At 44.9% G+C, this 41,797-nt stretch carries 29 protein-coding genes (1 of these 29 running past the window's edge); 19 read left to right on the top strand and 10 right to left on the bottom strand.

Annotated elements, in window-relative coordinates; all coding sequences use genetic code 11:
* Positions 1-138: 138 nt before the first annotated feature.
* Complete coding sequence (gene gspG / locus FTU46_RS08040; RefSeq protein WP_005232473.1) at positions 139-636, bottom strand: type II secretion system major pseudopilin GspG; 498 nt, start codon at positions 634-636, stop codon at positions 139-141.
* Positions 637-706: 70 nt separating this feature from the next.
* Positions 707-1,912: a type II secretion system inner membrane protein GspF gene (gene gspF, locus FTU46_RS08035; protein WP_125278818.1), complete on the bottom strand. Its 1,206-nt coding sequence runs from the start codon at positions 1,910-1,912 to the stop codon at positions 707-709.
* 149 nt (positions 1,913-2,061) lie between these two features.
* Here gspF and FTU46_RS08030 point away from each other — a divergent pair, with 149 nt between their 5' ends.
* The 8 genes from FTU46_RS08030 (at position 2,062) to FTU46_RS07995 (ending at position 10,393) form a co-directional block, all read left to right on the top strand.
* Positions 2,062-4,284, top strand: a complete 2,223-nt coding sequence (locus FTU46_RS08030) for a primosomal protein N' (protein WP_180104707.1) — start codon at positions 2,062-2,064, stop codon at positions 4,282-4,284.
* 73 nt (positions 4,285-4,357) lie between these two features.
* Positions 4,358-6,214 (top strand): cation:proton antiporter, encoded by a 1,857-nt coding sequence (locus FTU46_RS08025; RefSeq protein ID WP_180104706.1) that lies wholly within the window; start codon positions 4,358-4,360, stop codon positions 6,212-6,214.
* 50 nt (positions 6,215-6,264) lie between these two features.
* Entirely contained in the window at positions 6,265-7,140 is an 876-nt protein-coding gene (gene hslO / locus FTU46_RS08020) for an Hsp33 family molecular chaperone HslO (RefSeq protein WP_004781734.1), read from the top strand.
* 217 nt (positions 7,141-7,357) lie between these two features.
* The gene (locus tag FTU46_RS08015; protein WP_179991985.1) at positions 7,358-7,807 is read left to right on the top strand and encodes a DUF2147 domain-containing protein; all 450 of its coding nucleotides are present in this window, start codon (positions 7,358-7,360) and stop codon (positions 7,805-7,807) included.
* A 277-nt stretch (positions 7,808-8,084) separates the two neighbouring features.
* A complete protein-coding gene (locus tag FTU46_RS08010; protein ID WP_166134811.1) occupies positions 8,085-8,546 on the top strand; it encodes a DUF2147 domain-containing protein in 462 nt (153 codons plus the stop codon).
* A 187-nt stretch (positions 8,547-8,733) separates the two neighbouring features.
* Positions 8,734-9,195 carry a DUF2147 domain-containing protein gene (locus tag FTU46_RS08005; protein WP_159123422.1) on the top strand — a complete coding sequence of 154 codons (462 nt, stop codon included), beginning with the start codon at positions 8,734-8,736 and terminating at the stop codon, positions 9,193-9,195.
* A 511-nt stretch (positions 9,196-9,706) separates the two neighbouring features.
* On the top strand, positions 9,707-10,036 hold the full coding sequence (locus FTU46_RS08000) for a chaperone modulator CbpM (protein WP_004781729.1): 330 nt from the start codon (positions 9,707-9,709) through the stop codon (positions 10,034-10,036).
* Positions 10,037-10,129: 93 nt separating this feature from the next.
* Positions 10,130-10,393, top strand: a complete 264-nt coding sequence (locus tag FTU46_RS07995; protein WP_180025239.1) for a YdcH family protein — start codon at positions 10,130-10,132, stop codon at positions 10,391-10,393.
* Between the two features lie 161 nt (positions 10,394-10,554).
* Here FTU46_RS07995 and pnp read toward each other — a convergent pair whose 3' ends face one another.
* The 5 genes from pnp to FTU46_RS07970 all read right to left on the bottom strand — a co-directional run bounded on the left by pnp (position 10,555) and on the right by FTU46_RS07970 (position 23,734).
* Positions 10,555-12,642 (bottom strand): polyribonucleotide nucleotidyltransferase, encoded by a 2,088-nt coding sequence (gene pnp / locus FTU46_RS07990; RefSeq protein WP_171505581.1) that lies wholly within the window; start codon positions 12,640-12,642, stop codon positions 10,555-10,557.
* Between the two features lie 249 nt (positions 12,643-12,891).
* On the bottom strand, positions 12,892-13,161 hold the full coding sequence (rpsO, locus tag FTU46_RS07985) for a 30S ribosomal protein S15 (protein ID WP_004637724.1): 270 nt from the start codon (positions 13,159-13,161) through the stop codon (positions 12,892-12,894).
* Between the two features lie 894 nt (positions 13,162-14,055).
* Complete coding sequence (gene recD, locus FTU46_RS07980) at positions 14,056-15,828, bottom strand: exodeoxyribonuclease V subunit alpha (RefSeq protein WP_373686585.1); 1,773 nt, start codon at positions 15,826-15,828, stop codon at positions 14,056-14,058.
* A 71-nt stretch (positions 15,829-15,899) separates the two neighbouring features.
* Positions 15,900-20,024 (bottom strand): UvrD-helicase domain-containing protein, encoded by a 4,125-nt coding sequence (locus tag FTU46_RS07975; RefSeq protein ID WP_180104705.1) that lies wholly within the window; start codon positions 20,022-20,024, stop codon positions 15,900-15,902.
* On the bottom strand, positions 20,024-23,734 hold the full coding sequence (locus FTU46_RS07970; protein ID WP_180104704.1) for an exodeoxyribonuclease V subunit gamma: 3,711 nt from the start codon (positions 23,732-23,734) through the stop codon (positions 20,024-20,026). Before FTU46_RS07970 ends, FTU46_RS07975 begins: the two co-directional genes overlap by 1 nt.
* 178 nt (positions 23,735-23,912) lie before the next feature.
* Here FTU46_RS07970 and FTU46_RS07965 point away from each other — a divergent pair, with 178 nt between their 5' ends.
* Positions 23,913-24,416, top strand: coding sequence for a hypothetical protein (locus FTU46_RS07965; RefSeq protein WP_159123426.1), 504 nt, complete (start codon positions 23,913-23,915; stop codon positions 24,414-24,416).
* Between the two features lie 48 nt (positions 24,417-24,464).
* Here the strand turns inward: FTU46_RS07965 and FTU46_RS07960 are convergent, their stop codons facing one another.
* Positions 24,465-25,886, bottom strand: coding sequence for a phosphate--AMP phosphotransferase (locus tag FTU46_RS07960; RefSeq protein WP_180104703.1), 1,422 nt, complete (start codon positions 25,884-25,886; stop codon positions 24,465-24,467).
* Positions 25,887-26,092: 206 nt separating this feature from the next.
* Here FTU46_RS07960 and FTU46_RS07955 point away from each other — a divergent pair, with 206 nt between their 5' ends.
* The 6 genes from FTU46_RS07955 (at position 26,093) to FTU46_RS07930 (ending at position 31,975) form a co-directional block, all read left to right on the top strand.
* The gene (locus FTU46_RS07955) at positions 26,093-26,797 is read left to right on the top strand and encodes a hypothetical protein (protein WP_180052877.1); all 705 of its coding nucleotides are present in this window, start codon (positions 26,093-26,095) and stop codon (positions 26,795-26,797) included.
* A 260-nt stretch (positions 26,798-27,057) separates the two neighbouring features.
* Positions 27,058-28,002: a bifunctional demethylmenaquinone methyltransferase/2-methoxy-6-polyprenyl-1,4-benzoquinol methylase UbiE gene (gene ubiE / locus FTU46_RS07950; RefSeq protein WP_005232491.1), complete on the top strand. Its 945-nt coding sequence runs from the start codon at positions 27,058-27,060 to the stop codon at positions 28,000-28,002.
* Between the two features lie 14 nt (positions 28,003-28,016).
* Positions 28,017-28,730, top strand: a complete 714-nt coding sequence (locus tag FTU46_RS07945; RefSeq protein WP_180013296.1) for an SCP2 domain-containing protein — start codon at positions 28,017-28,019, stop codon at positions 28,728-28,730.
* A 12-nt stretch (positions 28,731-28,742) separates the two neighbouring features.
* Positions 28,743-30,362, top strand: coding sequence for an AarF/ABC1/UbiB kinase family protein (locus tag FTU46_RS07940; protein WP_180104702.1), 1,620 nt, complete (start codon positions 28,743-28,745; stop codon positions 30,360-30,362).
* Between the two features lie 157 nt (positions 30,363-30,519).
* Positions 30,520-31,596, top strand: coding sequence for a patatin-like phospholipase family protein (locus FTU46_RS07935; RefSeq protein ID WP_166134788.1), 1,077 nt, complete (start codon positions 30,520-30,522; stop codon positions 31,594-31,596).
* A gap of 61 nt (positions 31,597-31,657) precedes the next feature.
* Positions 31,658-31,975, top strand: a complete 318-nt coding sequence (locus FTU46_RS07930; protein WP_004781714.1) for a hypothetical protein — start codon at positions 31,658-31,660, stop codon at positions 31,973-31,975.
* A 36-nt stretch (positions 31,976-32,011) separates the two neighbouring features.
* Here FTU46_RS07930 and FTU46_RS07925 read toward each other — a convergent pair whose 3' ends face one another.
* A complete protein-coding gene (locus tag FTU46_RS07925) occupies positions 32,012-33,979 on the bottom strand; it encodes a DUF2075 domain-containing protein (RefSeq protein ID WP_180104701.1) in 1,968 nt (655 codons plus the stop codon).
* 82 nt (positions 33,980-34,061) lie between these two features.
* The gene (locus FTU46_RS07920; RefSeq protein WP_180104700.1) at positions 34,062-36,413 is read right to left on the bottom strand and encodes a Tex family protein; all 2,352 of its coding nucleotides are present in this window, start codon (positions 36,411-36,413) and stop codon (positions 34,062-34,064) included.
* Between the two features lie 336 nt (positions 36,414-36,749).
* Here FTU46_RS07920 and ompR point away from each other — a divergent pair, with 336 nt between their 5' ends.
* From ompR to FTU46_RS07900, 4 genes are all read left to right on the top strand, one after another.
* Positions 36,750-37,514: a two-component system response regulator OmpR gene (gene ompR, locus FTU46_RS07915; RefSeq protein ID WP_004781707.1), complete on the top strand. Its 765-nt coding sequence runs from the start codon at positions 36,750-36,752 to the stop codon at positions 37,512-37,514.
* Positions 37,515-37,759: 245 nt separating this feature from the next.
* The gene (locus FTU46_RS07910) at positions 37,760-39,220 is read left to right on the top strand and encodes an ATP-binding protein (protein WP_180017481.1); all 1,461 of its coding nucleotides are present in this window, start codon (positions 37,760-37,762) and stop codon (positions 39,218-39,220) included.
* A gap of 205 nt (positions 39,221-39,425) precedes the next feature.
* A complete protein-coding gene (locus FTU46_RS07905) occupies positions 39,426-40,943 on the top strand; it encodes an acetyl-CoA hydrolase/transferase family protein (protein WP_159123434.1) in 1,518 nt (505 codons plus the stop codon).
* Positions 40,944-41,151: 208 nt separating this feature from the next.
* Positions 41,152-41,797, top strand: the 5' portion of a protein-coding gene (locus FTU46_RS07900) for a DsbA family oxidoreductase (RefSeq protein WP_159123435.1). The gene runs 50 nt beyond the window's last position; 646 of the gene's 696 nt are visible here — the first part of the coding sequence; the start codon lies at positions 41,152-41,154; the stop codon falls past the right edge of the window.

Here is a 41,797-nt window from a genome sequence, read left to right as displayed (position 1 = left end):
ACTTTCAACTTTTGCCACTGTTGATCTGTCAGCATGGTACGAGGCATAGCGAATAGTAAAATTGGGTTTGGCGATTTGATTTTACTACTTCGCTATTTTTTTAAGCTAAAAGTGTCAACACACCCTAATAATTATCAGTTAAGGTTGGTAATAAATATCAGCATCAGTTCCTTCCCCACCTGCCTGTCCATCGGCACCAAAAGAGTACAAATCAAAAGCACGACCATTGGTTCCTGGAATCACGTATTGCAGGTCATTATCCCAGCTGTCTTTTGGGTAACCTCCTTTCACATAGCCACCTGGGAGCCAGTTCTTCGCTGTTGCTGGCTGATTTACCAGTGCATCCAGACCACCTTCCTGCATGCTTGGATATTTGCCATTGTCCAGCTTATATTGATCCAGTGAACCCGCAATACTCTGCAATTTGATGACTGTGGTATCCACTTTAGCCTTTTCACCGCGTCCCATTACATTTGGAACAATTAGGGCCGCAAGCACACCGAGAATAACAATAACCACCATTACTTCAATCAGGGTAAAACCTGAGGCACGATGGGCACGTAACTGGCTCACACGTACGGTAGGTTCAACAGCTGTAGTTGAAGGGTCTATGGCTTGATTTGGATTCCTTTTCATTCAATATCTCTCATTCATCTTTAGAAAGTTTCAGGCACTTTCAATTCTTTGTAGACGTTACACATGTTATTTAAATCATATTATTCATATTGACGATTGGCAGCATCACCGCGATCACAATTACCAGCACAATACTGGCCATGAGTACCAGCATCAGCGGCTCCAGAAGCGCAAGTAATGTCGAAATCAGTGTGGTCACTTCCCGATCCTGCATGGTCGATGCCCGTTCCAGCATACGATCCAGCTCCCCCGAGGCTTCACCACTTTTGATCATTTGTACCATCATCGGGGGGAAATAACCACTACGTTCCAGCTGGGTAGCCAGGTTCCCGCCTTCAGTGACTTTTTCAGCAGCCAAATTAACCGAATCCCGGATCACCCAGTTATTACTTACCGCTGCCCCGATGCGTAAGGCATCCACCAGTGGCACACCAGACTGGGTTAGAATTGATAAGGTACTGGCAAAACGGGCGGCATTAATGCCACGTGATAATTTTCCGAATAAAGGTAGTTTCAGAGTCAGGCGATCAAAAGCATAATGCCCAGCGGTCGTTCTTAAAAAACGTACCAGCAGAAAAATACCTGCCGCACTCCCTATCAACAAAAATGGCCAGGCGATCCGGATAAAATCGCTGGCTTTCATTAAAGTCACTGTAATCCACGGCAAGGCATCTTTGCTTTGATCAAAGGTCTTGACGATATCCGGTACCACATAGGTCATCAGGCCCATCACAATCGCAAAAGACATCAAGAGCAAAATAATCGGATAGATCATCGCCCCTTGAATCTTTTTCTGCATGGCGAAGCGGTTTTCGGTATAGTCGGCTAACTGATCCAGAATCAGGTCCAAGTGACCAGAACGTTCACCGGCCGCAATAGTGGCAATATACAGTTCCGGAAAACGTCCAGACTGTTGCAGTGCCTGAGCCAGGCTATGCCCTTCCAGCACCTTGGAGCGTACTGACATCAGCAGGTTTTGCACATGAACTTTTTCGCTTTGCTTGCCGACGGCGCGAATGGCTTCTTCCAACGGAATTGCGGCAGCGACCAGTACCGAGAGTTGCCGGGTCATAAGAGCCAGATCATAGGCAGTGATGCTTTTTTCAAACCATTTGCGACGATAGTGCTGGTCTTTTTTCTCAACTGGATCTACGGACACCGGAATCAGCGCCTGATCCCGAAGCTGTTGCCGGATTTGTCGTGCTGAATCCCCCTCAAGCACGCCTTTTTGCTGCTTCCCTGAAGCGTCAAGCGCAGTAAACTGATATGCAGGCATTGTAATGCTCTAATTTTCCAAAATTTTGCTTAACGCTGTTGCGTCAGACCATCAAAATCATTCATATTCTTCAATATAAATTATCTGCTCACTCTAACATAACTGAACTTTGAGCACGACGAAATTTCATCAGGACCCACTCTGTTACTATGCCAAATTCTGTTCCCGTTACTGCCCCTGTTTATCGTGTTCGTGTTGCAGTGCCGGTGCATCTGTTTGACTGTTTTGACTATAGCTTGAGTGGGGAACAATATCAGCAGGCAGAAGTGGGTGCCCGAGTCGCAGTTTCTTTTGGCCGGCAAAATCTGGTCGGCGTGATTACTGAAAAATTACCACTAGATGCTCCGATTGATCCAAGTTTCAAACTGAAAGCCATCACCGAGCTTTTAGATGACCGTGCCATTATCAATTCCCAGGTTTTAAGTGTATTGACCTGGTCAGCACAGTATTACCAGTTTCCTATCGGGGAAGTGATCCAGACTGCCTTACCGACTTTATTGCGTCAGGGCAAACCTTATAACCTGCTGGCCCGAAACTGGAAATTGCTGGATCATGAGGCTGAAGCCAAAGTTCGCCGTTCCGAGAGGCAACAGGAAGCTTATCGGATTCTAAAACTGCATCCGGTGGGAACAACTGAGAATCTCTTAAATTTGGCCGGAATAGAAACAGCGACTTTAAAAGCACTAGAAAAAAAAGGGATTTGCGAATGTGTACTGGAAGCACAGGATTTTAGCCCGCAACCTGTACAACTGGCCCAGATGCCATTAACGGCCAATCCGGAACAAAAGCATGCGATTCAGCAAGTACTGAAATACCGCAAGCAATATCAAGCCTTTTTACTCGATGGCCTGACTGGCAGCGGCAAAACTGAAGTCTATCTTCAGATCATGGAACAGGTACTGAAACAGGGCAAGCAGGTGCTGGTACTGGTGCCTGAAATCGGACTGACGCCACAAACCATTAGCCGCTTTCAGTCCCGTTTCCATTGTCACATCGCCCTGCTTCACTCTGGCCTGAATGACAGTAAACGCTTACAAGCCTGGCAAGCCGCTGAAACCGGTAAAGCGTCCATTGTACTTGGCACCCGTTCTGCGATTTATACACCGATGCCGAATCTAGGCCTGATCATTCTGGATGAAGAGCATGACCTGTCTTTTAAACAGCAGGAAGGCTTTCGCTATCATGCCCGTGATGTGGCATTGTACCGGGGACATTTACAGCAATGTCCAGTACTCTTGGGTTCGGCAACACCCAGCATTGACAGTTATGCACTGGTGCAGCAAGGTAAAATGCAGGTACTGGAACTGAATCAACGCGCGGGTACAGCACTAATGCCAAAAATCCATATTCTGGATTTAAAAGTGGCACCAAAGCAGCATGGCATCAGCCTGCATCTGATTGAAGAAATCAAAAAGCGCCTGGCTAAAAAAGAACAGGTACTCATTTTCCTGAATCGTCGTGGTTATGCGCCCGTACTGATTTGTGGCAGTTGTGGCTGGCAGGCGCAGTGTCCGAACTGTGATGCCAATTTCACTGTGCACCGGCAACCTTATCAACATCTGCATTGTCATCATTGCGGCACCATTCATCGTATGCCTGAACAGTGTCCGCAATGCCAGCATCAGGAGTTGGCCACTTTAGGCATGGGGACTGGAAAAGTTGAAGAACATCTGAATGAGCTTTTTCCAGATTTTGAAGTGATCCGGGTCGATCGCGACTCAACCAGCCGGGTCGGTAGTTGGCAAAAGATCTATGACAAGATTCAGAAAAGTGAGCCTGCGATTCTGCTCGGCACGCAGATGCTCGCCAAAGGCCATCATTTTCCTTATGTCACGCTGGTTGCAATTTTGGATATCGATTCTGGTCTTCTTAGTGTCGATTTCCGGGCCACAGAACGTACAGCACAACTGATCGTACAGGTCGCAGGTCGTGCAGGACGTGGGGAACATAAAGGGGATGTATATTTACAGACCCTAAGACCTGATCATGCGCTGCTGAATACCTTAGTCACTGAAAATTACCGCGCCTTTGCCAAGCAGACTTTGACCGAACGGCAAATCGCCCAGATGCCTCCTTTTCGTTATGCCGTGCTGATTCGCTGTGAATCCAAAGATCAGGCACAAAATACCGAATTCTTACAGAAACATGCTGCCCTGCTCAGGCAATATCCCGATCTGGTGCTGGACATCTGGGGTCCCATTCCTGCCCCGATGGAACGCAAAGCCGGACGCTATCAATCCCATATGGTGCTATTGTCCGCAGACCGTGCCCGTTTGCATTATTATGTCCGTAGCTGGTGGCAAAACCTGTTACAGGATAAGCCATCCAATATGAAGCTGACACTGGATATCGATCCACAAGAACTCAGCTAAAATATTGAGACCATCTTCATTTGATAAAGGCTCAACTTTAAGACTGGATGAAAATAAAATTTAAGGCGGAAAAATGTCGATACTGTTACAAATAGCGCTGGTTCTGGCGATTGCACTGTTCATGGTGCCACTGAGCCATAAACTCAGACTGCCAACAGTGCTGGGCTATTTACTGACAGGTTTAATCATTGGGTCGAGTGCCTTAGCGCTGATCTCTGCTCCTGAGGTGATGCAGACTTTTATTCAAATCAGCCTGTTGGCCCTAATGTTCTGGATTGGTCTGCAACTCAGACCACAACGAATTCTTCAGCTTGGGCAACCCCTGTGGTTTATGGCCATTTTACAGGTACTGAGCACGACCCTGATTTTGAGCCTGCTGGCCTGGTTCTTTCTCGATCAGCATCTGGTTTCCAGCATTGTCATCGGACTGGCCGGCAGCCTCTCTGCCATGACGTTGGTGACCCAGTTTTTAAATAATCAGCAACAACTGGCGACCAGTTATGGTCAATCCGCTTATGCCAACACCCTGATTCATGCACTGATTGCAATTCCTATCATTGCAGCGATTCCGCTTTTTGCTGGGGTCAGTTCAACAGAACATGGCATAGCTTATTTTGCTGCCATGATGGCTACCTTTACTGGCTTATTTCTATGTAACCGCTATTTCATGCAGCCGCTCTATCGCTGGATTGCCAAAAGTGGTCGTCATGAATTGCATAGCATTGTTACCATTGTCATTTTCTTGGGCTTACTAGTCCTGATGGATACGCTGGGACTGAATCTGTACCTGGCAGCATTATTTTCCGGTATGTTACTGGCAGATTCTGATTTCCGGATTTCGATTGAAAAGAGTCTGCAGCCTTTTAGCGGTTTATTGATTGGGTTGGCTTTTATCAGTCTGGGCATGTCATTGCAGTTTGCCGATGTGCTGACGCAACCCGTATTGATTATTGCCGGAACACTTTCGCTGATCCTGATTAAATTTGCGATTACCTTAGGATTGGCACGTTATTATCAGCATAGTTGGCGCAACAGTACGCTACTGGCTGCCAGTGTGGCACAAAGTGGTGAGTTCGCTTTTCTGGCACTCATCATTGCGCTTTCGCAGCAGATCGTTACTCCAGCCCTGCTCTCCCCATTGATGTGGATGGCAAGTTTATCCATGCTACTCACACCGGCATTTTACTGGTTATTGCAAAACCAGATTCTGCCACGACTGGATCGGCAAAATCATTTGGCAGCGACCTTTGACATTGAAAGCCTTCCACCAAATACCGCACCAATTTTATTAATCGGTTTTGGCCGTTTTGGCCAGATCATTGCCCGTATTTTGCTGCAACAGCAGCAAAAATTCAGTGTAATGGACAGCAATATCGAAGCAACTGAATTGCTGACCTCTTACGGTATTACCTTCTATCAGGCCAATGCGACTGAGCCAGAGGCTTTAGCTCAGGCAAATCTGGATACGGTTCAGCATGTGATTGTCGCCATTGATGATATTGAAGATTCACTGCTGACCGTCCGACATCTGCGCTTAAATTATCCTGACATGTCTTTATGGGTACGGGCACGTAACCGGCATCATGTCCATCTACTTCAGGAGCTGGGCGTGGAACGAATCTGGCGAGAAACCTATGCTTCTGCACTAGAACTAAGTCAGTGTCTGCTAGTTCAGCTGAGCGGACTGTCTGAAGAACAGGCGCAACAAAAGATCCATGAGTTTCATACTCATGATCAGAAACTGCTCAATCGTCAATTTCATCCGGATACTGAGAGTCCGTTTAATTTCGCAGGCTCAAGGAATACACTGGCAGAACTGGAGCATCTTCTTGCTCAGGATCAGCTAAAAAAAGTATCGGAACAGGATACGGACACGCAACAGGACAACAACGCTTCAGGAATTGATGCCATAAGAGATGATCTGGCATAACTTGTGTTTTACAATAATGCCACCATTAAAGCAGGGTTATGGAGAATTTTATGTCTGATTTACGCCAACGCTTTTTTATTGAAGATAGCCCTGTTCGTGGTGAAGTGGTGCATCTTGAAGAAGCTTTACAAACAATTTTGGCTCAGCGTGACTATGCGCCTGCAGTAAAAATCCTGTTAGGTGAAATGCTGAGCGCCACTGCACTATTGGCCAGCACCCTGAAAATTAAAGGGCGTATCAGCCTACAAATTCAGGCTTCAGGCACATTTAAATGGGCAATGGCTGAATGTAACCATCGCGGTGAAGTACGTGCACTGGCGGATTACGAAGAAGATCCACACTTTCAGGCAGCAGAAGATAGCAGCACAGTTTTAAAATCACTGACTAATCCAGTGCTGTTTATCAATATCGAGCCTGAATTTGGTGAACGTTATCAGGGTATTGTTCCGCTTGATCAGGAAAATCTGGCTGGCTGTCTGATGCAATATTATGACCTGTCTGCCCAGATTCCGACACGTATCGTGCTGGCCAGTGATAACAATCGTGCAGGTGGTTTGCTGATTCAATTGCTACCGCGTAACAGTGAAGAAGAACAACGCCGTGTCGATGAAGACTTATGGCCACGTCTGACCATGCTGACTGAAACATTAAAAACAGAAGAACTGGTCACTCTGGAGGCCAATGAAATTCTCTATCGTTTATATAACGAAGAAGAAGTGCGCTTACCAGAAGTAGAACATTTGCAGTTTGGCTGTACCTGTTCTAAAGAACGTTGTGCAATTGCCTTACAGCAGATTGGGGTAGAATCGGTTCGTGAAACTTTAGAATTCCAGAATCCAATTGAGATGGACTGTCAGTTCTGTAATAGCCGTTATATTTTTACGGCTGAAGAAGCTTTGAGCCTGTTTGGTGAACACCTCAGTTAATAACAGCCCCTGCTCGACTCAAAAAAAGCACTCAATATTGAGTGCTTTTTTCATTTTATATTTTCATAAAATATTGACCAAAATTCCTCATAAAAAAAAGACAAATGTACTTAATTTCAAGCTTGCCTCATGATTAAAATTTGCACACCGATAGAATCAGAAGATCAACGGTATTTTCAAAGTAAAAAAATCAAAAAAAATAAGTGGAAGATTTTAAATGAAATTTCGATATTTAATGGGTGTGATGTTATGTGCTGCGCAGAGCTTCAGCTATGCAGCCGAAATCACGGGGACATGGAAAGCCATTGATGACAAAACGGGCTATGCACGTGCTGATGTTGAAATCAGTAAACTCAATAATGGTACTTATCAGGGTAAAGTTGTTCGTATCCATGCCATTCCAAATCGTCCTGCACATACCCACTGTTCTAAATGTAAAGGCGCACTGAAAGACGTGCCTATTCTGGGTCTATCTGTCTTATCAGGTCTAAAACCAAATCCAGAAAAGAAAAATGAATTCGTTAATGGAGCAATTCTCGATCCACTAACCGGTAATGTCTATAAAAGCAAGGCAACTCTGAATTCCCGAGGCAATGTACTGACGCTTCGTGGCTATGTAGGTACACCCATGCTCGGACGAACAGTATCCTGGGTGAAAGTCGAATAAATCTCATTTTTTATAAATTCTCATCTGCAAGCTGTCTGGCCAGATCAAAGGCTTGGACAGCTTAAAATCATTATCTTTATCCCATTCCTTATCACGTAAATACTTACTCATTCTCATCATGCTGAATGAACGTAATTTTTAACTCATATTCATTTTTCTTAATTTAATGTGATTATTGACTGGTATTTAGTGTATTTTTCACGCTATATTAATCCCATAATTTTTTTATGCCTTTAAGAAGTTAAATATATTTTCAATAGCATGGGGTAATGTGGCAATGAGATTCAAACTGCTTTGTTCTATCATTCTTACAGCAGCAAGTACCATCAGTCTATCCGCGTTCGCCAACAGTGACCCATTACTAGGCCACTGGAAAACCATTGATGACCGTACTGGTTATTCCCTGGCAGATGTGGTGATTAGTAAAGATGCTCAGGATCGCTATATTGCCAAAATTGTGCATGTTCGTGAGATTCCTGGGGCAGCTCGACAGCAAACTTGCACTCTATGTAAAGGAGCATTGAAGGATCAGCCACTCATTGGACTCACAATGCTTAAGGGACTGAGCAGTCATCCCGACCATAGCAATGAATTTATTAACGGCACTCTGCTCGACCCGGTTTCTGGACAGCTTTATCAGGCCCGTGCCCGCCTGAAAAATAATGGCAGGCATCTTGCCATTCATAGTCGTGCTGAAGGTGCACCGGTCGGACGCAATATGACCTGGATTAAAAACTAGTTTCGAATTCAGATTATTAAGAAAAGCTCCTTAGGAGCTTTTTTATTTTAGGTCATGTGATAATTCACATGAATCTATTAATCTTATGCCAATCTCATCACACTTTGTGCTATTGATTTTGTTACATTTTATGAATAAATTAGAGTAATAAATCTAATATGAATAATCATTGATCAACAGGCATGTTATGAAGAAAATTTTAAGTCGCTTAATGATGGGGATCACATTGGCAACAGCAGCAGGTTTAAGCTTTGCTTCTGAAGATCCACTACTGGGGAAATGGAAGACTATCGATGATCAATCCGGTTATTCTCGTGCTGATGTCGAAATCCGTAAAAAACCAGATGGCAGCTATGAGGGAATTATCGTAGAAACCCGTAGCCTGCCAGGTGCAGAAAAACTGGGAATCTGTAGCAAATGTCCAGGACAGCTTAAGAATAAACCATTTATTGGCTTGCCATTTATCTGGGATTTTAAGGCAGACCCCAAAAAACCTCGCGAATTCCATGATGGCAAGATACTTGATCCAATCAGCGGTAAAGTTTACAAAGGTAAAGCACGTTTAAGCGCCAATGGCAAACGCCTGACCCTGCGTGGTTATGTAGGCGTTTCGGTTATCGGACGCAGTGTTACCTGGGTAAAATACTAATTTTTGTCAGTTTTCCATGCCCCTGTTTCAGGGGCTTTTTTAATGGTTATGATTTGAAACAATTAAGTACAAATAAAAACTGTTTCCCTTAGCGCAAACTCATAATAATGAATTGAAGACGGTTATTTTTTATTCACACAATGATCTATCTTCAGCTGCAATTCAATCTGCTAAGGACTCTGAAACGGAGTATTCATGCGACATGTATTCCTCAATTCATAGGCATGGGTAAATGTGTGTTGCAAACAGCGGATGGTTTGCAAATGACAGATAAAACTATAAAAACAGATGCCCGCCTAGATCTTTGTTTCCCTGCTCAGACTGAGCTGTTCAGGTTCAAGCAGGATTTCCACAGGATAGGAGTTCCTCTTCTAGGCAGGATGCTGGTTCAACTAGCATCTCATACCGTTAGGGCACAGCGCAGCGGCCATAAAATATTATGGCATTCCCCTACTTCAGGACGACCTTCCTTTCTGAATGTCTCAAGCCTGGCTGTTTAAGGAGTAGAGCTATGACTACAATTCAATATAGAGAAAACTTTTCCAACGGTTATATCCCCTCTGAAATCATGGATGATCGTACCTTTGATTTGTTCCACTTTTCTGAAGCATGTGGCCAAAGTCCGGAATGGGTGATGCAACTCATTGAACATGGAATTTTGCCGAACCGTTCTAAAACGCATCCTGGTACCTTCCTCGGGGAAGATATTACTCGAGCACAACGGGCTTACCGTTTGCAGCGTGATTTTGATGCTTCCTTTAGTGCCGTTGCCATGATGCTGGATCTCATTGATGAAGTGCAGGAATTACGTCGTGAGGTGAAACATCTGCATTTCAAGTAATGCCTTTTAATGTCCGGTCTGCTTGAGTTAGATCAATGCGGACTAGGGCATATTTTGCTTTTTTCTTTTATTTTTTGAGTGATAAATATCCCTATGAAAACCAAAGACTGCAATAAAAAGATCAAATATATGTTCCCAGAATACCGTGATTTAATTGTGCAATTACGTGAGGAAAATCCGTACTTTGCCCGACTGTTTGAGGAACATAGTAAATTGGACAAACAGATTAGTCAGCTTGAACTCGATCCAGTCAATCATATCAATGATGATATCGATGCGATTAAACGCAAAAAACTAAAACTGAAAGACGAGATTTATCGCATGCTGAAAAACTCTGAAGCCGATCCGCTTACCTAAATGAGAACAGCTTTCTCAACCAAGAATGTTTCAATATAAGGTTTAATCATCCGTTTTATCTACAATGTGATTATTAAATGATTTCGGTTCTTAAATAAAGAATCTGTCCAAATAAAAAAGCCCGCATGATGCAGGCTTTTTCAGACTTAAAAGTAATCGAATTATGCTTGTTCGATGTCTTTCATGGTCAATTTAATACGACCACGGTTGTCAACGTCAGCAACTTGTACTTTCACTTCCTGACCTTCTTTCAATACGTCAGCCACGTTGGCAATACGTTCGTTAGAGATTTGAGAAATATGAAGCAGACCGTCAGTACCTGGCAGGATGTTCACGAATGCACCGAATTCAACGATACGAATCACTTTACCTGTGTAGATTGTGCCTGGCTCAACTTCAGCAGTCAGTGCCTGGATTTTTGCAATCGCAGCCTGTGCAGCAGCTTTAGTTTCACCAAATACGCGTACTGTACCGTTATCTTCGATGTCAATCGCAGCTTTAGTTTCTTCAGTGATTTGACGGATAGTCGCACCACCTTTACCAATCACGTCACGGATCTTGTCAGGGTTGATGTTGATCACTTGGAAAGTCGGCGCGTGCATAGAAATTTCTGGACGAGCACGTGAAATTACTTGATTCATCGCGTTCAGGATGTGCATACGACCTGCATAAGCCTGGTTCAATGCAACTTCCATGATCTCTTCAGTAATACCTTCGATCTTGATGTCCATTTGTAGTGCAGTAATACCGTTAGCAGAACCCGCTACTTTAAAGTCCATATCACCAAGATGGTCTTCGTCACCCAAGATGTCAGAAAGAACTGCGAAACGTTCGCCTTCTTTCACTAGACCCATTGCAATACCCGCAACTGGTGCTTTAAGTGGAACACCGGCATCCATCAATGATAGAGAAGCACCACATACAGATGCCATTGAAGATGAACCATTAGATTCAGTGATGTCAGATACGATACGGATTACGTACGGGAAGCGGTCAGCTGCTGGAAGCACGGCTTGAACACCACGACGAGCCAGACGGCCATGACCGATTTCACGACGTTTAGGACCAGACTCGCGACCTGTTTCACCTACAGAATATGCAGGGAAGTTGTAGTGAAGCATGAAGTTGTCAGTTTTAGTACCAGCCAAGGTATCTACCATCAACGCATCACGAGTATTACCCAGAGTAGTAGTGACCAATGCCTGAGTTTCACCACGTGTGAATAATGCAGAACCGTGAGCACGGTCTAATACGCCAACCTGTACATCAAGGGCACGAACAGTTTTAGTATCACGACCGTCAATACGCGGTTTACCAGACAGGATGTTGTCACGTACGGTACGGTATTTAAGATCTTCAAATAATTCGTTTACGTCATCAGCAAGACCAGTTTCGTCACCTTCTGGAACGAACTGAGCGAGCGCTTCTGCTTGAAGTGCATCAAGTGCTGCATAACGGTCTTGTTTCACCGCAATGGTATATGCTTCAGAGATTTTCGCTTCGAATGCTTCTTTCAGTTTTGCACGAAGGTCTTCGTTTTTCTCAGGAGCAACCCAAGTTGATTCTTTCGCACCAGCTGCGGTCGCGAATTCTTTGATTGCTTGGATCGCGATTTGCATTTCATCATGACCGAACAATACTGCACCCAGCATTTGGTCTTCTGAAAGTTCTTTCGCTTCTGATTCAACCATCAGTACTGCAGATTCCGTACCTGCAACGACAAGATCAAGATCACTTTCTTTCAATTGTTCAAAGCTTGGGTTTAGAACGTATTCACCGTTGATCAGACCCACACGTGCCGCACCGATTGGACCACGGAATGGTGTACCTGCAATCGCAAGTGCTGCAGAAGTACCCAGCATTGCTGCAATGTCAGCTTCCATAGTCTTGTCAGAAGATACAACAGTCGCAGTCACCTGGATTTCGTTATAGTAACCTTCTGGGAACAATGGACGAATTGGACGGTCGATCAGACGTGAAATCAGCGTTTCAGCTTCAGATGCACGGCCTTCACGTTTACCGTAACCACCAGGAATACGGCCAGCTGCGTATTGTTTTTCTTGATAGTTAACAGTCAGTGGGAAAAAGTCTTGACCTGCTTTAGCAGTTGGTTGAGCAACAACAGCAACCAATACAGTTACGCCGCCCATGGTAATCAATACGGTATTGGCCTGACGCGCAACACGACCTGTTTCTAGGACAACCTGATGTTGGCCAAATTGGAATTCTTTACGAACAATATTAAACATCGACATGTTTTATTTTTTCCTGATTTTATTCTAGTGGAGACCCCTAAGGTTTGGCATTCACATCCAAATGGACGGGTAAATGACAAAGCTTAGAAGCCGACCTCACCAGAAATAAACACTATTTTTAAACACAAAGAAGGAGCGAACATTCGCCCCTTCCCCTGATCTAGCCAAAGGCTAAACCGACTTTAGTTTTCAGCAATAAAGCATAAGGCATGCGATAAACCCGAAAATAAAGTTTAAATCGAATTAACGACGTAAACCTAAAGCACCGATCAATGCAACATAACGACCGTGGTCTTTACCATTTAGGTAGTCAAGAAGCTTACGACGTTGGTTAACCATACGGATCAGACCGCGACGGCTATGATGGTCGTGTTTGTGCTCTTTGAAGTGACCTTGTAAGTCATTGATTTGAGCAGTTAAAAGAGCTACTTGAACTTCTGGTGAACCAGTGTCGTTTTCAGCGCGAGCAAATTTAGCAATGATCTCTGCGCGATCTGCGTTTGTTAAAGCCATTCGATTTCTCCGAGATGCTTATATATCTTGATAAAAATCAAAGTAATGAGAATTCAATACATTGACTGCCGTGCATCACTACAGCAAGTTGCATATTTTAAGGGAAATTGCGTCAGATTGCAAAAATAGATCATGAATTTTGATAGTTTTAGCTGCCAGATGTCTTTGCTTATTTACTGATATGAAGAAATCCCATATGGTTCAATTTACACATAATTTCAGGAATTGGACTTGATCTGGCTTACGAATAGCTGTTTAGATAACTGCAGAAATTAACTGATCTTTTTATATTTAAAATATTTCTGGTCGCGCTTAGAAATAAATGATAAAAAAAAGCCCGAGTAAACTCGGGCTTTTTCGCGCTGTAGTTTCTTCTATTATCATTTTTTATTTATTGTTTTTTTTAGTGCGTTTTACGCTTTATTATTTTCAAATCTTCCTGGCTAAAAATAACTTCCTTGTGTGGTAGATTTTGCCATATTGTCGAAATGCTCATAGAGGCATTTATCCTCACTCGCTGTAAGCCATTGCGTACAAAATTGTCATCGAAATTTGCAAAATATTACACTTATATATCTTTTAATTACACTATTTACTTAAATTTACTTATTCTGCCAACTTAATTGAACTATAAGATTACGGCAAAATTCCATTAACGGCAGATATAAAAAAGCCTTGTAGTCTCTCCCAAAACTACAAGGCTTAGCGGCTGTAAGTTTCCTCTTTCACTTACTTCACTGTAAGTTCGCTGTCTGGTGACATTCTTGTTCTTATTATGCGATTTATACCCAACTTTCCGTGTTGAGTTCTTTTGTGTGACCAATCTTCTCAAAAACCGAGTAAAAGCTCCATGCGCCAATTTCCTGAATCCATGTAAGCATTTACCTACAACAGTTATTTATTTTTTGCCAATAGATTGTTGCATTGTTCAAGTATTTTTTCGCTTAAGCCACTCTTTCGTGTGGTTCTGACGCATAGCGCTTGTGTAAACGCGTCGCGATCTACCAGTAAGCTCACAACTTTTTTGGCCCGGGTAATCGCTGTATAAATCAGTTCCTTACTCAGCAAATTTTTGGCCTGTTGATCGAGTACTACAGCCGTATGAGTAAATTCTGAACCTTGCGATTTATGAATCGTCAAAGCAAATGCCGTTTCGATACTTTTCGGTAAGCGGGTCGCCAGCACCCATTTTTCTAAGCTCGGGAAATACACTTCAAATTGTGACTGTCCTTCTTGTTCTCTCCAGAAACAGATGCCAATATCACCATTGGACAGACCCAGCTGATAATCGTTATAAGTCATCATCACTGGTCGACCGGTATACCAGTCGCCCTGTTTTAACTTGCCTACACTGGCCAGAAAACGCTGTTCAATCTGCTGATTGATTTTATTCAAGCCCAGATCACCATGCCGGATTGCGGTGAGAATCCGGTAATCATCAAAGTACTGAATTGCCTGCTGCACATATTGATCAAAATCAGCCTGATCCTGAGCCAGCTTGATCGCGTCTGCATAAGCCTGATAGCCATACATCAGTTGATCATAATATGGGTCTAACTGTAGACCTGTAGTTGGGTTTATTTCTGGCAGATATTGCAGTTGCAACTGGTCAATCTCTACCTGATCCAGTGCAATTGCTTGCAGCTCACTCGCAGCAACCACTTGCTGTTCAAACTGGTTTAAAACCGATGCTGGAACATGTTCCTGCTGGATAAAGTGCGCCATCGCACCAATCCGGGCGCCTGAAGCAAAACGGCGTGTCGTGATTAAATTGACCCGATTATCTGCCAGAACAGAAGTCTGCTGTAAATCTGCCAGTACAGTGCCGACATCCACCGAGGCCAGCTGGTCTGCATCGCCTAATAGAATTAAGCGGGCTGAATCTGGCACTGCAGCAAGGAGCATCTGTGACAGGCTTAAGTCCAGCATGGATGCTTCATCAACCACGATCACATCATATGGCAAAGGCTGCTTGGCATGAAACCGTGGGCGTCCCAACCGGCCCAAGCCCAGTAAGCGGTGCAAAGTAACGGGTTGAAGCTGTTTTAAAGCCTCCAGTTCAAAAGCGTGTAACTTTTCACTATGTAAGGCTTTCTGCAAGGCCTCTTGCATCCGCTGCGCCGCTTTACCCGTCGGAGCAGCCATCGCAATCCGGATATTGGGTAAGGCTTCATGCAGTACCGCAATCATATGTGCCAAGGTATAGGTCTTACCGGTTCCTGGCCCACCAGTAATAATATTCAGTCCCTGCTTGGCGACCATTTCCAGCGCTTGCTTTTGCTGTGGATCTGTCAGGAGGTTATGATCACGCTCACTTAAATTTACTGGTGTGATGGCTTGTGACTTGATCCGGGCGATCTCTGTAGCGACTGCCTGCTCCAGCTGCCAGTAGCGGTATAAATACAACTGCTGGTTTTCAAAAATAAAAGGTGCAATGCCTTGAGCCTGCTGGCTACGATCCAATACCAAATGATGCAATAGAGCTTTTTGCTCAGCACTGGCCGGAATACAACTATTGCCCTCCTGCATCGCTTCAAGGAGCTGCTGAATCAGCAATTTTGCGGCAGCATCAAAGGTCGCCGAACTGAACGGTGGCTGACATAGATAGTCAATCCAGGCCATTAAATGGGCTGATTGCTGAGACACGTGAATTTGCTCATTTTCCACACAGTTATCCTCAAAGTTATCCACAGGATAATCTTCTGTTTAAACTCTTAAAATTTTATAAATCATCAAAATTATGCTGATTTTTTCTGCTCAAAATAGCCCAGAATTTCATCCAGTTTCAGAATAAATTCCAGACCAGGCTGCCAGTGATAAGCGCCTTGTTCAGCCTGACCATTCATACCGCGCAAATACAGATAAGTCGCCCCACCCAGATGCTGCTGCATGTCATATCCCTGCATGTTCACGCTTAGATAACGATGCAATGCCACCAGATATAAGGCCGCTTGCAGCCAGTAACTGGAGTGGGTCATATTCTGCTGGATGGCCTCGGCCGTGTAATGCTGCTGATCCGATCCGAGAAAATTGCTTTTATAATCGGCAATATGATAACGCTGACCATCAAAATAAACCAAATCAATGGATCCAGTCAGATAGCGTGCCGATTTTGCCTCATTAAAATCAGGCATGAGAATATCATGCTCGGCAAACAGTTGCTGGATCTGACGAATCTGTAACGGTGCATCGGTTAAAGACAGATAAAACGGAAACTCGGACAGATACGCACCTTGCTGCAACTGTTCCAGGCTGAACTCTGCCTGTAGGGGTGCAGCCAGAATTTCTTTGAGCCAGTCATGAACCCGATTGAGTAGAAGATCCTCAATCATCTCATCAATGAAATGATCGAATGCCTGCTGAAAAACGGCTTCTACATCCAGTTGCGCTGCTGTCTCAGCAGGCGTCATCTGCGCCATTTCCTGTTCGAAAAACTGGATAAAAGGCTCATCATCCAGTTCTGTAAAATAGCGCTGAAACTGCCCTAAGAAGTTCAACCATTCAGAGTGATCGAATGTTTGAGCGGAACGGAAAAACTGCTGCCATTCCTGACGATAAGCTTCACTCTGATCATGCAGGCGAATTCCGGTCAGGATTTTATAATTCAGGCTGGAGAGTACTTTTTGCATACTCTGCTGCAATTTTTCCGGCTGCATTTGACCTTGTCGGGCCACCTGACTGAACAGGGTCTGTAAATTCACACAGGCCGTCTGATAGCCCGGGGTAAATGCCTGCTGTAACAATGGACGAATATGAAAGGCCTGATGAAATTTCTCTTTCAGTTCCTGCCAGATTTGTGGCGCTGTATTTTTAAAACGACGACGGATTTCCAGATTCCAGTAACTGCGATCCTGAAAATCGATATGCTCAAAAATACTGTGCAGGAAGGTTCCGGCTACCGTGCCTTTTGGAAAATTCAGCCTGATCCAGTCCAGTGGCTGACTGGCTATCTGCTGTTCCAGTTCCAGTAGATTCATTTCATCTGCGGCACTGTCCGGACGTTCAGAAGCGATGACCAGATCATCCTGCAATATTGCCTGATGCGGGAGATGCTGTGACAGTGCAGTAAAACTGGTTTTGGTCCGCGGATAGAACTGTCGCTCTGGTAAAGGATGAGCCTGCATCTGTAACGGTGCTTCTGTCTGTTGTGCCACAATTCTAGGCGGCTCAGAAGCCAGAGGTTGTTCCAGCAGACTTAGGGCATGCTGAAAGGCCGCCTCACCTTGTCCACGCCAGAATGCCAGTCCTGAATCCGCCTGTCCGCTCTGATCTTGCAGCATGGCATAAACCCGGTGACTGGCCCGGGTCAGTGCCACATACCAAAGCCGGTGATTTTCTGCGGCATTCCGAGCCGCATTTTGCAAAATCGCCTGCTCATGCAAGTCCTTATGATTAACTGCAATCACCCGGGATTGTTCCAGTACATTTTCCGCGGCTGACAGGGAAAAGTTCAGATTTCCTTTATTCACATCAAAAGGTGCATCGGCACCTAACAGGAACACCACTTTAAATTCCAGACCTTTGGAAGCATGGATGGTTAAGAGCTGTACCCCATGATCGCCAGAGAGTTTTCGCTCTTTTTCGTTATCCTTGCCTGAAGGTGATTGCAACTGACGCAAATACCAGTGATACAGCTTTTGAGCACCCTGATAATATTCACTTTGCTGACACAGGATCTCGGTCAGATGACGTAAATTCACCACTACCCGTTCATTGTCCAGGCTCTGGCTTGCAACCAGATTGGTCCAGACCTGAAACAGGTTTAAGGCATAATTCCAGGCCGTCAGAAACCCTTTTTCAAACCACATTTCCCGGATAGCATCAAAGTCGGCAATATAATGGCTCAGACCTTCGCTCTGCTCTTGCAGTTCGATTAACTTTTTCAGGTTAAAGCCCAATAAACGGGTCAATAAAGCACGTTTGACTTTGGCTTCGTTAAAAGGCTCCATGATCGCGGTCAGAACAGCTGCAACATCCTGAGCCACCGGACTGGCAAAGACGCTCTGCTTAGATTCCTTATAACAGGGAATCCCCATGCGTTGCAGACGCTGCTTGACCTGTTCCAGCGCATAATGGCCAAAACTGAGAACTGCAATATCATCCGCTTTTAAGTGCTGAACGTTGTCACCCTGCTGGAAATACAGTTGCTGCTGTTCAGACTGATTTAATAGCTGGCGAATTTTCCAGACCACCTGATCGGCTTCAACGTCCTGTTCACCGAGCTGAATCCAGCGTAGTGGATGCGGATTACTCAGCGTTTTATCGATTAAATCCGGATGTGGCCGGCTCCCCGCCTGAATCAGGGTGTAATGCACCTGTTCACCAAAATCCATCTGGCGTTGAAACAACGCGTCCACCACCTCGACTAAAGGCTTTACCGAGCGATGGTTCTGGATCAGAGTATATTCACGGCCCTGCTTTTGCAGCACATCGGCACGCGCCTTGTTATAGGTCAGCATGTCACCGCCACGGAAACCGTAAATCGCCTGTTTCGGATCACCCACCATGATCATACAACCGGCTTTGACTCGATTCGGATCACGCCAGATTTTAGCCAGCAGATCATCCTGATCCTGGTTGGTATCCTGAAATTCATCCACCAGAATGAGTGGATAGCGTGCCTGTACAAACTGGGCAAAGCGTTGACCTTGCTGTCCCTGTAAAGCTTCAGCCAAGGTTCGAATCTGTTGGGAAAATGTGGTTTCACCCTGTTTTTGCAAGGTTTGCGGCAGACGGTTCTGCACACTGCGAATAATATGATATTCCAGATAGGTGGTCAGCTGCTTCAACTGTGCATCCATCTTCTCTTTGACTTCGCACAATCCATCAATGGCCTGAATCAGGCTATGTTGCAGAATCTGCTGCTGCTCTTCTTCCGGACAGCTTTTGTTAAATACTTGCTTCATTGAGACCGGTTGAAAATCGGTTTTCTTGCGGCGCAAATAACACAGATTCAATAAGATTGCATGCAGTTCTGGATCAAAAAAGCTCATCGCGCCTTTGGTTTTCAGCACAGCCATCCAGGTCATAAAGTTTTCACAGACATCGCTTAATCTGGTGAAAAAACTCTTATGAAAATACTTGGGAGAATTCTGGCAATACTCCCGAATGATCTCAATTTCATATTCATGCACATCGAACAGGCGCTGAATGCAGTGCTCTAGTTCAGTCAGATCCCATTCGACTTTTTCTACCTTCTGAAAGTATTGCACACGGAAATTTAGAGCATCACGAACTAGTCCAGTATAATGTTCTACTGGTTTCAACAGGTTTTGCAGATATAGATGATTGATCATATATTGCGGCTGCTGCTGGATCCATTCCCGCAACACATCATGAATCAGCTGCTGGATATACAGATCCTGATCTTCAGTCAGTTCAGCCCGTTCAATCTTGCCGCTTTCAAAAGCAAATTCACGTAATAATTTCTGGCTAAAGCTGTCCAGTGTCCCGACAAACAGCTCATCTAGCTGGTTCAGTACCAGACGTAAACGGCGCCGGGCATAATCCATGCGTGAGCCATAATCTTTTAATACCTGCTGAAATAGTGGATCCGATTCAGTCTGGATTTTGGCGGTGATTTTGACCGAATTCAGCTCCTGATGACGCTGAATGAAGGCCAGCGTTTCCTCGACTCTGAGACGTACCCGGTTTTTCAGTTCAGCTGTAGCCTTACGGGTAAAGGTTGTGGCAATCACCTGATGCGGATAATACTGATCCAGAAAAATCCGTACCATCAAACTGGATAAGGTATAGGTTTTACCGGTCCCCGCGGAAGCTTCAATCCAGTGCAGGCCGCTAAAGCGCATGTCCTGAATCGGATTGGTTGAAATCTTTTTGTTCTGGTTGGGTAACATGGTCATTATTCTTTTATCCATTCCAGATGTTCATGAATCGGTGCATATAACGCATGGGCAAAATCATGGCAACAGCGTTGCAAGGCCAGATCCGGGTCCTGATCCTGCAAAATAAACTGCCAGTCCTGATGCAACTGGCTGGATTCATCGCTGGCCAAAGGCTTGGCACTTTCATAGCTGTTGTTCCAGGCCTTTAGCAGTTCCTGCATCTCGGCAATGGTGATCTGTCCCTGTTCATTTTCGGTCCATTCCCAGGCCTTTTTCATCAGCAATTCGGCAGGCAATACCAGCGGCTGGGTCTGTCCCACTTCCCAAGCTTTCAACCAAGCCTGTAAATGATGACGTGCCTGACTAGAACGCAGTCCGGAGAATTTCAGGGTTTTATTACTGAAAATGACAATCCGTTCCAGCTGTGGAGACAGTTCATCATTGTTCAGATAGGCCAGCCAGAGCAAATATTCCAGCCAGACCTGTGCCCGACGTTTTTCTGAGGCCGAAGATGACTGCATGCTGAGCCAGTAACTGCTGTGTGGCACTTGTGGCAAGGTAATATGAATCAGCAGTTCAGGGTTATATTGCCAGGTTTGCTGCGTTACAGGTGTCAGCTCTTTATTCAGCTGCAATAAACGTTCTTTTAGCGATTGCTGTTCCTGCTGACTGCTGAGCCAGGTCGCTTCCTGAGTTTTTCCGACCGGTAAGCGGTCCAACATCAGCTGTGGCTCAATCTCTTGATCCTGTTGTAATAGGAAATCACGGACCTGATACTGTTCCAGTTTATTCAGCAATAAGGGTTCTCGTGAACTTGGCAGATCGGCATATCTCACACTGGAAACACCGATACTTTTCAGGAATAGACGTGCTGGGAAAATCATGTCACGAATCCACTCATCCCCTTTCAGCACCCGGATTTCTTTCTGCATCAAGGCCGGATAATGGGCATTGATCCAGCTGCTGCGCTTGCCCTCTGCACTGCGAATATATTCTGCTACAGCAAACCACTGGGTCTGATAACGTGGAGTATGAGATTCGACGTAACCGATCGGATCGAACGGCTGTAGTGGATGCACATGATAGAGCTGACGGATATGCTTGGCCACGCTCAAACCATTCATCTCAACCGTTTCATCGACTTCAGCATCGGGCTGGTCTGACTGGCAAATCAAGGCAATATGCTGGATCAGTTCCTGCAATGAAGTGGATGGATCACGCGCTTCACCATCATCAACATCAAAGCCATTATAGAACAGCCATAAATTGTCCTGCGCCAATAGCAATGCATCCAGAAAAGCACCTTGGTCATCATCCAGACGGGAACGATCCCCTAGTTGCGGCTTCAGACTGTTCATCAGGTCAAATGGTACCTGCTGATTCCGGCTCGGAAATTTACCGGTATCCAGATTCAGCATCACCACCAGTTTATATGGCAACGGACGGATCTGGCCGATTTGACTAAAGGTAATTTGTCCGGTCGGCTCGGCCTGATCCAGCTGCATCTCCAGTGTATTCTGAATTTCTTCCAGTACATAAGGCAATGGCAGACTTAAGGCGACCAGCTCCTGGCTGGCCTGCGGATCATCCTGATCATGGTAATCGGCCAACGTCAGCATCCGCATCTGCTTGTCAATGATTTCTGCGACCGCCTTTAAGGACTCGACGCCGGCTTCACGGAACTCATTCAAGTCTTCACGCAGATATTCCAGCCAAGTTTTTACCGGGGTACGTTGGCCCTGTTCATGCAAAATCAGCCAGTCACGGCGCTGTACCAGATCCTGATAAATCTGGATCAGAGTCGAGATGAGAGGGAAATCACTACTCAAGACCCGAGCATAGCTTAAGGTATCCTGAAACAGGGCATGTTCCGGAACTGCAAGCCCGAGTGCCAGCCGATCCAATGCAAATTTAAAACTGAAGCGGTAATCTTCATCGCCTGCAGTCAGGCTTTGCTGTAAATGCTGCTGATCCAGACCACGTTTAAAGCCCGCTTCGCCCAGTAGCTGCAACATGCGCTCAACTTGCGCGTAGTCCAGCGCATATAGTTGCTGGGTCGCATTCAGACTGAGCCAGTCGGCAAAATCTTCGATACTGAAACGTCGATGCACCAGCTGAATCCGGCCCAGTACCGCGCGCCAGGCATTGCTGACATCGAGTCGGGACACCCCGGCAATCTGAATCGGTAAATATAGATTATCTTTTTGCAGACGCTGGCTATTACCTTCCCGTTCTCGCGGTGGTGGTGCAAAGACACTCCGAATCGCCGGCTCCAGCTCTTTCAGGTTCGGGGCCAGCACCAGAATATCGCTCGGCTGACGTGGGGCATCTTCCGTGCCTTGGGCCAGCCAGTGAATCATCTGTTCTTTTAAAACTTCCAGCTGGCGTAGTGAGGAATGGCAGACATGAATCTGCACCGAATCATCGTCGGGTTTGAGCGCATACTGGTGTTTTTCCGTCTCCAGCAGGTACAAAATATCCGACTGGATTTTGGCCAGTAACTTATCCTGATATTCATCCACGAAAGCATCGGCCCAGAGACCTTCTTCACCTGAAGACAGTTTGGACAATAACGAGAAATGATCACGTGCCTGCTTGCCAAAGCGGGTCAGCAAGGGATGACGCGATTCCCGGTCTTCGGCATTAAAGTTCAGCTGAAAGGCTGCAAAGAAATGCTGGATTTCGGTATCAGTCGGCAAACGTCCCTGAGATTTTTCAAATTTCCTGATGAAACGTTCCTGCACGCCAAGGTCATAACGTGCTTTCCAGTCCGGATCGACACTATCGGCCCAGTATTCCTGTGATGGGTTAAAGTGGAAAATATAAATATCAATGTATTGACCGAGACGGCGCAAGAAATCCAGTTGACTCGGTGGCAATTCTAGCAAGGTAAAGACCACGACCTGTTGTGGCAAACGTTTTAAAGCCTGTGCCTGAGTATCTTCATTTTCCAGACGTTCCCAGTACATCTGTTCGATGTCCAGAATCTTGGCATAATCATCCTGAAAGACATGCTGCCATAGCCAGCGCTGCCAGGCTTCCAGTTCGCGTGCCTGAATCTTGACGAAGTCTGCCACCGGAATTTCATGGCCATTTTCATCTTTAGGAATATAGATCATCTGCTCAAGATCGAGCGCAATATCCTGCCCCCAGGACGCCAGCCAGTTAGTGGGACAACGACATTCCTGTGGTGGGCAATTCCGCGCGCAATAACCACGGTAATCCATATAATGGCTAAACAGGCGCGAGACCTGTTCGGATACCCAGTACAGCATGCTTTGTTTTTTCAGCTGCTTCTCTATGCCCTGTTCCAGACGATCTGCGCTGTCATAAATCCGTTTGATAATCGAATACAGTGGATGATCGATCTCTAATGGAATCTGCTCAGGCAAAATGCATTTACGTAATGCCTGAAATACCCGCCATTTAATAATAATTCGGGGAATATTGGCTTCACGAACCTGTTCGACTTCTTTGGGATTATTCAGCACCCACTGATAGGAAGTCCACTGAAAGGCACGGATCCGGTGATGAAACTGGGTATTGGCACTGATGCCCTTTTTCTCGGCAATTTTTTGGGTCAGCCAGGCCTCGACTGCAGGAGATGGCACAATAAAATGCCGCGGCTGTAACACAGCCAAGGGATTTTTTGCGCTCTGGTTGACGATACGCAGCATACTATCCAAAAGCACATCAATGCGTTGACTCTGAATAACATGAATTGCCATCGTTTCCCCTGAAAAATGAGATGGAGCAGTACTACAAAATGATAAAGATTATTTACTATACTTACCGAACTGTCTATGTCACTTTAAAACTCATACTTCAGTCAAAAAAGTTCTTTGAAAAAAGCATCTTATTGATGTTTGAACAGAAAAAAACAACATCTAGCTTTAGGTAATGCCCATGAAATTAGACAAAATTCCAGATCGTATCGATCCAAGTTTAGATTTAGACAGAATTCGCAACGAGTGCTTAGAGCTAACCAAAAAACGTGCCTATTATTCTGCCGGAGCAGCTGTGATTCCGGTGCCATTTCTGGACGTGGTCATTGATGTCGGCATTCTGTCGCAACTGATTCCGGAGATCAATGCCCGCTTTGGTCTAGCCCCTGAACAGATCAGTGTGTTTGATCCTGCAACCAAACAGGTGCACTGGAATGAACTGCGTAAACGCGGAATCGAGTTTTCCGGTCTGGTGGTAGCACGTACAGCAGTCAAAAAATCTTTGAACAATGTTGCAGCGAAAGTGATCACAAAGCAAGTCACAAAATTCATTCCACTCGGTGGTCAACTGGTAGCCGCGAGCCTCGGTTATTTTGTCATGAAAAAAATTGCTGAAGCGCATGTTGAAGATTGTTATCGCACAGCAAAAAATATCCAGCAAAAACAGATTGCTCAAGGCAAATAAATTTCCCGCCCCATTTTTTATCCCCAAACTTTTCAAAACTCAGGCAGATTAATCTGCCTGAAGCTGCTTTAAAATTGTTTTTAAAATTTCGACCCGAGCGGTGTTTTTATCATCAGTGGCAATAATGTGCCATGGTGCCTGTTCTGTCGACGTACGTTCAAACATGTCGGCGGCCGCTTTTAAATAATCATCCCAACGTTCCCGGTTACGCCAGTCCTCATCGGTGATTTTAAAGCGCTTATGTGGGGTATCTTCACGCGCCTTGAAACGGGCCGCCTGCTCTGCCTGGGAAATCGCCAGCCAGAATTTAATAATTACGGTTTGATGGTTAATCAGGCTCTGTTCAAATCGGTTAATTTCATCATAGGCCCGCTGCCATTCTGCCGGGCTGGCAAAGCCTTCTACCCGTTCTACCAGCACCCGACCATACCAGGAGCGGTCAAAAATACAGATATCATCATCAGTTTGCAGCTTGTTCCAGAAACGCCATAAATAAGGTCGATTCAGTTCATATTTTTCCGGCGCCCCGATGGTCTGGATTTCATATTCACGTGGATCCAGCTTTTTCACAATCCGCTTGATTGCTCCGCCCTTGCCTGCTGCATCCATCCCTTCAAACAGCAAAATCACATTACGTGGGTCTGAGCGCAGCGCCTTGGCCACCTGAGGAGACAGTTTTTTCAGTTCCGCTTTATAGTCCTCTGTCTTGGCAAGTTCTTGCGAAGGATGCTGCAATAATTCTGGAATTTTGGCCTGTTTCCATCGTCCTTTGGCCCGAACCGGATGATTGGGACAATGTTTTAGCGCCTGCAAAATATACTGTGCAAACTGCTGGTCACGCTGTTTTTCATCTTCCCCGTCAATGATCAGCCAGTCTTCGTCTTTAGTAAACCGCTCTCGCAAACGTTGCACGGTGTCGTACTTTTTTTTGTCGCGCCAGTCCAGCTCATGCAGTTTGTGCCATTGCATTTCACTCGAATCCATCTGATCCAGGCGTTTTTGTAGCGTTTTCCAAGGTAAGTCGAACCAGACCTTGACCACATCAACATAGTTATTTTTTAGATCCTGCTCAAAGACACGCATATCTTCCAGATAGGCATCAAACTGGGCATCATCAATGGCACCAGTCTGCATGGTGGTTCTGAGCAGATCGCTGTACCAGTTACCAAACAAGACCATGATCTGGCCTTGGGCAGGAATAAACCGTGTATAGGGTTGCCAGAAGGTCTGTTTTTCTCCTAATACTTGCGGCTGATCGGCCTTCACCTGCAAATAACGAGGATCTACCCATTCACGTAACTGTTTGACTGCTTCGCCCTTACCTGCCAGCTCGATTCCATTGACCAGAACAATCAGGCTTTTGCCATTTTTCTGACCTTGGGTTTTTCTCAGATCATACTGGGCATTGATCAATGCAAGGGATAGCTCGTCTTCATCCATTAACTGGAAAATTTGTTCTTCTGTACGCATGGAGATCCCTCATCTTTTATTCTTGTGGGCAGTATAGCGAGGAGTCTGAACGCAAAAATAGCATTAGCAACGTTTTTCACACGATTAGATTGTCTGTTTAAACAGCAAATTGACATTCAAATAAGGAATCATTGATCAATTTGTCATAGCGAGATTGCGCCACACCCTCTAAGATTCTGAGATCGAAAAATCATATTTGAAAATACATGTCCAAACTTGCCCGATTAGATGAACTCTTAGAACAGTATTATCAGCTGAAGTATCACACTCAGCCTGAAATTTTAAGCCGTTTACAGGATGTGCAGGCATGGCAAAAGGCACGGATGCAGCGTAGCCATCATCAGCATTTTTCTGAAAAAAATAACCAGCTGATGGCCGAATATTTCCTGAATCGGCTCTATGGCGGCCCAGACTTTGACGCACTGGCCGAACAGATTGCCCGACTGATGAAATATGCGCACAAGGCAGAAAAAATGATTCCGGAAAATGCCCTGAAAACCGGAACCTCAGGCGTCGAACTGGCGATCTTGGCCGTGCAACTGGATGAACAGGTCGCGATTCAGCTTTTAGAGGATTATCCTGCCAACGCACCACTGACTGATGAAATGATGCGCGTGACCTATCTGAAACTGGATCAGGGCGAAGCGCGCTTGAAACAGCTGGCATTGCTGGATCAGCTGGGTGTCAGTCTGGATAAATATATGCGTTCCTTTGTGGTTTATACCGCCTTCAAGATGTGTAAAGGCGCAGCCAATAAATATCATTTTCAGGTGATGTATGAGTTTATGCAGGACGGTTTCCAGGCCATGAAACCGTTAAAATCGGCAGAAAAATTCGTACATGACTTTACTGCGATTGAACGCGGCATTATTGATAAGGTGCATTCAGGCGATCCAGTGCCATTCCAATAGTAGATTCCTTTCCCATCCATGATGAGGAAGGCTTGCGGTCCTGCCTGATCCTGATATTTTCAGGTCTTTAGGGCAGGCCATCGCCAATGATAAATCATATGAATTATTCGATCACTGGCAGTGAAGATTTCCGCCCATATTCCTATTTTTCTGTATATTATTCATAACAATTGCATCATGATTGCTGAATAACATCCAAGAATCTGTCATTATGCAGGCAATGCAAGATTAACCCGATTGATATGTTAGGAGTGACTCCAATGTCGAATGAAAATCAAACGCCTACCCCTACACCCGAGTCGGCACAACAGACAGACAAAGTGAGCCCATTCTTAACCACTCCGCTTCCGCAAGGCGCTCCACAAGGTCAGCAACAATCTCTAGAACAACGCCTGACCGATACGCCTGTGACTGGAACTGTCCCTAAATATAACCTGCCACGCGGTGCCAATACCGGTAACGTCGGTCCAACCACACACTTCGGCTACAAGACTGTGAGCAGTGACGAAAAAGCCCAGAAAGTGGCTGAAGTATTCCATTCGGTGGCCAGCAAATACGACATCATGAATGACCTGATGTCATTCGGCATTCACCGTCTGTGGAAACGTTTTGCGATTAATATGTCAGGCGTGCGCCGTGGCCAGCATGTGCTGGATATTGCAGGCGGTACAGGCGACCTAGCCAAAGTATTTAGCCGTGAAGTGGGCCCTACCGGTCATGTAGTACTGTCTGATATTAACGAATCCATGCTGAATGTTGGCCGTGATCGTCTGATTGATGCCGGCTGTACCAATGTTGATTTCGTTCTGGCGAATGCAGAAACTCTAGAGCCATTTGCCGACAACAGCTTTGACCTGGTAACGATTTCTTTTGGTCTGCGTAACGTCACCGATAAAGATGCTGCACTGGCAGCCATGTATCGTGTGCTTAAGCCAGGCGGTCGTTTACTGATTCTGGAATTCTCTAAACCAGTTTTTGAGCCATTCTCAAAACTGTATGACCTGTATTCATTCACCGCTTTACCAATCATGGGCAAAATCGTGGCAAATGATTCAGAAAGCTATAAATACCTGGCTGAATCAATCCGTATGCATCCAGACCAGCGTACTTTAAAAGGCATGATGGAAAATGCTGGCTTCCAGAACTGTGATTACCACAACCTGACCGGTGGTATCGTTGCCGTTCACCGTGGCTTCAAGCTTTAAGGGTCGTACCCGATATGTGGTCACTTCTCGCCCTCGGTGCTGTTGAACGCCTGATTCATCATATGATTGATCTGGATGCGATTACCCGCATTCAGCTCAATACTTTGGCTGGCAAAATGCTGCGGGTGGTCATTACTTCACCGCAGCTGTCCGTCGATGTCTTCTTTGATGAGGGCAAGGTTCGTCTAGAACCAACGCCAACCGGCCATACTGAAGAATCTTCGATTTTTGAACAGCGCCCTTATGAAGCCAATAGTACTCAAATTCCTGAAGCAACGGCGACGCTACAGGTGAATAATGTCGTAGAGCTGCTTAAACTGCTGCTTGCTGATGAAGTCGGTAATATTCCATTGCAAGGTGACTATAAACTTCTGCAAGAAATCCAGCGCATCATGCAGCAGGCAGAACCTGATCTGGCGGCGCATTTGAGTCCTTGGATTGGCCCTGCTCTGGCACATGAAATTGGCAAGTTGCAGCTGGCTCCGAAGCATTTAAAACGCACTTTAGAAAGCCAGTTATTTTTCGCTGAAGATGCCCTGAAAGAAGATAGTGGCCTTTTTGCCCCGCGCTGGCAAATGGATGACCTGAATCAGGATACTCGTATCCTGAACCAGAATTTAGATCGCGTCGAAGCCAAAATCCGTCAGCTTCAGGCTCAGATTGAATCTGACGATTCTACTGATCAGCCATTTACTCCTGCTACACCTCATATCCCTTCTCAATACTAGGTACACCGCTTTATGATTCCGCATGTTTCACGTTTACTCGAACTTTGGCGCATCGCCGCGCACTATAGACTCGACACGTTGTTTCCTGCGGAAGAACTTCCTGAAAAAGCCCGGCATATTTTATCTTTAATTCGTATGCATCCGGCAGCCTGGTCCAGCCGTGAGCGTAAAAATCCGCTCAAGCTGAAACTGGCACTGGAAGAAATGGGACCACTGGCAATCAAGCTGGGTCAGTTGCTTTCGACCCGTCGTGACCTGATTCCGCCTGAAGTGCTGCAACAACTGGTCCTGTTACAGGATCAGGTCAAGCCCTTTGATAATGATGTCGCCAAGATGCGTATTCAAGAATCATTAAAAGCGGATGTAAATACCCTGTTCGCTCGATTTGATGTTCAGCCACTGGCAGCCGCCTCGATTGCACAGGTGCATACTGCAGCCCTGCATGATGGCCGTGAAGTGGTGGTCAAAGTGACCCGTCCGAATATTCGCCAGCAGATCTTGCAGGATTTTGAAATTCTTAGCTGGCTGGGCGATTTTCTGGAAAAACGTCTGGAAGCAGCGCGTGCCCTACACTTGTCTGAAATTATTCAGGACTATCGCCAGATCATTCTGAATGAGCTGGACCTGACGCTGGAAGCGGACAATACCCGCCGTATGCGTCATTACTTCACTGGCTCCAGCATGATGTATGTGCCTGAAGTTTATATGGACAGTAAGGACGTGCTGGTAGCAGAACGGATTACCGGTGTTCCGATTTCGGATATTGCCACCTTTGATGAACTGGGTATGGACCGTGCTGATCTGGCACGTAAAGGTTTAACTATCTTCTTTACTCAGGTCTTCCGCGACAACTTCTTCCATGCGGACATGCATCCAGGCAATGTCTTTGTAGAAACTATCAATCCGGCCAATCCGCGCTTTATTGCGCTGGACTGCGCGATTATGGGAGAGCTGTCTAAGCATGACCAGATGACCGTAGCACGTATGCTGTTGGCGGTCATGAACAGCGACTTCATGCAGCTGATTCAGATTGTGCATCAGGCCGGCTGGATTCCACCGGGTACCGATCAGGACGCGCTAGCACGCGAAATGCGTCGTACCGTGGGTCCAATGGTCTCCAAGCCGATGCATGAACTGGATTTTGCCGGGATTCTGATTCAGGTCATGGACATCGCCCGTCGTTTCCATCTGGAAATCCCGCCACAACTGATGTTGTTACTGAAAACATTGGTACATGTGGAAGGCCTGGGAACAGATTTATATCCTGAGCTGGATATCTGGAGTCTGGCGAAACCAATCCTCACCGATTGGGTCAAAGCCCAGATGAATCCGCAAAAGAATATCAAGGAACTCGGACAAAAAATCCCGGATCTGCTTTTGGGCGCGCAGGACCTACCGACCCTGATGATCGACAGCCTGAATGGCCTGAAAAACCAGTCCTCCTGGCATGCCAAACAGCTCAATGAATTGCAAAGTATGCGCCTGCAAATGGAACATCAGCAAAAACGTAGCTGGATTTTTGGCAGCATCATGGCCATTCTGCTTTCGATTGCAATCATTTCACCATGGTTTGTGTCAGTGATTCTGATTGTGCTAGCAAGCATACTCGCAGTCTGGCGGATTGCAAAATAACTGAATAATCTTCTTAAAAGACCTGACATTGTTCAGGTTTTTTTATTTTTCTCCTTCCCTATGACTGCAAAGTCACCTTAGGGTATATCTTGCCATTGGGCTTTGTGACCAGATGCTTAAAATATGTCCTCATTGGTCAAATATGGGTTGAACCTTTATGCAGATTTTACAAAAACATGCGCCTGCTCTGAAAATCCGCGCTGGGCATCAGGCTCGTGAGCTGATTCTGAAAGAAGGTTTGCAACCCGAACAGGTCGATATTGTGCCGGGTGCTGCAGGTGGCCCCAAAGGCATTGGGATTCAGGGACTGGACCAGGCCATTTTTGGCGAGTTTTTCCCACGTGCTCCTCAGCGTAGAACCTTAGTCGGTTCATCCATTGGTAGCTGGCGTTTTGCCAGTGTCGCGGCGTGGGGAGCCAAAGCAGGCACTGAACGTCTTGCCGACTTGTATACCCATCTGTACTTTCACAAGAAAATGACCCGTAAGGAGGTCAGTGACGTTTGTCGTGGCATGCTGCTGGATCTGGTACAAGGCAAAGAAACCGATCTGGTGAATCATCCAGATTATCATCTGACGGTATTGTCGATTAAAGCCCAGCACATTTTCCAAAGTGACAAGGCGCTCCCCCTACTCGCCTCTGTAGCTGGCATTGTGGGAACTACCGCTGTAGCGCGCAAACATAGTCGCCATTTTATGCAACGTGTGATCAGCCAGCCGAATACCGGTGAACAGTTTAAAATTGCCGATGATGGATTTACTACACATTATCACGCCTTGACTGAGCAAAGTGTTTTGTCCTGGCTGATGGCTTCTGCCTCTATTCCGGGCGTGATGGCAGCAGTCAATAATATTCCGGATGCACCGCAAGGTTATTATCGCGATGGCGGTCTGATTGACTATCATATTGACCTGCCTTTCCAAAGCAAAGGCATCGTGCTGTATCCGCATTTTACTGACAGCATTACTCCTGGCTGGTTCGATAAACTGTTTAAACGCACGGCACGCCCGGAAAATCAGGCACGAACTTTGCTAATTTCACCCTCTCAGGAATATTTGCAAAGTTTGCCTTTGGGTCGTTTACCGGATCGTAAAGACTTCACTTTGAAAGGTTTGGATCAAGCTCAGCGGATTCAGCTCTGGAAGCAATGTATTGCTGAAAGTCAGCGCCTGGGAGATGAATTTCTGGAGCTAGTCGAGAAGCAGAATTTTGCCGATGTGATGCAAAGCCTATAATGGGCGCGGTCTGCTCGAATTGTTTGTATAATTACCTTAATTTTTTGAACTGTTGAGATTTATGCAGAAATTTTTAGTGATCCTGCAATATGCATGTATAGCCTTTGGACTTTATCTGATTTATAGCGTTAGCATGTCGCTGTATACCCAGCAGTTTGAGCTGATGGAACTGGTGGCAGATATTGGCACCATTCTGATCTGTCTGGATTTGGGTGTGTTTTTATATACTAGTAAAGGCAAACAAGGCATCACCATGGAAGAGTATGCTAAACAGCTAGAACAACCACCGTCTAAACTGGTTTATGTGACACGTAAACTGGGACATCTGGGTATTTTATTGATTATTACCAGCTGGATTGTTCCGATTATTAATAGTTAATCCAAAATAAAAAACCTCCCGATTGGGAGGCTTTTTTTAAATTTCTTTGAGATGACAGGCTTTTAAAAATTGATATGTTGAATCATACAATTCACTCGGTCTGGTCCAATCATTATCATCTACATTCGGTAGGTAAATCACCATTCCTTGACGCGCACGAGTCAACAAAACACGATAAGTATTCAGTAGATATTTTTGCTTTTCCATCTGATTGATGTTCTGCCATTTTGTTCCTTTAAATGCTTGATAACACCAACCATCCTTAAAGTAAAAATTAATATCCCACGCAACACAGCAGTAATCTAATTCTAATCCTTGAACATCAAATTCTGTGGCGACATCTTCTAAGTAATATGAAGAACGTACATCAATTGTAGAATTCAAAAACCAATCAGATGGTGTGATTTTATTTTTAACATCAATCCCCTCTGCTTTGAGTCTTCTTGCGCCTGAGCTCGCAATCATGCCGTAACGCTCTGTCCCTTTGGCTTGTTGTTTTAGCCATGACTTAGCTTGTTCCAAATTCCTTGTTATAACAATTGGATAGGATTCTACAACTTGGCTATAAATATGTTGTGCTTTCGTCGCATCCCCATCTAAAATTGCTTGGACAAGTTCAGCAACTCTTTCACTTCTAAACGACCTTACTGATACCGCCAAATGTAAATCAGGTTCTTTATTGCCATGCTGAATTAAATGATGCTTTCGGCTTTGATCTTGTATATAGACACGATCCTCTAAAATTTTCTCAGAATAATAAATCTGCCATTCAGGATAATGCTGTTGTAAAGCATCTAACCATTCGATAACCCCTGCTTCTCCAGTGTTAATCTCTTGACCGCCACCGATTAAACAAATAATCACGCACCAATCTGTGTGCCGATCCATTACCTCAATCAAAAATTGTGGTTCAGATTTATCAAAGCTCTGAATTCCCTTTTTTTGCTTCATAAAGTTAGAAACTTGTTCTTTGCGCCAAGCTCTTTGTGCCTCATCAAATACCACCACCTTTTCAATAGGAGCTTCTAATGACCTTAAATACTCATCTCGAAAGTGATGGATATTTTGAATAAAAGCTTTTGCTTTTCTTTCAGCACTTGATCTGGTTTCAAGTTGACCTTCAGTTTTTGCTGTTTCGACTGTTTGTCGAATCAGCGCTTCCCTTAGCACATCAACAAGTGGGCCATTGCCCGAGAGAAAAACTGAATGTTCTGATTCGTCTTTTTTTAGTCGCTGGTTAGCAATATTCAGCCCTGCTAATGTTTTTCCAGCACCCGGTACCCCTGTAAGAAAACAAATTGCCTTATGTCGTTTTTCTTTTGTTGTTTCAATAATATGTTCAATACGTGCTGAAGTTATTTTTAAATTAATCGCCCCCGCATCACTTCTGGAAATATCTTCAACTTGATGTCCTTGATAAAGTGCTTTCGCTGCTTCAATAATCGTGGGTGTTGGTCTATAGATGGCTTGATTCCACTCTTGGATATTAATGTCCATACCCACATCATAATGCGCAAGAGCCTGTAGAATCATTTGGTTTAAATTGTACTGATGACAACAAATGGGTGCTCGAAGATCATCTACATCCTCCCAAATGATTTTTTGTGTATCCGCTTCAGTAGCTACAAGAATTGGAATAATTTTTTTATCATGACTTTGTGAATGAAAATTCTTTAAATCCAAGCAATAATCAATCACTTGATTTTTTGCAGTTGCAGAATAAAAACTTTCCCCAACCTTAAACTCAATAACAAAGATTAAATCACGAATAATCAGAATATTATCAGCACGCTTCCCCATTCGAGGAATGCTGTACTCAAAGTAAAGACGACCCTTTGCTATACCAACTAAATTTGCTTTTAAAATATCTATTTGTGCTAACCAAGCATTTTTCTGTAAATCTTCAAGTGCAAATTCATGATGCTGTGCCAAATTACCTAAGATTAAGTCATTTGAGCTAGGTAAAAAATCTTGGATGGAACTTTGATAATAACTTCTTAACATTTTTAGATTCTTTGAGATTTTTTAAATGTTTTTAATAAGAAAAACCTCCCAAAAGGGAGGTTTTTCGTTTAGAGCCTAAAGATTATTTCGAACCTTTAATCCCTGCTTGCAATAACAATGCCCCTAAACCGCCAATTTTATTTTCTTGTGGTTTAGCCGCTTGAGGTTTCTTGCCATGTGGGCGATCACCTTGCGGACGCGCATGTTGTGGACGTTTACCTTGTGGCTTGCGCTCACCGCGTTGCTCATTATCACGACGTGGTTGACGTGGTGCTTTCGCTGGCGCTTCGGAACCTTCAGGACGCATCGACAGATTGACACGGTTACGTTCAACATCGACGTTCAGTACACGAACTTGTACGATTTGACCTGGTTTCACCACTTTATGCGGATCAGCCACAAATTCATTCGCTAGTTCAGAAATATGTACCAGACCATCCTGATGTACACCAACATCCACGAAAGCACCGAAGTTAGTCACATTGGTGACTACGCCTTCCAGCTGCATGCCTTCAGTCAATTGAGACACTTCAGTAATATCATCACGGAATTTTGCGGTACGGAATTCTGGACGTGGGTCACGGCCTGGTTTTTCTAGTTCAGCCAAAACATCCTGAACGGTTGGCAGACCGAATTTATCATCGACAAACTCTTCTGCATTCACCTGACGAATGATTTCAGTATTACCAATAATATCTTTTACAGTGGTTGCTTTCGCTTCAACAATTTTAGATACCAGTGGATAAGACTCTGGGTGAACTGCAGACGCATCTAGTGGCTCTGAACCTTGCTGGATACGCAAGAAACCCGCCGCCTGTTCAAAAGTGCGTTCGCCTAGGCGTGGCACTTTTTTCAGGTCCTGACGGTTGTCAAAACGGCCATTTTCCTTACGGAAGTCCACGATTTGCTGTGCAATTGATTTGTTCAGACCTGCGATATAACCCAGGATCGCAGCAGATGCCGTATTTACATCTACACCGACCGAGTTCACACAGTCTTCAACCACTGCTTCAAGAGTTTTTGCCAGACCGGTCTGGTTCACATCATGCTGGTACTGACCTACACCAATGGATTTAGGATCGATTTTCACCAGTTCTGCTAATGGATCTTGCAGACGGCGTGCAATTGATACTGCACCACGGATCGATACATCCAATTCAGGCAATTCCTGAGAAGCCAGTTCAGATGCTGAGTAAACAGAAGCACCCGCTTCTGAAACAGAAACACGAGTCAATTTCAGGTCGCTATTTGCAGCCATCATTTCAGCAATTAACGCTTCAGTTTCACGGCTTGCCGTACCATTCCCGATTGCAATCAGGTCAACATTAAATTCGCGACAAAGACGTGCCAATTCAGTCAGTGAACCTTCTTTATCATCTTTCGGTGCAAATGGGTAAATGGTGCTATGTGCCAATACATCACCTGATTCATTCACCACTGCCAGTTTTACGCCAGTACGGATACCAGGATCTACGCCCAGTGTCGTACGTGCGCCTGCAGGCGCAGAAAGCAGTAAATGACGCAGGTTTTCAGCAAAGACCTGCATTGCTTCAGCTTCAGCAGCCAGACGTTTTTCAGTCAATAATGAATGTTCGATCGTTGGACGAACTTTACCAAGCCAGAACAGTTTTGCAGTCTGTTTCAGGAAATCCTGACGAGATTGCGGCTGAATGGTATCCAGGTTGTATTCAGTTTCAATACGTGCCAATGGTGCATCATCTTCACCATCTACTTTAAGGCCCAGTACATTTTCCTGACGACCACGTAGCATTGCCAATAAGCGGTGTGAAGGTACCTTGTTCAGATTTTCAGAGAAATCGAAGTAATCACGGAATTTTTTACCAACTTCTTTTTTCTCTTCGCTAGCGACCAGACTTTTCAGCACGGCAGTTTTAGCAAACATTGCTTTAAGCTCAGTGGTCAACGCAATATTCTGCGCCCAGTCATCAATCAGGATGTGCTGGATCGCATCGAGCTGGCTTTCCTGATCTGGATAATCTTCATGGCTAAAGCCCGCTAATGCTTCTGCTGGATCCACGGCTTCAGTAAAGATTTTTTCTGCAATCGGACCTAAACCGGCTTCTTTGGCTTTAAACGATTTGCTGGTACGTTTTGGACGGTATGGTGCGTAAATTTCTTCTAGGGCATTTTTTGTTTCTGCCGCATTCACCCGTGCCAATAAATCATCAGATAATTTATTTTGTTCTTTTAGTGATTCGATCACCTTTTCACGGCGTTCATACAAATCACGCAAATACGATAAACGTGTATCGAGCTGGCGTAGTTGCGTATCGTCTAAGCCCTGCGTTACTTCTTTACGGTAACGTGCAATGAAAGGAACGCTGGCACCCTCATCAATCAGTTTGATGGCAGCTTCTACTTGATTTGGACGTACGGCAAGTTCTTTTGCCAACTGCTGAACTAAGTCAGTCATCGTGTTTGATCCCACAAGGATAAGTACTAAATGGCATGATTATAAAGACCAGGTCTATAAAATCCACCATTGTTTTTATTAATTTATATAAGCTTCAGATAACCGTATACGATCGTTTTCCAGTTTTTCCACTAAAGTTTGCATGAACTTTGCATTTTATTCTTGTTCCGGGACGATTTTTTTCGCATATAGATGTATATATTTGGTATCTATGTCTTGATTTTAACTGCAATATTTGATGCTTTAGAGCATAGTCAATTAATAGTAATGAATCGTATACTCAAAGCATATTTCATTTTTTGTTTATGACGACAATAAAGAATAAAGGAGCACCTCATGAGTTTAGTGGTACCTGCTGAAAAACCCGATGCTGTACATACCGAAACCGACCGGGTCGAGCGCATCCTGGTTGTCGATGATGATGTGCGTCTGCGTACCCTGTTACAACGTTTCCTTGAAGATAAAGGCTTCGTCGTTAAAACTGCGCATGATGCTACCCAGATGGATCGACTATTACAGCGGGAACTGTTTTCTTTGATTGTGCTCGATTTTATGCTGCCTGTAGAAGACGGCCTCAGCATCTGTCGTCGCCTACGCCAGTCGAATATTGATATTCCAATTATTATGCTCACTGCACGTGGTAGCGATTCGGATCGTATTGCAGGTCTGGAAGCGGGAGCCGATGATTACTTACCAAAACCATTTAATCCAAATGAATTGCTGGCACGTATCCGTGCAGTTTTGCGTCGTCAAGTCCGTGAAGTTCCAGGCGCTCCTAGCCAGCAAATGGAAGTGGTATCCTTTGGCCCATGGTCACTGGATCTGTCGACACGTACCCTGACTCGTGAAGGACAGGTGGTCACCTTAACTACCGGTGAATTTGCAGTATTAAAAGCGCTGGTTCAACACCCACGTGAACCTTTAACTCGTGACAAGCTGATGAATCTGGCACGTGGCCGTGAATGGGGTGCGATGGAACGTTCAATTGACGTTCAGGTATCACGTTTACGTCGCCTGATTGAAGAAAACCCGGCTCGTGCACGTTATATTCAAACCGTTTGGGGTGTCGGTTATGTGTTTGTTCCAGATGGTGCTGAATAAAAGAAATATTAAGGGATAAAGATCACTTTCATCTCTTGTCCCTAAACGCCATTCGCTGCTGTCTGAGCCAAACCATTATTGCAGGCTCAAATGGAAATGCGCGAGTTCAGCGAATGGCAAAGTTTTTTGGTTACTTTTTTCAAAAAAAGTAACATAACAAGTTCCTTCTTCTAGAAGATAAAAGCGGTAAGAATCCATCGCGGAAATATCTCTATAAAATTTAAAGACGCCTACAGGATGCTGGTGTGAAACTCGACCCCATCGACCCACAAAAATTTACCGATTTTGTCAGCTACTCAGAAAAAAAACGTACCCCTTGGGAACGCTTTCTGGACAAAATCAAACCGCGCTCTGCAGCAATGCGAACCACTGTACTGGTGGTCTTTGTGGTCTGTTTCAGCCTGTTCATGTCAATCTGGTTTTTCTGGCGCACACTTTATTTACCTGAAATTCAGCAACATGCACGTTATTTGGCTATGGAGCTGGAAATTCTCAATAATCCGGACCTGCGTCTTTATCATAAAGAACAGGAAGTCGATATTGATACCTGGCTCAAAAACCGGATCGGAATCGAATATGTCACCAATCCGGCTGAATATCCGAATGTAAAAGACAAGGTCATTGCCGAATTCTTTACTAACCAGATTGAAACCAAACTGGCCAAAGAATTAAGAATCGAACAGGCAACCGTTTATTTCCAGTTCAAGCCAAGTCCACGCATCTGGATTCAAACTCCAGAAATGAATGGCAACTGGGTACGTGAGCCTCTTAAAACCTATGCCAACTATAGTCCTGAACTGATTCTAGGCTGGCTGTTGGGTACGCCACTCATTGCTGGCATTATTATTCTGACCCTGGTGCGTCAGCTGAACCGTCCTTTACGCCGCTTGCAGAATGCAGCAAACAGCTATAGTAAAAATGGTTCCGCCCCTTATCTGGATACCAATCATGGCCCGCTGGAAATCCGTCAGGTGAATCATGCCTTTAACCAGATGATTTATACCCTGGATCAAACCGAGCGTGATCGTCGAATCATGCTCGCGGGGATTTCACATGACCTGCGTACACCGTTGACCCGTATCCGTCTTAGCGCAGAAATGATGCCGGATGAAGACTTCCTCAAGGAAGGTCTGATTTATGACGTGGAGGATATGGATGCCATTCTGAACCAGTTCATTTCCTATATGCGGGATGGCTCCGATGAAGAACTGCAAGAAACCAATGTTAATGTGCTGTTGCAGGAACTGGTCAAGCAGTTTAAGCCACTCGATATTCGCTTTACACCTCAAGAGATACCCCTGGTTGAGGTACGCAGCATGTCGCTGAAACGTCTGATTGGTAATCTGATCAACAACTCGAAACGCTATGGTGCCGAACCGATCGAGCTGGCTGCCTATGTGCAGGATCATAAACTGATGATCAGTGTGGCCGATCATGGTGAAGGGATTCCAGAAGACCAGATTGAAGCACTGATGCAACCCTTTGTTCGTGGAAATTCTGCGCGTACCGTACAAGGCAGTGGTCTGGGTCTGGCAATTGTCAAGCGTATTGTTGATATTCACTCAGGTGAGCTGCATATCCAGAATCGGCCTGAAGGTGGTCTGGAAGCCATTATCGCCTTACCTCTGAAATCAGCGGATTCAGAGACGCCTGCTGCCCCAACCACCTTGGATAAAATTCGTCAAACGCTCACTGATCACTTCTAGTAAGTGATCATAAAAGCAACAAACGACTTTTTAGTATTTCTATACAATTCATTTTAATTTTTAATAATTCAATCATTTAAAAAACATCATTTTTTATTATACCTACATTTAGCTAAAAAATTAGACCTTAGCCTAACACCTATGCAAAATACATTTTTTGATCGGTACAATCCGTATCATTATTTAAGAATTTATGAGAGTTGAAATGTCTTTAGATCGTATCCGTTTAGCCTCCCTACACAACAAAGTCATCAGCCCTGAACAAGCTGCTGAATTCATCGAAGATGGTATGACTGTGGGTATGAGTGGCTTTACTCGCGCTGGTGAAGCGAAGGCGGTTCCTTTAGCTTTGGTACAACGCGCAAAAGCAAATCCACTGAAAATCACGTTGATCACAGGTGCATCACTCGGTAACGATTTGGACAAGCAACTCACTGAAGCAGGCGTATTGGCACGTCGTTTACCATTCCAGGTAGATAGCACTTTACGTAAAGCGATCAACAAAGGTGAAGTGATGTTCATCGATCAGCATTTGTCTGAAACCGTTGAACAGATGCGTAACCAGCAGTTGAAAAAACCTGATGTGGCGGTAATTGAAGCGGTTGCGATCACTGAAGATGGCGGCATCATTCCAACAACTTCTGTAGGTAACTCTGCAAGTTTTGCAATTTTTGCTGAGAAAGTGATTGTTGAAATTAACACGAATTTAAGTCCTGCATTTGAAGGCTTGCACGACATCTACATCCCGACTTACCGTCCAACACGTCAAGCAATTCCATTGACTCAAGTGGATGAGCGTATCGGTACACATGCAATCAATATTGATCCTTCAAAAATCGTGGGTATCGTATTCAACAATGAATTGCATGACTCTCCATCAACTGTAACTGCACCAGATGATGAGACTCAATCAATTGCTAACCACTTGATCGCTTTCTTTGAAAAAGAAGTAGCTGAAGAGCGTTTACCGAAAAACCTTGGCCCTCTTCAAGCAGGGATCGGTTCCATTGCAAACGCCGTATTGACGGGTCTGAAAGATTCAAACTTCGAAGACTTGATCATGTACTCAGAAGTACTACAAGACTGTACCTTTGAATTGATCGATGCCGGTAAAATGAAGTTTGCTTCAGGTTCTTCTATTACACTTTCTGCTAAATATGGCGAAAAAGTATTTAACAACCTTGAGCACTACAAAGACAAACTGGTATTACGTCCACAGGAAATTTCAAACCATCCTGAACTGGTACGCCGTTTAGGTATTATCGGCATAAACACTGCACTTGAGTTTGATATTTACGGTAACGTGAACTCAACTCACGTATGTGGTACCAAAATGATGAACGGTATTGGTGGTTCAGGTGACTTCGCGCGTAATGCTCACTTGGCGATCTTCGTAACCAAATCAATCGCGAAAGGTGGCGATATCTCTTCTGTAGTGCCGTTTGCTTCACATATCGACCATGCAGAACACGATGTTGATATCCTTGTGACTGAACAAGGTCTGGCAGATCTTCGTGGTCTGGCGCCACGTGAACGTGCTCGTGCGATCATCGACAACTGTGCACACCCAATGTACCGAGATGCATTGAATGACTACTTCGACCGTGCATGTGCAAAAGGTGGCCATACACCTCACCTGCTTCGTGAAGCATTGTCTTGGCACTCTAACTTTGAAGAAAATGGTCATATGCTTGCAGTAGAAGCTGCAGTCAAAACTGCTTAATTGACCGCTTCAGAAAACGCCCCACGGGGCGTTTTTTTATGGGAAAAATAATAAATAAACAAAGACAAATCTATCCATAAGAATCTGATCAGCTTAACTTCTTAAATATTTTGAATGATTAAAAAACTGCACTTAGTCTGGATGCAGGGCTTTAAATTCCAGTTCTTCACCCTCATACTTCTAACAAGACAAAGATTAGAGACATGACATGCGCGTAGATATTTGGTCAGATGTGGTCTGCCCTTTTTGCTATATTGGTAAAAAACGGCTGGAAGCTGCTGCAAAGGAAAGCGGAATTGAACTTGAAGTCCATTGGCATAGTTTTCAGCTAGATCCTGAAGCGCCAGTCCGTCAGGAAGTTTCCAACTCTGAGCGTTTGGCACAAAAATATGGCCGTTCAGTGGCAGAAGTTGAAGACATGCAGCGCAATATCGCAGCCATGGCCAAACAGGAAGGCATTGAATTTAACTGGGAAGGTGCCAACTCTGGCAATACCTTGAATGCGCATCGCATCATTCACCTGGCACAAAGTAAAGGCTTGGGCAATGAAGCTCAGGAAGCTTTTTTCTATAGCTATATGACGCAAGGCCTGCCGATTGGTGAACGTGAAACGCTGGAAGATGTTGCAGCGCGTATTGGCCTGAACCCGGTTGAAGTGGACGATTTACTCGACTCGGATGAATTTGCGGACTTTGTTAAATTTGACCAGGAAGTGGCGCGTGACCAGCTCAAAGTTACTGGTGTTCCGTTCTTTGTATTTGATCAACGCATTGCTTTGGCGGGTGCTCAGCCGAAGGAAGTTTTCTTGCAAGTTCTTGAAAAAGCTTTAGAGGAACCACAACAACAGCCAGCAG

Origin of the sequence: Acinetobacter sp. YH12108 (assembly GCF_013419055.1) — a bacterium.
Taxonomy (GTDB): Bacteria; Pseudomonadota; Gammaproteobacteria; order Pseudomonadales; family Moraxellaceae; genus Acinetobacter.
Note: the sequence above shows the minus strand (reverse complement) of the source record. Positions and strands in the feature narration are given on the sequence as shown.

Coding starts and splice junctions, on each gene's coding strand:
- FTU46_RS07965 (WP_159123426.1), top strand. CDS start 23,913: ATGAAATTAGACAAAATTCCAGATCGTATCGATCCAAGTTTAGATTTA.
- FTU46_RS08015 (WP_179991985.1), top strand. CDS start 7,358: ATGAAATTTCGATATTTAATGGGTGTGATGTTATGTGCTGCGCAGAGC.
- ubiE (WP_005232491.1), top strand. CDS start 27,058: ATGTCGAATGAAAATCAAACGCCTACCCCTACACCCGAGTCGGCACAA.
- FTU46_RS07975 (WP_180104705.1), bottom strand. CDS start 20,024: ATGACCATGTTACCCAACCAGAACAAAAAGATTTCAACCAATCCGATT.
- FTU46_RS07925 (WP_180104701.1), bottom strand. CDS start 33,979: ATGTTAAGAAGTTATTATCAAAGTTCCATCCAAGATTTTTTACCTAGC.
- pnp (WP_171505581.1), bottom strand. CDS start 12,642: ATGTTTAATATTGTTCGTAAAGAATTCCAATTTGGCCAACATCAGGTT.
- FTU46_RS07940 (WP_180104702.1), top strand. CDS start 28,743: ATGATTCCGCATGTTTCACGTTTACTCGAACTTTGGCGCATCGCCGCG.
- FTU46_RS07970 (WP_180104704.1), bottom strand. CDS start 23,734: ATGGCAATTCATGTTATTCAGAGTCAACGCATTGATGTGCTTTTGGAT.
- gspF (WP_125278818.1), bottom strand. CDS start 1,912: ATGCCTGCATATCAGTTTACTGCGCTTGACGCTTCAGGGAAGCAGCAA.
- FTU46_RS07955 (WP_180052877.1), top strand. CDS start 26,093: ATGTCCAAACTTGCCCGATTAGATGAACTCTTAGAACAGTATTATCAG.
- FTU46_RS08005 (WP_159123422.1), top strand. CDS start 8,734: ATGAAGAAAATTTTAAGTCGCTTAATGATGGGGATCACATTGGCAACA.
- FTU46_RS07960 (WP_180104703.1), bottom strand. CDS start 25,886: ATGCGTACAGAAGAACAAATTTTCCAGTTAATGGATGAAGACGAGCTA.
- gspG (WP_005232473.1), bottom strand. CDS start 636: ATGAAAAGGAATCCAAATCAAGCCATAGACCCTTCAACTACAGCTGTT.
- FTU46_RS07995 (WP_180025239.1), top strand. CDS start 10,130: ATGAAAACCAAAGACTGCAATAAAAAGATCAAATATATGTTCCCAGAA.
- rpsO (WP_004637724.1), bottom strand. CDS start 13,161: ATGGCTTTAACAAACGCAGATCGCGCAGAGATCATTGCTAAATTTGCT.
- FTU46_RS07920 (WP_180104700.1), bottom strand. CDS start 36,413: ATGACTGACTTAGTTCAGCAGTTGGCAAAAGAACTTGCCGTACGTCCA.
- FTU46_RS07905 (WP_159123434.1), top strand. CDS start 39,426: ATGTCTTTAGATCGTATCCGTTTAGCCTCCCTACACAACAAAGTCATC.
- FTU46_RS08000 (WP_004781729.1), top strand. CDS start 9,707: ATGACTACAATTCAATATAGAGAAAACTTTTCCAACGGTTATATCCCC.
- ompR (WP_004781707.1), top strand. CDS start 36,750: ATGAGTTTAGTGGTACCTGCTGAAAAACCCGATGCTGTACATACCGAA.
- FTU46_RS08025 (WP_180104706.1), top strand. CDS start 4,358: ATGTCGATACTGTTACAAATAGCGCTGGTTCTGGCGATTGCACTGTTC.
- FTU46_RS07935 (WP_166134788.1), top strand. CDS start 30,520: ATGCAGATTTTACAAAAACATGCGCCTGCTCTGAAAATCCGCGCTGGG.
- FTU46_RS07945 (WP_180013296.1), top strand. CDS start 28,017: ATGTGGTCACTTCTCGCCCTCGGTGCTGTTGAACGCCTGATTCATCAT.
- FTU46_RS08030 (WP_180104707.1), top strand. CDS start 2,062: ATGCCAAATTCTGTTCCCGTTACTGCCCCTGTTTATCGTGTTCGTGTT.
- FTU46_RS08010 (WP_166134811.1), top strand. CDS start 8,085: ATGAGATTCAAACTGCTTTGTTCTATCATTCTTACAGCAGCAAGTACC.
- hslO (WP_004781734.1), top strand. CDS start 6,265: ATGTCTGATTTACGCCAACGCTTTTTTATTGAAGATAGCCCTGTTCGT.
- FTU46_RS07930 (WP_004781714.1), top strand. CDS start 31,658: ATGCAGAAATTTTTAGTGATCCTGCAATATGCATGTATAGCCTTTGGA.